This window comes from uncultured Hymenobacter sp. (assembly GCF_964242765.1).
In the GTDB taxonomy this organism is placed as follows: Bacteria; Bacteroidota; Bacteroidia; order Cytophagales; family Hymenobacteraceae; genus Hymenobacter.
The window spans coordinates 57,672-115,342 of record NZ_CAXTBM010000006.1 but is presented as its reverse complement, the minus strand read 5'-3'; the positions used below and the strand labels follow the sequence as shown (position 1 = coordinate 115,342).

Genomic DNA, 57,671 nt, shown 5'->3' with positions numbered 1-57,671 from the left:
GATACCCGTCGTGGGGGGCATTCCTTCCTTGGCCGTATCGGGCATTCTGATTCTGACCATGATGCGCCACGGTGCCAGCGGCAACCTAGTGGTGCGTATGGCTATCAACGTGCTGCTCGACACCATCATGGGTGCGATTCCCATCATCGGCAACATCTTCGATTTTGCCTATAAAGCCAACGACAAAAACGTGCGCCTGCTCCGCGCCCACTATGCCGAAGGCAAGTACCAAGGCAGCGGCAAAGGCTTGTTCGCCTTGGTAGCTGTTGTGTTTATAGGGCTAGCAGGAGCTGTTTTGTGGGGTGGTATCGAGCTGTTTTCGTGGCTGTTTCATCAAGCGCAAGGTTGGTTCTAACCACGCACGGCTGGAAGGAACGGGGCCCCTCAGAACTGGAATCCCAGGCGCACCACGGTCATGTTCTCGTTGCGGGAGAGGCCATACGTGCCCACGAGTACAACCCGGCGAAACGGCTCCACCCACAAACCCCCACCATAGCCGTTGTGCCACGTATCGGATTTCTCGCCATCAATCCACACCCGGCCTACGTCGTGGAAGCCAAGCACCCCAATTTTCATTGACACCAGCAGCGTGTTCAGCGTTCCGAGATACGCTCTGAATTCCAGGTTGTTGTAGATGCTGTTCTCGCCCGCAAACCGCGTACGGCGGTAGCCGCGCAAGTTGGAAAGACCACCGAGAGTTGCCGCTTGATAGAACTCGTAGTCGCTGAAGTTGAGCGTGCCGCCAACGCGGGCTGCCAAGGTTAAACCAGGCCAAACGGCAGGCGTCCAGTACCCCGCCGCTTCCGACGTAAGCTGCGAGAGGTCCTGGGCCATGCTGCTCACTCCCCGCAGGCCCGTGTATTCCGTGGTCCAAAACACGCCTTTGGTAGGGCGCCAGTCGTTGTTGCGCGTGTCAAAAACATAACCGGCCTTCAAGCCGGCGTAGTGCCGGGCTTTGAACATCGTGGCCATGAGGCCGTTTTCCTCGGCCATCTGTTCAACAAACCGCCCCCGGGTCTGCTCTACCCGCACCCGCTGGTACGTGGGGCCGGCGTAAAACTGATGCAACCCGATCCGGCGGCGCAACAGGGCTTGCAACGCCACGTTGTTGTAGCGGACTCGGTAATAGCGGATGCCAGCCGCCTTATCGAAGCGGGTTTCGTTGCCGAAGCCGAAAAAGTTGCGCACGTAGTTCGGGGCCTGCAAATCGGCCCGAACCACTAAATCGAGCTTTCTCGTTATTTGATTGAAGTCGCCGGCGTAGCGAAAACTGTAGGCGCGGGTGCCAAGCGCCACGTTGGCCTGTAGGCGGTGCACCGCGGCCCAGGGCGCTTTGCGAAAGCCTGGCTGGCGTATTTCCACCCCGGCACCCAGAAACAGCCCATCGTCGGGGTTATAGGCCCAGGGCAAGAGCGGGCCCACATACCCATAGCGAAACGCTTGACGGTTGTAGCTGTTGACCAGCGAATCCGCGGAGGTTCGGTCCCGACTTTCCGAGTTAAGCTGCAACTCATTGCCGGTGGGCGTATCGTACACCAGGGTGTGCCGGCCCAGGCCCGTTACGCGGGAACGGTCGATGAGCACGTCTTCGCCCTCGCCCCCAATCAGGCGGATAGTGGGGCTTTTGTCTACCTCCCCGCTTACCTCCATTTTGTCGGGGCCACCGTAGCCATACAAGCGAATTTCCTGGGTTTCGCCGGTCAGAAAGGTGCGCTCATAAAAGGGCGTTCCCGTCGCTTCACCACTGGCCGCCAAGGCGTATATCCTAACGCGGGTTTGAGCATCGTCTAGCCGTTCGATTTGAAAGTATTCGGGTTGGTTGCTGCCCGTGACGTCCACCTCGCGGGTCAGAAACCGGTAATACTGCTCGGCGTAGGTTGGCAAAGCATCCCGGTTGGCTTTCAGATTGGCCACGATAGTCGGGCCGGACAACTGGTAGATGGAGTCGGGTAGCTGGCGAATGGCCTTATCGATGACGTCGTCGGTGAGGCGGGTTTGCATCTCCCGCGCCACGGTCACCCACTCTTCCCGCGTGGGCTTGGTTAGGAAAGAACGGTCGAAATACCGGGCGCTAAACATGAACGTATTCACGTTGCGCATCGAGCCATCAAACCCCTGCACGGCGGGCACGGCCCAGTTGCGGCTCGCCAGGTTGGGCAGCAAACCCTGATTCACGAAAAAGGCCTGGTCCCGGTCGCGGGGCACGGCGCGCAACAGCAGGCCGCCCGTGGGCTGGGCGTACGCCAGCCACCGCCATTGGTCTTCGTGTCGGTCGAAGTCAGCCACCATTACATCGAACAGCCGGGCCCGCACCAATTCGTGCTGATCGACTTGGTTTTTCGAATCGGTGCGCAGCAGTTCGAGCACCTTGTCGGTGCTGTAGTTTTTTTCCAGCGTGCGCCCCGTAAACGAAGCGGGCACTTGCGGGTCGCGCTCCTCAAGAATAGCCAGTGTGTTGGCGAATAGCAGTTTAAACTCGCCCAGCCGTTCATCATCGGGCACGTACACGAGTTCGGGATTGGTGTGGCCCACTCCGGCAGCTTCGGCCAAAATCGGAATGGTTAGCGCGGCATACGGATGCGCCGCCGACACCTGATCCTGTACCACCTTCGCCGCCAACGTATTGCGTAGTTCCTCGCTCAGGACTTGCTCGGTGTTCTTCTCGATTGACCGCAACACGTATTCGCGGCCGTTGGCGGCCCGCAAACGCAACGTCTTGGTTTGCTTGCCGCCTCCTTGCTTGAGCGGCTGCAAGCCTCCCTGGGAAGTGCTTAGGTTCAAAACTGGTACGCGAACCTGTTTCTGCCACTCCTGCCGGTAGTTCCGGCCTAAAAGCCAGGTTTTGAATTTGCCTGCCTGATACTGCTGGCTGGCTTTCACTACCACACTTTCCTGCTGCTTGAACGGCAACGGGCTCTGCTGCGCGGCCGGCGCAGGCACGGAAGAGGTGGCAATGGAGGGAGAAGTGGTGGGAGTTTGAGCGAGAGCGACCGAGATAGTTTCAACGCCAAGCACAGTAACAAGTAAAAGTATCCGCATAGTTTGCTGAGTTTAGAAGGAAGGCATAATTCTTTCAGTGAAGCCGCCACCTAAGTAGCTGGCGTGAAGAACATTCTCTTTACCGCTGGGCCACAGACGACGGCAACTGGCGGGTATTCCACGAAACATGGGCGTGCATTAGTGGCCTAATTAACGGCGCAACAGCATTTCGCACAGTGATTAAAACCACCGTTTTGGGCCGAGGAAGTTTCTGCTTCTCGATGCGCTCCACGACCCCAGTGAAGGTGCGGCCGGGCATTTCGGCAACCCGAACTAGCACCGGGTCGCAGACGCGGACGGAACGCCCAACCTGCGGCGATACTGCCAGGGGCACCTGCACCTGAGACACGTCTTGCAGCGTAGCCACGCACGTACTCGGCCGCAGCCGGTAGCCAACCTCTACATTTCTCTTCACCAAGAACCCGGAACGCGGGGCTAGCAAGTAGTTCCGGCTGAACTTGCCGGAACGGGAGTCGCTTTCAAGGAATTTCAACAGAATCTGTCGGCCCCGAACGTAGTCGCCGTCGGCAAAGAACACTTCCCTCACCCAGCCGTGCCCAGGTGCCATCAAGGGTAGAGTACGAATGGCTTCCACAGTGCCTTTGGTAGTTACCAAGCCGTTGTTTGAACGGTGGCTTTTCGCCGGCCCAAAAGCTGTTGATAACGCAATAGAAGCATTCTGGTGCTGGTACTGGGCTCTTAGCGGATACCTCAAGGCGGCCCCGAACAGAATGGAAGAAGCAAAGAAAGAGAGGAAAATTAAACCCATAAAATCCTCGATTGGGCATGTAACAAATCGTCTTCACCACCAACAGCCACAACTCTTTCGCACACTTTTTCGGCGCATTCGTTTGAACGCGCTGCTAGCATTCAGCCGTAAGGTGCAGGCTCCCCCACTATTCAAGGAGCGGGGACGCGCAGGAGAATATCGTATATTAAAGATACTTAAAATCTAATTTTATATCAAATATATGCTACCAAAAAGTTAGCTGTATTTTCAAAAATTACGTACCAGTGCCGCTCGCTCGAAATACAGAGGCTTTTAGGTGGTCTCACGCATGGTTTCGCGTGCAGAACGAGGAGTAATACCTTAGTTCCTACAAGGTCCTCATGACTGAGCATGGTACCAGAGGGCAACGATTAATCCAATCCCGGCAACAACTGCCATGAGCACGTAAATAACTCGGTTCTGACGGGGCTCTATCTCGTTCTGTTTCATGCTAATAAGTAGCCAAGTTCACTGTATGCCTAACGCGGTTTAGGGTCAGGGGTTAAACCAACAGCAAGACTTTGTTTTTCTGCTCTTGCAAATCGTGTAGCCGCAGGCCCATTGCCAGAGGTTGACTTGCTTGTCTGCCCCTTCACGCATGCTCTGATTAGCAGAAACCGTAACGCACTACCAGCTACCTTTGCGGATGTGAAAAAGCTTTGCTTGTTACTCTTACTGCCCCTACTCATCGGTCTGCCCGCCTGCCTCTCATTGCAGAGCGACGAGCAAAAAGCCGAAGCCGCCGAAAAAGCCATGCTGGCCAAGCACGACGAACTGATGGCCCAAATGGACCAGCTTACCGTCCTGCGGCAGCAAATCCAGAAAACGCCCGGCCCCGATACAGTAGCCGCCGGGCGCCAGCGCCGGGCGCTACTCGCCGCCGATGCCGCTATGCTGAATTGGATGCACCGCTACCGCAAGCCCGCCGACACCGTGGCCGTAGCCCGACGCCTCGATTACTTTGCGGGTCAACAGAAAAAAATCGATTCGGTGGCGAGCCTGTTTCGCACTAGTATCAACTCGGCGCGGTTATTAGTGCAGACCGCGGAAACAACTACAACTACCGCTCAATAACGCAATGCTGTTACCTTTTTCTCGTATGCAGGCGGCCTTGGCAACTTTACTAGTAGCCGTTAGCTTCCACTTGTTTAGCTGCTCCCATACCCCCAGCCAAGCCACCGAAGACCGCCTACCTATTCTGGGCATCAAGCACAAGCTGCCCACCAGCCCCTCCGACACGCTGCCCGACTCCATACCGGCCTTCACCCTTACCAACCAGGACGGGCAGACGATTACCAACCAAACGTTTGCCGGTAAGGTCTACGTCACCGACTTCTTTTTTGCCACCTGCCCGAGCATCTGCCCCAAGATGCAAAGCGAGTTGCTGCGGGTATACGAGGCCAACAAGAACAACCCCAACGTGCTGTTCCTGAGCCACACCATCGACCCCGCCCACGACTCTATTCCGGTGCTGCGCGACTACGCTCAGCGCCTGGGCATTCAGGACGCCTCGCGCTGGCACTTCGCCACGGCCCCCCACGACACCATTTTCGCGTTAGCCCGCGCCTATATGACGGGCGCGGAAGTGGATAAGGGCGTGGAGGGAGGCTATGCGCACAGCGGCACGTTTGCCCTCGTTGACTCGAAACGCCGGGTTCGGGGCGTGTACGACGGAATGGAAAAATCGCAGGTAGATCTGCTGATCCAAGATTTGCCGATACTGTTGAAGGAAGAGGCCGAAGCCCGGCAAACGGCCGCCAAATGAGCCAGCCGTTGCCCCTGCTGCTTCGCCTAAGTGCCGTGCTGGCCGCTGGGCTGCTGTTTTCGGTGGGTACTACGGGCTGCTTTTCCAACAAGCAGAACGAGGGCGCTCAACTCTACCAAGCGCACTGCTCCAGCTGCCATGGCGAGCAGGGCCAGGGTTTGCGCCGGCTTATTCCGCCCGTCGCTGCTTCCGACTACGTAGCCACCCACCGCTCCGACCTGCCCTGCCTGATCCGCAACGGGCAGAACGGTCCGTTGGTGGTGAATGGTATTGAGTACAACCAAGTGATGCCGGGCCACAAGCAAGACCTGACCGACGCCGAAATCACCAACCTGCTGAACTTCGTGCAGCAGAGCTGGGGCAACAAAAACGAGCTTTATACCATCCGGGAGGTAACCGAGCTGCTGGGTCCGTGCAACGGTAGCATTATCCGTTAATAATCAGCTTGATAAAGGAGCGCTACCCAGTAAAAGAGCTTATCTATAACGCGAACTGCTGCCGCTCGTTACTAGGTAACGGGAATTGAGTGGCGGCTTGCCAACACGGCCGTTCTGGTTGAACAGCAGCCGATTGGTAGTCAGAAGTTTACTACTGTATCTTGCTTTCAGTACAGTTTGCCCCGGCTGCGGGTATGCATCTTCCCACAATCTTAAGTAGCTTGCACCTTCACTTTTCATATTTATATGGGTCTGTTTGATTTCCTGAAAAAGAAGCCTGAAGCGCCAATAACCCCACCGGCTGCGGCTCCTGATGCTACTTCCGCGCCTGCCCCCGCGCCCACCGGCCCCCGCTATAAAGGCGCCAACTATACGCTACCGACCCCCGAGCAGCAGGCCCCGCCTATACCGCCCATGCCGCTCATTCCGGAGCCGGCGTACGGGCAGCCGCCCCAGCCCAATTTTCCTTATCCGCCCACCAACGTGCTAGAGGAGTTGTTGATGCGCGCCGCCAACGAGCCCAACATCCGCCCGGCCTTCTACCAAGCGCTGCTCCACGAAGATGTGCTGGCCGTTACGCTGCCCAAAGAAGGTGACGCGGGAGGCGAGGTGCCCCTCACGCCCGGCATGGAGATTCAGCTGCAAGTATTGAACGACGGCAAAATTCCGCTCTTCACGTCGGTGGAACGCGTATTTGAAGGCGGCCTTGCCCCCGAGGGCATCTCCTACATTCGGGTACGGGGCCAAGACTTGCTCCAGATGGTACAAGCCACCGATTGCGTGCTCAATCCGTTCTCGCCGTCCGGCAAGCTGCTGACCAGCCAAGAAATGCAGGATCTGCTCGCCAGCGACTTGATGGCGCCCCCCGCCGAAGGCCCAGGTCAGGTGCCCGTGCAGGTAGGTCCGCCCGCCGAGCCGCCAACGGTGCTACTCGATGCCTTGCGCGCCTACTGTGTCACCCGCCCCTTCATCGAGCAGGCTTATCTAGCGGAACTGCGCATCGAAAACAGCCAGGAGCCACCCCGCGTCTTACTAGCCTTCCTCACCGACGAGCAGCAAGCTGATTTCTTGCAGGAGTTAGGCCCCGTTATTGAAGGCCGCATCGAAGGCTACCAGTTCGTGGACATGATGGTGCTGAACCCGGCCGCCGATGAGCCCCTAAACCAGTATTTCAACCAGCAAGAGCCCTTCTACCAGAGATAAGGTGATGGGTGAGAAATGCCGTTGCAAGCACGGCAGCCCGCTAACAAAACAAGCCCCCGACACGCATGTGTCGAGGGCTTGTTTGATTTTCAAGGCTTTGCGCAGTTAAATAGTCACTTCCCTATAAGGACAATTTATACTTCCGCAGCCTCTCTCTTTTTCGTTTGCCGCGCCAACAGCCAGCGGAATACGGGCCGCAAGCCAAAATTCAATAAAAGTCCGAGCGGGACGGCGGCTACGGCCCAAATCAGCATGGCACCGGCGCACGCCTGCCACAGTAAATGCACGGCATCGCGCCAGTTGTTGGCAATCAAGTGTTGTAGCTGCTCTAAGCTCAACTCAGGACCGGTACTGTCGCCCAGCAGCTGAGCCCCGAGGCGCATCAACGGAATAATAAGTAGCAGTTGCACAGGGCTAAGCAAGTGGCTGATCAGCAGTAGCGCCGCTACGTTCAGGCGCAAGCGCACCGCCGCTGCCGTGCCCATCAGGGTGGTGATGCCCATCACGGGTACTAACCCGAACACAATGCCTAGCGCCATGGTCAGCGCCAGTTGTTTGGGCGTAAGACCCTGCTTGAGAATATCAAGCACAGGTTCAACTAGGCGCCGTCGCCACCAGCTAGTTGAAGCAGGCGGCTGCGGAGGCCGCGAAACGGGTGAAGAGGAAGAAGTCACAGGCAAGCAGGAAACGAAGATGCGGAGGAAACAGGGCAAGGGCGTTATCTTCGCACCTTGCGCCGCCGGCCATTGCGCCGCAAGTAGTACGCAAGGCTGATGACAAAAGTACACGGGCCGCACCCAACCCGCCGCCAGAATCTTACGACCACCCTGATTTTGCTCCGGCGCGCGGCGCGGGAGCTGATTGCGAACGACCCTTTGCGTTTGGGCGCAGCCACGGCCTTTTTCACCACATTTGCCCTCCCGCCCATCGTGCTTATTCTGGTGCAGGTATTGGGGTCGGTGTATTCCACTTCGGCTGTGCGGGCGCTGCTGCTATCCAAACTCTCCAACCTGCTGGGGTCTTCGGCTGCCGATTTGGTGGACGAGATTTTGCAAAACGTGACCAACGTGCAGCGCAGCCGCCTGCTTACCTGGCTCGGCTTTATTTTTCTGCTCTTCATTGCCACCACGCTTTTCGTCGTGATTCAGCACTCGCTCAACCAGCTCTGGCAGATTCGGCCGCGGCGCGGGGGCGGCCGCTTCGATAAGGCCTTGCACGAGCGGGCCCGTTCTTTAGGCGTACTCGTAGCAACCGGTTTGCTCTCGTTGCTAACCTTCCTGACCGACGCCGTCATTGCCTTCGTAACCGATTACATCCGCGACTTCGACACCAATGTGGGCTATTACCTGTTCATCGGCATCAGTCAGCTCACGTCCCTGCTGATTTTAGCGGCTTGGTTCGGCGTCACATTTCGGAACCTAAGCAGCGCCAAGGTACCGTGGCGAGCCGTAATCCGCGGTGCGGCTCTAACCGCCATCCTCATCGACTTAGGCGAATTTGTGCTAGGCAGGCTGTTGGTACAAAGCAACTTAGGGCCTATTTATGGCGCAGCCTCCAGCGTTGTGTTGGTGTTGTTGTTCGTGTTCTACTCGGCCATGATCTTCTACTTTGGGGCCTGCTTCACCAAGGCCTATGCGCACTACGCGGGCATAGACATAAAGCCCAAAAAATCGGCCGTGCGGTATCGGCTGGTGGATATCGAAGAGTAACTGAAGTAGAGTAAGGGACAAAGCAGGTATCCTTGCGAGGCACGAAGCAATCCGCCCTTTAATGCTCTAAGCTCAATCATGCGACAAGCCCTTGTTACCAATGAGGTAGTAAGGGCTTGTCTGTTTAGAGCAGGTCAATCTTCGGGAGGAAGGATTGCTTCGTGCCTCGCAAGGACAGAACGGCTTACTCCCTTCCTCTGCTCACTTACTCTCGGCTCCACGCCTGGCAAGCTTCCATGCAGGCTTTGCAGGCCGCGGCGCACTGCTGGCAGTGGGTGTCGTTGTGCTTGGCGCACTCGTTGTAACAGAGCTGGCACAACTCGATGCACTCGCGCATGATGTGTTTGGCGTGGGCGGAACCACGGGCCACAAAGCGGGCCGTGAGGGCGCAGATGTCGGCGCAGTCCCGGTCGAGCAGAATGCAGCCTACCATGTGCTTGACGTGTTCCTCGTGCAAGCAAGAGGTAGCACAGTTCTCGCAAGCCACTACGCAGCGGTTTAAAGCGTCGAGAACGGTTTGGTTTTCGGTGGTTGATGGCGCGGACTGTTGCATCGGTGAAAAGCTAAGATGAAACCAATACGATAACCTGTTGTACGCACGCCTAATGACTGCGGCCGGGCGGGATTTACTTGAAAAAAGGCACGATTTCCGTCCGGTTGTGGTTACATTCAGCTTTCAACTCCTACTCTACCGTCGTATTTTTACCGGATGTTATTTGCTGCCGAACCCCTCGCTCCTACGCTCGATTCTGCTCGCCGCGTCCTCAAGAAATACTATGGCTACGATACCTTCCGGCCCATGCAGGAAGATATCATCCAGAGCATTCTGAGCGGGCGCGACACGGTAGTGCTCATGCCGACGGGCGGCGGCAAATCGGTTTGTTTTCAGATTCCGGCCGTGGTTAGTGAGGGCGTTTGCGTGGTGGTTTCGCCGCTGATTGCCTTGATGAAAGACCAAGTGGAAGCGCTGAAAGCCAACGGTATATCGGCGGCTTACATCAACAGTAGCATCGGACAGAGCGAGCAAAACGCCATCTGCTCGGACTGCGCCAATGGCTACCTGAAACTCCTCTACGTTTCGCCCGAGAAGCTGTTGTCGCCGGGCTTTCTACAGTTTTTGCAGCGCCTGCGCGTGAGCATGTTTGCTATTGACGAGGCGCACTGCATCTCGTCGTGGGGCCACGATTTCCGGCCCGAGTACACGCAATTGCGGGTGCTGCGCGACCAGTTCCCGAACACGCCCATCATTGCCCTCACCGCCACCGCCGACCGCCTCACCCAGCGCGACATCCAGAAGCAACTGCGTTTGCACGAGCCGCAGGTGTTCCTTTCCAGCTTCGATCGGCCCAACCTCAACCTTATTGTGCGGCCCGGCCAGGACCGCGTAGGCGGCATCCTTGACTTTATCGAGCGCCACCCCGGCGAGTCGGGCATCGTGTATTGCCTCTCGCGCAAGCAGTGCGAAACGCTGACCCAGAAGCTACAGGCGAAAAAAATCAAGGCCGGCTTCTACCACGCCGGTATGACGCCCAACCAGCGCGCCACCGTGCAGGAAGGTTTCCTGAAAGACGACTTGCAGGTAATTGTGGCCACCATCGCCTTTGGCATGGGCATCGACAAGAGCAACGTGCGGTGGGTGATGCACTACAACCTGCCCAAGAACATCGAAGGCTACTACCAAGAGATTGGGCGCGGCGGGCGCGACGGTTCGCCGGCTACGGCGGTGCTGTTTTACAGCTTCGCCGACGTGTTGCAGTTGCGCGAGATGCTCACCAAGGAAAACCCGCAGCTCACCCAGCTCAACCTCACCAAATTAGAGCGCATGCAGCAGTTTGCGGAAGCCGCCAGTTGCCGCCGCAAAATTCTGCTCCACTACTTCGGCGAAACGCTTACCCAGGACTGCGGCAACTGCGACATCTGCCGCAACCCACCCATCACCTTCGACGGGTCCCTGATTGCCCAGAAAGCACTTTCGGCCGTGGTTCGTATGCGCGAAAGAGCTAGCATTGGCCTGCTGATCGACGTGCTACGCGGCATGCGCAACCAAGCCGTGCTAAGCGGTGGCTACGACCAAATCAAAACATACGGCGCCGGCTCCGACCTCCCCTACCTCGACTGGTACAGCTACATCCACCAGATGCTGAACGACGGGTTGCTCTACATTGCGTATGAGGAAGGCTACGCCCTGAAAATCACCGAACTAGGCCGTGACGTGTTACAAGGCCAGCGGCCTTTGGCCCTTAAAAAGTTTCAACCCGCCGAGAAAGCCGAAAAAACTAAACGGGGCCGCAAAGCAGCCCCCGAAGCGGCGGCGCCCGCCTCGCGCGAAGTGCAGCTCTTCGAAGCCCTGCGCGCCCTACGCAAGCGTATTGCCGACGAGCAAAATGTGCCACCGTACGTCATCTTCACCGATGCTACGTTGCAGGAAATGGCTACTGAGCGGCCGGTTTCGCGCGTGGCTATGTTGGGCGTTTCGGGCGTGGGCATGAAGAAGTTTGAAACTTATGGCGAGCTATTCATCAAGGAAATCTTGGCCCACGGTGGTAACCCCGCCGAGCTAGACGACACCGACGAAATGCTTGGCAGCCTCGATGCTGACGATCCGGGCATGCCCCGTGCGCCTCGCAAACGCGAAACCAACACCAGTTCCGGCAGCACCATGGATACCACGTTTCAACTCCATCGCATGGGGTTGAGTGTGGATGCCATTGCCGAGCGTCGCGGTTTAACGGCGTCCACGGTGCAAACCCACCTCACCAACGCCTACGCCAACGGCGGCGACCTGCGCATCACCGACTTCCTGACTTCCAATGAGCTAGCTGAAATTCAGACCGCCCAAGCGCAGCTCGGCGGTAGTCCCATGCTCCGTGACCTATTCGACCACCTGCGCGAGAAGTACGACTACTTCAAGCTCCGCCTGGCCTCGCTGTATTTCAAGAAACTGCGCGGGGAGTAGCTGGTGTTCATTCGATAAATGGGATTATACTTGAGCCCGGCAACTTGAGTTTGTCGAGGAATCTGTCATTCCCTTGCATCACTGTTATTTATCTGCCGCGGGAAGAACGCTGCGGCCGGCAGGGGGTAGATCAAGCAAGACAATCTTCTAGAAACACAGCGGTAGCGAAGCCAAAAATAATTAGCAAAAAATTTCAGCTAATTGAATTAGTATTCTCGTATCAGGGTTCGTACTTTCACGAGCCGGTAACTATCTACCGATGAAGCCTTTTTCCGGCTCCCCTGCGCTATGATCAATACCAATCTAAAATTCTGGCGGCGTGAACTGGCCCTCACACAGGCCCAGATGGCCGAAAAGCTAGGTATCAAACGCTCCTTGGTGGGCGCCTACGAAGAAGGGCGTGCCGAGCCCAAGCTGACTACTCTCGTTAACATGGCCCGCCTGTTCGGCATCACGCTGGACGCCTTAGTAACCACTGACTTTAGCAAAAAGAAGAACGCCAAAGCGGCGCTGCTTCAGCTTCAGCCTGCTACCACTGAGCCGACCCGCCCGGGCGGTGGCAATGGCCTGCGCATCTTGGCGCTTACGGTAGACAAAGAACAGAACGAGAACATCGAGTTGGTGCCCCAAAAGGCCGCGGCCGGTTATCTCAACGGTTACGCCGACCCCGAATACTTAGAGGAGCTACCCAAGTTCCGGCTCCCGATGCTTGGCACGGGCGGCACCTACCGCGCCTTCGAAATCAGTGGCGACTCCATGCTGCCCATTGCCAGCGGCACCGTAATTGTTGGCCGCTACGTAGACGACTGGATGACGCTGAAAGACGGCACGCCTTGCATCGTGGTTAGCTCCAAGGAAGGTATTGTGTTTAAGCGCGTTTTCAACCGCCTCAAGGAAGGCGCGATGCTGGCCCTGCACTCCGACAACCCCCTGTATTCGCCCTACGAAATCGACGTGGAAGATGTGGTGGAAATTTGGGAAGCTAAAGCCTACATCAGCAGCACTTTCCCTATTGCCGACCTTTCACTGAACCGCCTCGCCAGCATCGTGCTGGACTTGCAGCAGCAGGTTTCTACGATGCGCAAGGCGTAGCGGCCTGTGTTGTCTTTGTAAAGAGGCCACATGCCAGCAGTTGCTACCTTGAAGTAGAGAACTATCTAAACGAATAAGCCCTTGATGTGCAAGCATCAAGGGCTTATTCGTTTAGAGCTTTACATAGCTTGCTTTGCTAGGGCAGGGCTGTTAGTACCACCAGCGGCACACGCCAAAGCTTACGCTGTTAATCAACTTCCAGCGGTTGGGCTGCGTAAGGGAGCACACAACTCAACCCTCTCCTGCCATGATTAAGCTTGTTCCTGCTACCGCTCGTCACCATGCTGCGCCAGTAGCGTGGCTCAATAGCTTCTTTCTCTTCAGCTTCGCCGACTACCACGACCCGCAGAACGTGCAATTCGGCCCGCTACGCGTCTTCAACGATGATACTGTGCAAGCGCAATCTGGCTTCCCGCAGCATCCGCACTCGGAAATGGAAATCGTGACGCTGGTGCTGGAAGGCGAACTGTACCACGAGGATACGATGGGCAACAAAGCCACCATCAAAAAAGGTGACGTGCAACGTATGACGGCTGGTACCGGTCTGGCCCACTCTGAGTACAACCGCACTGACAAGGTCTTGCACCTCTACCAACTCTGGTTTATTTCCAACCAAAAGAGCTTGGCTCCTAGCTTCGAGCAGAAAGATTTGAATTTTTTAGATACCAAAAATGAATTAGTACCCCTGGTGTCAGGCCAAAAAGTGCTGGAGGATGTTGTGTATATGAACTCCAACACGACTATCTACTGGTGCAATTTGCGCGAGGACAAAACGGTCACCTTCAAAACTTTCCCCATCCGCAACACCTTCATTTACGTGAAAGAAGGTTCGCTCTTCATCAACGGCGTCGATATTGGCCCCAATGACCAAGTGCGTTCCACGGATGAGCATGTGCTGGAAATCCGGGCTTCCAAGGATGCTCAGTTTATATTGATTGATTTGCCGGCCGATGAGGCGAATTACTAACGCGTAGTGCTGTTCGTAACGAAAGTGCTTTTAACCATCGAGAAGTTGGGTATATAACCCGACTTCTCGATGGTTAAAAGCACTGCTAATTTCTACTTAGTAGCATCTGTTGCTGGCGGCTTGAACACGTAGCGGAAGGCTTTGAGAGCGGCAGGATGATAGATGGTTTGATGTGTTTCGGCGGGCATTGGTTCGTAGTGCCAACTGATGACGGGTTTTGCGGTGGCTTGTAGTATTTCAGCAAGTCGGCGACCTGCGTCGGCAATTTCGGGCTCACTGCTTGTAGCCACATACAGCGTTTTAACTGGGCCAGTATAAGCTCGCAGAAAGCTACTGGCCTGTTGTACTAGTTGCTCGTTGTTCCACCAAAGGCTAGGGTCGAAAGTCAGGTAGGTATCAAACAAGTCGGGCTCTTGCAGCAGCGTCTCCACGACAAACAAACCAGCCAAGGATTCGCCCACAATGGCCGTTTCGGTTGTAGTACGGTAGCGCTTCCGAATCTGTGGCATCAGTTCCTGGCGAATGAACCGACGGAAAGCGGCCGAGCCCCCCACGCGGGGCGCAATCTTTTTGTCTTTCTCGCTCGTCGTTGGGCCCGTCAGGTCACGCCGCCGTTCGGTGTTCTCAATTCCGACCAAGATGAAAGGGCGCATGGTACCATTGCCAACCAGCACCTGCAGGAGCCCCGCAACGTGCAAGAAGTCTTCGGTCATGCCGCCATCAGGCATATACAGCACCGGGAGCTGCACCGTAGAAGACTCGGTATAAGCAGGCGGATAGTACACGTTGATACGCCGGGTTTCACCCAACACCTTGGACTCCAGCGCGAAGGTGTTGCCGATGGTAAGAGAAGCGGCGTCTTTGCTTTGCGCCCGTACCAGCCTGTTTTCAGCGGCGCCAAGCAGAAACAGAAGAACCAGCACCTGTCTTAGTGAATTACAACTAGTGCCCATCCTCCTGATTTCAAAGTGATAAACTCAATTTCCCGTTCTGTGTTAAGCTCTACCCAACTTGTCATTCCGACGACGGAGGAATCTGAATAAAATCGCTGAACTACTTTAACTCAGATTTCTCCTTCGCCGGAATGACAAGTTGGGTAGGCGCTCTATCACATGGTGTACTTTCGGCCTTTGTTCTGCTCTTTCAAATAAGCCATTAGGGGCTGGAAGTATTCCACCATGGCGCGGGCGGAGAGGTCTTCACCGGTCTTCTCTTTAAGCACTGCTTGCCAGTCTTTGCTGGCACCGGGGCGCATGATGTCGGCCAGGAACGCACCTACTTCCTTGCTGCCGTAGTAGTTGGTGGCGTGCGGGTCCTGCTTCAGGATCTTTTTGGCAATGTGGTCGTGAAGCTGAAACAAAATGACGTACGACAGGGCATAGTCGTAGTACTGCGCGGGGTCGTCGTTGATATGCGTTTTGGTGGCGGGGTCGAGGTACTGCTCGCCGCGCGTGGTGGGTGGAGCTATGCCCTGATACTTCTTGGCCAGTTCCCACCATTTGGCATTGAGCTGGTCGGCGGGCAGCTTATCGGCGTAGAAGCTGTTTTCCCACTCGCTCATCACGCCCGAGGCAAAGGGAATGAAGGCGGCGTAGTTGAGAGCCTCCTTAAGCAAGGTTTGGGTTTGGTCGGTTTGGGTTTTGGCATCGACTAGGTTGAGGCCGGTCAGGAAAGGCTTTTGGGTGGCGGCCAAGCCCATCAGGCTGCCCATAGCTTCGTGGTAGGCGCGGTTGGCGCCGCCGCGTAGCAGCACGGGCACTTCGGGGTTGGTGTAGGTGAGGTAGTAGTAGATGTGGCCTAACTCATGGTGGGTGGTTTCGTACCACTCGGTGTTGCCTTCCACGCTCATCAGGCTACGCACGTCCTGATCGAGGTTCAGGTGCCAAGCCGAGGCATGGTTGTTTTTCTTGTAGGTAGCATCCTTGGGCAGCGGGTAGAGGCTGCTTTTTTCATAGAAGCTAGGTGGCAGCGCCGGGAAGCCGAGACTCTGGTAGAACCGCTCGGCTTGTTGCACTTGCCACTCCGCACCTTTTTTGGCTAGCACGGGGTCGAGGTTGAGGCCCTTCACCTCTACCATAGCACTCCAGTCTTGGCCCCAGCGGTTGGGCAGCCAGTGCGCGGGCAGGTAGTCTGGCACTTGCTTCTGGCCGTATCTTTTGGCCAGCTCGTAGCGGGCGTAGGTGTGCAGCTCGCGGTAAAGTGGGCGCAGCTCCTCGTTGATTTTGCGTACCAGCGTCATCATTTCCTCCCGGCTCAGGCCATAGTCGGAGGCTTGATAGGTGAAATAGTCGGGGTAGCCGAGGGCCTGCACGGTTTGGTTGCGCAGGTCGCGTAGGTTGAGCAGGCCCTCTTTAAGCGTGGGGCCGATGGCCTTGCTGGCTTCCCATACCTGCTGGCGCTTGGTGGGGTTCTTTTCTTTGCGCAGCAGCTCGTCGAGGTCGTTGGTAGTGAAAGACTTGCCTTGGTACTTGTAGTCGAAGCCGTAGAGTTTCTCGGTTTGCGCGGCTTCGGCGGCAATGCGGCGCTTCACCACGTCGGCCACCGTTTGCGGATTGTTGGCGGCGTTGTAGAGGGCCGTTTGCAATTGCTTCACCTGCAACTCGCTGAGGTCGGCTTTGTGCTCGAGCAGCCCTTTGATGGTGATGATGTTCTCGGAGCTACCCGTGAAAGCAGCCATCCGACCGTTGGCGCGGGCCGTGGCGCCCGAGTTGCTGGTATCACCCGCCACAATGTGCGTGTTGGAACGCCACTCCGCCTCGTTCGACTGCGTGTAGAGGCGCTGGTACTCGGCGGAGTAGTTGCGAAGAAATTCTTCGGCTTGCGCGGCATAATCTTGCGGCGCGGGCGGAGTTGAGGCCGCGGTGGCGGGAGTAGTGGCCGGCGTGGTAGTAGCGGGCGTTTTGGCGGTAGGCGCGCAGGCCGCTAGCGCGGCGGCTGTTAGTAAGGGCAGAAAGGTTTTTTTCATTACAGCAAAGCTAAAACTCCCGACGAATCGGGTAAGCATCAAACTTCGCGTCGCTGCTTAGTAGCGTTAAATTTTCGGTTATAGCTTGGGCAATCAGAAGTCGATCAAAGGGGTCACGGTGGCCGTTATCGGGAAAAGGCAGCTGGTCCACTTGGTTGATGTGACTTGGCGTAATAGACAACAGCTGAAAACCACGGTACGCCATGTCTTGCATGAGCGCAGGCAGCGGCAGCTTCCCTATACTATGTTTCACGGCTATTTCCCACCAAGAAACTACGCTAATGTGAAGCTCTGCCTCAGGCGCAGATAAAATTGTCCGTATTGTGTTGGAAAGTCGCGGACTATCAGAGGCATACTACAGTACAACATGCGTGTCTACGAGTAGCTTCCGCATTACATATAATCCTTAAAATCATCCAATGGCTCGTTGAAATCATCGGGCACCTCGATCAATCCCTTAAAGCGCCCGAAGCCTTGCTGGCGTCGCTCGGCTAATTCTTGCGCAAAGACTGCTGCGGCAGCCTGCCGGCGCTGAACCACAAAAGCAACAAAGTCAGCTACCTCCTGCTGAAGATCAGGTGGCAAAGTCTCTAGTGCCTGAGTAATTTCTTGAACATGCGTCATAGTGAGTTCAAGTTACAAAACTGGGTGGTTTCGGTCACTATCTAAGCAGCAGCGGCCTGCTGCAACAAATGGCACTCCTTGTACTTCTTGCCGCTGCCGCACGGACACGGGTCGTTGCGGCCAAATTTGCGCCGGCTGCGCAAGGTCTTCAGCCACTCGCGCGGGTCCACGGCGAAGCGTAGGAAACGCTTCTTGGGGTTCTGGCGAAAAGCCCGCAACAGCAGTTCGTATAGCTCGGGGTGATGCTCTTGCAACTTCTCGGGTTTCTCGAAGAAATACTCGGTTACGACGGCGAAGAACTCGGCTTCGTTGGTGGCGGCGTAGTCGTTGATTTCCGAGTTGCCGTCGCGGATGGCAGCTATTTCGCGCTCCATCACCTCCGCCCATGGCTTAAGTAGTTCCGGCGGCAGCGTCGCGGAAGGCACCCCGTCAATTGTGCCATCGGCAGCATCGAGCAAGTGCGCAAACTCGTGGATACCCACATTCTGTTTGTCTAGCGCGTCGCGGAAGCCTTGCTCCAACGAGGCTTTGGAAAGATGCATGTAGCGGGAAGTCTGGAAGTTGCGGACGCTGCCCAACAGGGTACCGGCGAGCGGCGCCACTTCTTTGTTGGGGTCCTGCAACTCTTTCCACGCATCGGGCACCACCAGCACCTCGCTCAGATTACCGTATTCCCAATCGCTGAAACCAAACACGGGAATAATGGCGGAGGCGGCCACCAATACGCGCGTTACATCGTCTATCTCGGTCTGCACCCCAGTGATAAGCGTCTGCGCCAGAAACACTTGAATTTTCTTCTCGAAGCGCAGCTTATCGTTGGCCGTAAGTGACAAATAAAACGCTACCCGCTCGCTGAGAATCTGCCGCCAAGCCGCCGGAAAGTCTTCGGCCAGCGCGGCCGCTTTCTGGCGCGATTCGCGGGTGACGTAGCGGTAGAATAGATAAACAACAACCGCGACGAAAGCGGCAAAGAACCAATATTGCATGGCCCCTAAACGGCTAATCAGACGTTTGGTTGATACAAAATCCTGCTCCCGCTTGCGCCCTTGCCCCATTTAATGCCAAGGAATGGTAAACGCGCTATTAGCACTTGGAAATTGATGCTTTACAACTCCCTCAAGTGCTCTGCTAGTCGCTCACGCAGCAAGTCCTGAAGCACGGCATCGAGAAACTGAAATTTGTCGGGGATGCGCAGGTTGATGACGGGCTTGCCAGCTAGCTCTTCCCCGAACTTTGCCTGCAAGATGTCGGCGTGCTTGCGCTCCATAACAAACACGACATCGGCCCAGCCTACATGCCCGGCCGTTGCGCGCACGCGGGCGCCGGGCTCGGTGCCCGCGGAGCGGGCTTCGTAGTGCGGGTGCCCGTCGAAGAGTTGCTCGGCCGTGAGGCTGCGCCAGCGGTTTTGGCTGCAAATAAAGAGAAGCTGAGAAGCACCGGCGGGTACAGTTGGCAAGGGCGTGTTGCTTTTAGGAAGCCTAAAGCTACTAGCCAACTGGTTGTTTCTGCGCAGGCAGTACGCCCGAAATAATTTACAGTACTTTCAGGCAACCCGGCAGCGGACGTGCCTCACTTGCTACCAAACTCCTACCCCATGCTGATTTGCTTCAGCCACTATGAAATCAACCTTCTTCCCGGCATGAAAACCTACGTTCAGACAACCCTGCTTTTGCTGTTTATGCTACTTTGTCGGCCTTGTTACAGTCAGCAAAAAGTAGGCGTATTTGAGGACAGCCAAGATGTGGGCACCGGCGTAAAACCTGGCTCCACTACCTATTTGCCCGCGACGCAGCAGTACGTAATAGCCGGCGCAGGCGCTAACATTTGGTTAAACAAAGACGAATTTCAGTACGCCCACAAGAAAATGAAAGGCGACTTTCTGCTCTATGCCCGAGCTGAATTCGTGGGCGCTAACGGCGTAGACCCGCACCGCAAAATGGGCTGGATGGTGCGGCAGAGCTTGCAAGCCAACGCGCCCCATGTTAGTGCCATCGAGCACGGCGACGGGCTAACCTCCCTGCAATACCGCCGCACGGCTGGGGCCGCCACCGAAGAAACGCGCGCCACCAGCACCCACGCCAACATTATTCAGCTAGAACGGAAAGGCAAAATCTACACGATGCGGGTGGCGCAGTTCGGGAAACCTTTCGAGACGCAGCAAGTAACCGAAGTGGACTTGGGCGACGAGGTATACGTGGGCCTGGCAGTTTGCTCCCACAATGCCGACGTCACGGAAACCGGAGTTTTTCGGGATGTGCGAATTGTTGTGCCGGCGCACGAAGGGTTGGTGCAGTACCGCGAGTACTTGGGCAGTAGTATTGAGTTGCTGGAAATAGCCACTGGCAACCGCGAAGTCCGCTACACTTCCCCCAAATCATTGCAAGCGCCTAACTGGACGCGGGACGGCAAAAGCCTGCTCTACAACAGCGACGGGCTGATGTACAATTTCAACCTCGCCTCGGGCCAACCTACCATTATTGCCACCGGCGACGTCAAGAACAACAACAACGACCATGTGCTTTCCTTCGACGGCACGATGCTAGGCTTGAGCAGCGGCGTCGAGAAGCTAGGTGGCTCCATTGCCTACACGGTGCCAACCAGCGGCGGAAAACCCAAGCAAATCACTCCCCGGGGTCCGTCGTATCTGCACAGCTGGTCGCCAGACGGAAAGCACCTTCTTTTTACCGGGCAGCGCAAAAACGAGTTTGATATCTACCGAATTCCGGCCCCCGGCGGCAAGGAAGTGCGCCTAACCAGCGCCACTGGCCTCGACGACGGGCCTGAGTACACCCCCGACGGCAAGTACATTTATTTCAACTCCAACCGCACGGGCACCATGCAAATTTGGCGGATGAACGCCGATGGCAGCGAGCAGCAGGCCGTAACCAACGGCGACTTCCAGGACTGGTTTCCGCACATATCGCCGGACGGGAAATGGATAGCGTTTGTCTCGTTTCTGAAAGAGGAAGTAGCATCCGGCGACCATCCGTTTTACAAGCACGTGTATCTGCGCCTGCTGCCCATAGCTGACGGCCAGCCCAAGGTTATTGCTTACGTGTACGGCGGGCAAGGCACCATGAACACGCCTTCCTGGTCGCCGGACAGCAAACGAATCGCCTTCATCAGCAACAGCACCACGGTCGGCGAGTAAGCTTGCTGAAGTTTTATTGCCTCTCGGCTTGTAAAACCCGTTGTCCTTCCGCCACCGGACGAATCTGAGTTAAGTCATCTAACGACAATAGCTCAGATTCCTCCGGCGGCGGAAGGACAATGGATTTCAAGCGCTTCAACTTATCCTAAGGTCTTAGCGACTCGCTCCAACAGGGCTTTGGTTTTCTTGATGCCTTCTTCTTCGCCTAGCGTCTCGCCCTCGTACTCGATGCCCACGTACCCTTTGAAGCCGGAATCCTTGATAATGCGGAACATCTTGTTGTAGTCGGTTTCGATGCAATTGCCGGTGGCATCAAAATCAAACGTTTTGGCACTGACGCCCTTGGAAACCGGCATCCACTCCCGCACGGCTTTGTACTTGTCGTACTCTTCGAGGCACTTGCCCTGGTACAAGTCGCCGGTATCGCGCCGGATGCAGAAGTTACCGAAGTCCGGCAAAATGCCCACGTTGGGGCGGTTCACTTTCTTGATGGTAGCCAGCAACCACTCGCCATTGGAGCTGTAGCTGCCGTGGTTTTCCACTATCACATTCAAGCCGGCTTTTTGCGCGTATTCGCCCAATTTGCTGAGGCCATCGGCGGCGGCTTGCTGCACGTCGGCGGCCGAGCCTTTGCCAAACGCATTGACCCGCACCGTCTGGCAGCCGAGGTAATGGGCGGCGTCCACCCATTTGTAGTGATTTTCAACGGCCTTGGCTCTGTCCTGCTCGCTGAGCGAACCAAGCTCGCCTTCGCCATCAATCATGATCAGGTGATTTTTCACGCCATTGTCGCGGCAGCGCAACAGCAATTCACTTAAGTATTTCTTGTCCTCGGCCTTGTCTTTGAAAAACTGATTGACATATTCCACCACGCTGATACCGTACTGCTTTTTGGCAATCACCGGAAAATCGAGGTTGCTGATTTTGTTGCCAAACAACGACTTATGGAGCGACCATTCGGCCAGCGAGATTTCGAAGAAAGGCTTGGCCGCTACGTTTTCGGCGAACAAGTACGGGGAGACGCTGGCCGCAGCCGTGAAGGCCACCGCGTTTTTCAGAAAACAACGACGAGAAGTGAGCATGTGGGAAAGGTAGGGTTAGAGTGAATAGTCCGACTTGCCTGCGAAGGCAAGCGCGCGGCAATCAGCTTATCAGGGTCGCTGCTTTTAAGTTACTCGGGTTTGTGTGCTTCAACCCGAGCCACCCTGCATGGCAGATGCAGGGTGACGACTATCAGAGTGGCGGGTAAGCTAGTGAAAAACCAGGGTTATGGGCGAGAACTTGTTTTGCTCCCTTTCTTCGCTTACTGATGCAGGACGGTCAAATGGTAGTCGCACAGATGCAAACACACGCTCATTGTCAAATTTTATTGAATATTAACCGCCGCTAATTTCCAGTCTTACTTGTAAGCTCCCACCCACCATTCCTCGTTTTCCAGCCCATGCCTTTACTCCTAGTCGTGGCGGCGCTTATTCTGCTGCTGATCTTAACTATCGTTTTTAAGCTCAACGCCTTTTTGTCGTTGATTGTGGTAGCGGTTGCGCTTGGGCTGGCCGAAGGCATGGCGGCGAAGGACGTACTGGTTTCCGTCCAGAACGGGTTAGGCAGCATTCTCGGCTCGGTGGTGATGATTATCGGGTTTGGGGCTATGCTGGGCGCGTTGCTCATTGAAAGCGGGGCCCTTCAACGAATCACCTATCAGCTGATCGAAACCTTCGGCATCAAGCATATCCAGTGGGCGGTGCTGCTTACCGGGTTTGTGGTGGGGCTGCCGATGTACTACATGGCCGGCTTTGTGCTGCTGGTGCCCCTGGTGTTTTCTGTGGCGGCCTCCACCCGCCTGCCGTTGCTGTATGTAGGGATGCCGCTGGTAGCGGCGCTTTCCGTCACGCACGGCTACCTGCCGCCGCACCCCGGCCCGACGGCTATTGCGGCGCTGTTCAAAGCCGATTTTTCGCTGACGCTGCTCTACGGATTAGTTATTGCCGTGCCTGCCGTCATCCTTGCCGGGCCCGTCTTCTCCCGCTCGCTGAAGCGCTACAACCCCACGGCGCCCACTACCATCGCCATGCCCAAGCACTTCACCGAAGAGGAACTGCCCGGCTTCGGGGTTAGCCTGTTTACGGTGCTCACGCCCATCCTACTCATGACGCTCGGAGCAGTTGCCACCCTGAGCTTGCCGGCCGCTTCCCGAGTTCGGCAAGTAGTGGAATTTATCAGCGACCCGAGTTTGGCACTGCTGATTTCGGTGCTGGTGGCCATGGTGACGCTCGGCCTCAACCGCGGCAAAAGCATGAAGCAGGTAATGGACCTGTTTTCGTCGGCTATTGCCGGCGTCGCCATGATTTTACTGATCATTGGCGGGGGCGGCGCCCTAAAGCAAGTGCTGGTAGACAGCGGCGTGAGCGTCTATATCACCACTCTTTTCAGCGGCCTGCACCTGTCGCCGCTGATTATGGCGTGGGCTATTGCAGCCATTTTGCGCGTCTGCTTGGGCTCCTCCACGGTGGCTTCGCTCACGGCCGGCGGCATGGTCTTGCCGCTTATCGCCACCTCGGCCGTAAAGCCGGAACTGATGGTGCTGGCCGTAGGAGCCGGCAGCCTGGTATGCTCGCACGTCAACGACCCAGGATTCTGGATTTTCAAAGAGTACTTCAACCTAACGATTCCGCAAACTCTAGCAACCTGGACGGTTATGGAAACGCTGGTGTCTCTGATTGGGTTGGTAGGCGTTTTGGTGCTAAACGTAATTCTATAGGCCACCTCTTGCCGATTAAGCGCATCATCCTTCCTTACCTGCAAGCAGCCTACTCACATCTAGTTGCCGCCTCTGAAAAACCAGTAGCTGCCTGGGTTATTTATCTGAGCTACACTAGAGCTTGAAATTATGCGTACAACCACCACGCAATTCTTGATATCGACGAGCTATGGCCAGTAATGTGTTTATCGTAATGGGCGTGTCGGGCAGCGGCAAAACCACCATAGGCCGCCTACTGGCCAAGCAATTGGGCTTGCCCTTCTACGATGCCGACAACTTCCATTCGGCCGCCAACATCGAAAAAATGAGAAGTGGCATTCCCCTCACCGACGCCGACCGGCACGACTGGCTTGCCACTTTGGCGGCGGGTATTGGGGAGTGGGAAAAAGCGGGTGGAGCCGTATTGGCGTGTTCGGCGCTGAAAGAAACGTACCGCCAAACGCTGCAAGCCGGAGCCCAACTGCCGCTGCGGTGGGCATTTCTGGATGGCTCGCGGGAGTTGCTCCGAAGCCGCCTGCTCATGCGGAAGAATCACTACATGGGCGCCGCCCTACTCGATTCTCAACTGGAAACGCTGGAAAAACCCGCCTATGCCCTTCAGCTTCCCTTGGAAGGAAAACGCCCCCAGGACATCGTAGCCAAAATCGTCCGCACCTACGCGCCGATGAGCGCTGGCCAGTAGCTGGCCCCGCAGCTTTTCGATTATTCTACCAAGACCTATGCGCCTTTATAGCACGCTATAAAACCAATTTACAGTCACCAGCTAACAGATTACCTTATCATTTTTCAGCGGGACAAACAATTAAATCGGCGTGTTCAGCGCCGATAGCAAACCTATTTTATTGGTGAGCTGATTCCCTCTTTATTCAATCAATTATCTACTAAACAACTACTTGCGGGCTGCCCTTGCGTTGTGTGGCACAAAGTTTTTAGCGCAAGCAGGGCCCCGTTCCTGTAACCTTTCCCGACTAGGGCGGTGACCAGCAACAAATCGTTTTGCTTTCGAGTGGCACTGAGCGCCGGGCCTATTCAACTGAACTGCCCCTGTGGCTGCTCGACTCGCTGAACCTGCATGTAACACAAACGGGGCAGACCATGAATCGCACAATCTTGCGCGTAGCAGTTAAAGTAGCAATCAGTTTGACGGCGCTGCCTGGGTTGTTGGCTTGCAGCCAGAGGCCCGTGATATCAATAGCCGATCCAACTTCTCCGCCAACGCCCGCCGCCCAAGTCGATGCGTTCCTGCGCCGGGAAATGCAAGAACGCCGCATTCCGGGCTTGCAGGTGGCTGTCGTGCAGCACCAACAAATCGTGCTGCTCAAATCCTTTGGTTTCGCTAATCTTCAGGATTCGGTGCGGGTAACCAACCGCAGTGTGTTCCCCCTCAACTCCTGCACCAAAGCTTTTACGGGGGTTGCCCTGCTGCAACTCGTAGAGGAAGGAAAAGTGGATTTGGCCGCGCCCGTATCCCGCTACCTAAACGGGCTGTCGGCCGCCTGGCAGCCCGTTACCATCCGGCAGCTTTTAACCCACGTTTCGGGTTTGCCGGACATAAACCGCCTGCTAAATCCTGTGACTCATGGCCTGCAAGGGGTCGGTACTGAAGGCGACGTGTGGGCGAAACTTCAGACGTTGCCCCTGGATTTTCCCACCGGCGAGCAGTTTAGCTACAACCAAACCAATTATTATCTGCTGGGCAAAATCATCGATAAATTGCGCGGCAAGCCCTTTGCGCAAACCTTTCGGGAGCGGCAGTTTCAGGTGGTGGGCATGCCTAATACCCACTTCGGTGATTCGCGTGACATTGTTCCTCGGATGGCGCAAACCTATCGTTACGCCACCAATCTGGACGGCAACGTCTTGCGCGAAAGCCAGCTTGTTCACAATTACGCGGAGTTTCCCCAGTTTCACCGGACCGCCTCCGGCCTGAACAGCACGGCCGAAGATGTGGCGCACTGGCTCATTGCCTTGCAGCAAGGCAAGCTTTTCGAAACAACGACTGCCCTCACCACGCTCTGGACGGCTGGCACTTACAAAAATGGCACCCCAACGCAGTGGGCGCTGGGCTGGGTCACCAAACCACGTTTAACCCACAGCGCCGTTATTGCGACGGGCGGCGGGCGGGCCGCCCTGTTCGTCTACCCCGCCGACGAGCTGTCGGTGGTTGTGTTAACCAACCTAGCCGGCGCGTATCCCGAGGACTTCATCGACGAGTTGGCGGGCTATTACAAGCCCAGCATCCCGGCCGCTGACCCCATCACGCGGCTTCGCCGGCAACTCCGGCAGCGCGGTTTCGACCATGCCCTCGAAATTGTGGCCGAGGAAAAGAAAAAAGACGCGTCTTTTCTGCTGGCGGAAACGGACTTGAACGATTGGGCTTATCGGCTGCTGGCGAACGGGCAAACCACCCAAGCACTGGGCGTCTTTCAAGTGGCGGTGAGTTTGTATCCGGCAAGCTGGAACGCGTACGACAGCTACGGGGAAGCATTGGCAAAGGATGGCCAAAAAGAAAAGGCTATTGCTATGTATAAGAAATCAATAGAGCTAAACCCCAACAACCTAAACGGCAAGAAATTCCTTGACCGACTGTTGAAATAGGAAGGCGGACGCTTTTCACTAGCTAGCCCGTTGCAGGTTACGCCCAGTATAAGGCTGCCTATACCTTCACAGTGCGCTGGAAAAGACCGTTGGAATGGCCTCTCGCGGGGTGTCGCTCCCGTTTGATTGAAGTGCAGCAACCGGCCGCAGCATCTAGCTGCGGTTTAAGTACATTTAGCAGGCCCCTCACGCTTGGTCTGCTTATTATGAAAATCCTGCTCGTAGAAGATCACCTGGAACTGGCCAAAAGCATTGCCAGCTACCTCACGCAGGAACATTATATCTGCGAGGTGGCCGCCACGTTTGATGAGGCGCGCGAAAAGCTGATTTTGTTTACCTACGACTGCGTGCTGCTGGATATCATGCTGCCCGACGGCAATGGCATCAACCTGCTCAAGCTGCTGCGCAAGGACGGCGTGGAGAGCAGCGTGATTATCATTTCGGCCCAGAACGCCCTGGACTTCAAGCTGACTGGCCTGAGCGAAGGAGCCGACGACTACATTACCAAGCCCTTCCCGCTGCCCGAGCTGCACGCCCGCATCAAGGCCATTATGCGCCGTCGCAACCCCCACAAAAACAACGTGCTAACTTTCCTCGACCTCACCGCCGACTTGGAGTCGATGGAGTGCCGGGTGAATGGCAAGCTGCTGAACCTGACGCGTAAGGAAACCAACCTGCTACTGTACTTCATCAACAACAAAGGCCGCATGCTGACGCGCCAGGCCATTGCTGCCCACCTCTGGGGCGACTACACCGACAACCTGGACAGCGTGGACTTCGTGTATCAGCACGTAAAGAACCTGCGCAAGAAAATCACCGATGCCGGCGGCAAAGACTATATCAGCACCGTGTACGGCCTGGGCTACAAGCTAAACGCGGCCGACTAGTGAAGCTCAACTACCGCTATACCATCGCCTACGCGGTTATCACGCTGTTCGTGCTGTCGGTGGGCTTTGCGATTGTGTACGGCGCCATGTCGCGCAGCGTCACCCAAACCACTATTGGCAAGCTCCGGCACCTCAACGAAATCATTGCCGCCCAACTCCACAGCGGCCGCGACTATACGGGGCATCCGGCCCGGGCCAACGTGCGCATTCGCCGGACCGCGCCAGCCGATACGGCCCGCCACGCCCAGCTGGTGCAGGAACGGGAAGAGTGGGACCCCGCCCTACAGTCGACGGTGAACGTGGTGCAACTAACCACGTATCCGCGCATCCGGGGGCAGCGCTACCACATCACCAGCCGGGCCGTGGTGGTAAGGCCCAGCGACGAGTACCTGACGGGCATCGTACTGGTATTTGCTTGGACGTTTGTGTTTCTGCTGGCCTTAGTGGTGATTCTGAGCGAAATTATTTCCTGGTATATTCTCAAGCCCTTCAACGCCATTTTGCAGGGCATCGAGCGGTTTCAGCTCAGCCAGAAAACGACTATCGGGCTGCAACCCAGTCGCACGATGGAGTTCAACGTGCTCAACGAGTTCCTGATGAAGATGACCGGCCGGGCCCAGCGCGACTACCAGGGCCTCAAAGAGTTTTCGGAGAATGCCTCCCACGAGCTGCAAACGCCCATTGCCAGCATGAAAGCCAAAATTGAGCTGCTCATGGACTCGGAGCTGACCGAAAAGCAGTTGCTCATGCTTACTGCCATGCACGACGAGCTGGAGCGGCTGGCCAAAATCAACCAGTCGCTGACGCTGCTGGCCAAGCTGGAGCACTTCGAGTCCTACCCGGCCCCGCTTACCGACTTAAGTTGGCTAGTGCCCGCCACCGAAGCGGCCTTCGCCGACCTAGCCGAAATGAAAGGTTTGCGCACAACCCAGCACGTTGCGCCCGGCGTGCGCGTGCCGTTAGATGAATCCCTGGCCCAGCTGCTGCTCAACAACCTGTTCAGCAACGCCATCCGGCACAACCTGCCCGGCGGCGAAATTCGCATTTCGCTTTCCTCCACGGAGCTGATGCTTGAAAACACGGGGCACGCGCCGTCGGTGCCGGTTGGTGAGCTATTCGGGCGTTTCAAGAAAGGCAATGCCGCCCTGGATTCTATTGGCATTGGACTGGCTATTGTCAAGCGAATCAGTGAGTTGTATAATCACCGCATCGAGTACGCTTACGCGGACGGCTGGCACCGCATCCGTGTGGTATTCGCACCGCTAGCAGAGTAACGGTGGATGGGCCGGGCGGCGGGCTAAGTAGTTAAATTTCATAGTAACCTTAACATTTCTATGAAATTTCTTCAAAATCGGGTTGTTCATTTGGTTATACTGTTGAGTGAGTGATTACTTACTTTATAGCGCCAACCTCAACGCCACCCGAACCCGCTACGCCGTGCCTTTACTTGCTTCCTTGGCTCCCGCATTCGACTCCGCCCGGCCGGTATCGGCCAGCTTGGAAAAGATTTCGCGCCGTCGCCTGAAGGCTATTTTCAGCGGTTCGGTGGGCAATCTGGTGGAATGGTACGACTGGTATGTCTTCTCGGCGTTTTCCCTGTACTTCTCGGCTTCGTTTTTCCCTTCCGACGATACCACCGCGCAACTGCTGCAAACGGCCGGCATCTTCGCCCTGGGATTTCTGATGCGGCCCATTGGCGGCTGGATGTTTGGCCGCATTGCCGACAAAGTGGGCCGCAAGCAGTCCATGACGCTCTCGGTGCTGCTGATGTCGTTGGGGTCCCTGCTCATTGCCCTCACGCCTACTTACCAAACGGTCGGCATCGTCGCCCCGATTCTGCTGCTGACGGCTCGGTTGCTGCAAGGCCTGAGCGTGGGCGGAGAGTACGGCGTTTCGGCCACTTACCTCAGCGAAATGGCCACCCGAAGCCGCCGCGGGTTTTATTCCAGCTTCTTGTATTTCACTTTGATTGCGGCTCAACTGCTGGCGCTTGGCATCCAGTTGGTGCTACTGAAGGTGCTGCTCACGGAAGCGGAACTGCTGGCCTGGGGCTGGCGCATTCCCTTTGTAATTGGCGCGCTGCTTTCGGTTGTGGCGCTGTATCTGCGCCACAACCTGGACGAAACGACGGAATTCGAGTTGCAGAAAGTCAAGCCCGAGGAGTTGCGCGGCAGTTTGAAAGTACTGCGCCGCTACCCGCGCTCCGTGCTGAAAGTGGTGGGGCTGACGCTGGGCGGCACGCTGGCCTTCTACACCCTAACGACCTACATGCCGAAATTTTTGGTGAATACGGCGCACATGACCAAAGGCGCCGCCACCAATACCTGCTTTCTGGCTTTGCTGGGCTTTGCCATTATGCAGCCAGCTTTTGGCAGTTTGTCGGACCGTATTGGCCGGCGGCCCCTGCTAATTGGGTTTGGCGTGTTGGGCACGCTGGGCAGTGTGCCCCTGCTGACGGCGCTCAGCCATACCACCACGCCGTGGGTTGCTTTGCTGCTGCTCTTGCTGGCTTCCCTTGTCGTCAGCGGCTATACCAGTATCAGCGCGGTAGTGAAATCGGAGCTGTTCCCGGTTGAAATCCGGGCCCTGGGCATTGGCTTATCGCACGCGCTTACCGTGGCCGTGTTTGGCGGCACCGCCGAGTACATTGCCTTGTGGTGCAAGGGCAGCGGACACGAGTTCTACTTCTACTGGTATGTATCAGGCTGCATAGCTATTACGCTGCTGGTGAGTTTGTTGATGGACGAAACCCGGCTCACTTCCTTCCACGATAAAGACGGCGCCGAGTACGGCTGACCGGCCGGTTTCTTCACCCTTTCGGGCCCGTTCAGAATCCCGGGCGCGCCATTGCCTTACTGGACTTATCGGAATCAATCTCAATCCTTTTACCGGTTAAAGGACCAGGGTGAACCCTAGCACTTCTATTCCGGATAGCACTTTTTGCTTTGTTCTCGCACCTTTCAACCCCCCTCCCACCGCATGAACACTCCTTTACTGTTCCCCTCCCTCTGCCGGCCGACACTGCCAGGGCAGGTACTGTTTCTACTGCTAGCAATGCCGAGCGCCGCAGTAGCGCACCGGGCCGCTGTGCGCAGCGTAGTGGACCCGGCAATAACGCTTTACATAAAAAAGCAGCCCAACCTTTCGGCACCGAGTTGGGCCACGGAGTTCGTTGCTGATGTGGCCATCAAGGGGCGCATTATGGGGGGGCCAGGTGGTGAGGCCATTCCGGGGGCGACGGTAGTGGAACAGGGCACCACCAACGGGACCAGTACCGATGCCGAAGGTCGCTTTTCGCTCACCGTAAAGCCCGGCGCGACGCTGGTAGTATCGGCAATTGGCTTTAAAAGCCAGCAAATCGCCGTCGGTAACCAAACGACGCTGGAGGTGCGCCTGGAAACGAGCACAACCGACTTGAGCGAGGTAACCGTAGTTGGGTCGCGCGGTTTGCCCCGCACCGACGTGGAGCGTCCTTCTCCCGTGGATGTACTCAACGCCAAGGAGTTGCAACTAACCGGCCAGACGGATCTGGGCCAGCAGGTACAGTTCAACTCACCCTCGTTCAACTCCGCCAAAACCGGCGTGAACGGGGTAGCCAACTATGCCGACCCGGCCTCGCTGCGGGGCCTTTCGCCCGACCAGGTGCTGGTGCTGGTAGATGGCAAGCGCCGCCACCAGTTCTCGGCTCTGAACCTGAACGTGACCGTGGGCGCCGGCACTGTGGTAACCGATCTGAACGCCATTCCTTCCCTCGCCATTGAGCGCATTGAGGTGCTGCGCGACGGGGCGGCGGCGCAGTACGGCTCGGATGCCATTGCCGGGGTTATCAACCTGGGCCTGAACAAGAGCACGGGGGTTGCTACCGTCAAAACGCAGTTCGGCATCACCAAGGAAGGCGACGGAGCTCAGTACCTGGCCGGGGCCAACTACGGCGTGAAGCTGGGCAAAACCAATCCTGGCTACCTCAATTTGACCTTGCAATACCAGCGGCAAGAACAAACCAACCGCACCGACAACTACGTGGGTGGCATTTACACGGCCTTCCCGGCCTTGCCTGCCCAGCCAACGGCAACCCAGATTGCCAACGAAAACAGGCTGCGGGCCGAGCGGGGCAACATCTATCCGCAGGTGGGCGAGCCTTTTAAAGTGGGCGTATACGGCAGCAACCAAGCCGATATCTACCAGGGCTTTTTCAACCTGGGCGTGCCCGTGGGCAACAGCGGGTGGTCGGTATACAGCTTTGGCGGGGTTTCCCGCAAGGATATTCTGGCCTACGGTTTTTTCCGCAATGCCCAGCCCAACAACGTCAACTACAGCCCCATTCATCCCGACGGCTACCTGCCCGAGCTGCCCGGCCGCAGCGAAGACTACTCCGGCGTGGTGGGTTTGAGCCGCAAGCTGGCCGGCGGCTGGAACCTCGACTTCAGCACCGGCTACGGCTACAACTACCTCGACCTGAACGCCAACAAAACCTCTAACCCGTCGATGGGGGCGGATTCTCCTACCGACTTTTTTGTGGGCCGCAGCGCCTTCGGCCAGAGCACGAGTGAAGTAAACGTGTCGCGCAATTACAAGGGGCTATTTGGTACGCAGTCGTTTAACTTGGCCCTAGGCAGCCAGTTCCGGGTCGACCAATTTATTCTGGAGCGCGGCAGCCCCGAGTCTTACTTGGTAGGCCCGTTTGCCCTGGCAGCGCCGGCCACGCCCACCTCACCCGCCCGCACGGCCAAGGCGCCCGGCTCGAGCGGCCGGCCGGGTATCGCCCCCGACGATGAAACCAACACCACCCGCTCCAACGTGGGCGTGTACGTGGACGTGGAAAGTGACATCACCGCGCGCCTGCTGCTCACCACGGCCCTGCGCTACGAGCGGTATTCCGACTTCGGCAGCAACGTATCGGGCAAGTTTGCCTCGCGCTTCAAGGTTACGGAAGGAATATCGTTGCGCGGCTCTATCAACCGCGGTTTCCGGGCTCCGTCGTTGCAGCAAACCTTCAACAGCGTGAGTACCTCCACCGTGCAGAGCGGCGCCATTGTGCAAACCAAGCAGCTCCGCAACGACGACCCGCGCCTAGTGCCGCTGGGCGTAACCGACCCCAAAGCCGAAACCTCCTGGAACTACAGCTTGGGGGTGGCCGCTAAAGTCAGCGACAACCTGCTCTTCACTCTTGATGCCTACCAGATCGATATTCAGGACCGCATCATCAACAGCGAACGGCTGATCAAAGGCGCGGGCAACACCGGCATTAGGGCCCTGCAAACCCCGGCTTTCGATGGCATCAGCGAAATCCGCTTCTTCACCAACGCCATTGATACCCGCACCCGCGGCATCGATTTGGTGACGACGTACAAAACCGATTTCACCGAGCGCAGCCGCCTGACGGCCAGTCTGGCTTTGACCTTCAACGCCACCAACATCGAAAACACCCGCGACACGCCCGCCGAGCTGCAAGCCGGCACGGCCAACCGCATTTTGCTGATTGATACGGTGAGCATCGGCCTGATTGAGCGGGCGCAACCGCGCCAGAAAGTGTTGCTGTCGGCCACTTACCAGGTGGGCAAGTTCAGTGTTACGCCCCGCGCCTCGTATTTCGGCGCCGTTACGGCCTACGAAAAGCCCACCGCCACCACGGCCATTCCTAACCCGCCGCATATCAGCCAGGAGTTTAGAGGCAAAACCCTGTTCGACCTTGCGTTGGTGTATAACCCGGCCAAAGCCGTATCGCTAACGTTGGGCGCCAACAACATCACCAACGTGTACCCGGATAAGGTGGATGCCACCCGCTTTGCCAGCTACTCGAACGGCGAAATTCCGTACTCTCGCAACGTGGCCCAATTCGGCTTCAACGGGGCGTACTATTACACCAACATAACGCTGACTTTTTAAATCAAAAAGCCCGATCCGCTGACGGAGTGGTTGAAACGTCTTTACTGGAAGCGCCCTGCTTGCTTCGCGGCCACGAGGTGGTTGCGGTGTTTCAACCACTCAACAAGCTGATTCCCTCTTTTAGCCTGCCTGCCTATGACGAACCTAGTCCTGCTGCTCGTGTGCCTGGGCCTGGGGGCGGCGTTGCGGCGGTGGCGACTGGTGCCGGTAAGCACGCCGGCCGTGCTCAACCAGTTGCTGGTGGTGGTGTTTATGCCGGCCCTCACGTTTCTGCACTTGGCGGTGGCCCACCTCGACCGCCACTTTCTGCTGCCCGTGCTGGCCCCGTGGCTGATTTTTGGCGTGAGTTACCTGCTATTCACGGCCTTGGGTCGGCGCCTGAAGTTCTCGCGGGGTACCACCGGGGCCCTGATTCTGACGGCCGGCATCAGCAGCACTTCGTTTGTCGGCTTCCCGATTTTCGAGCTGCTCTACGGGCGGGAAGGGCTGGCCCTGGGCATCATGATGAGTCAGGCCGGCTCGTTTCTGATCGGCGTTACGCTGGGCGTGGCCGTGGCCTCCTGGTACGGGGCCGCGGAGCCCTCCTGGGGCGCCATGCTGGGCAACGTGCTGCGGTTTCCCCCCTTCCTAGCTTTTGTGCTGGCGATGGTAGCCAATGCCCTAGGCTACCAGCACCCGGCCCTGGTACGTGGGGTGTTGGAAAAGCTCAGTGCGCCCTTTGCCGTTGTTGCGTTGCTCTCGGTGGGCTTGCAAATAAACCTGTCCGTGCCTCGGCACCAGAGCCGGGCCCTGGTGGTGGGCTTGTCTTACAAGCTTCTGCTGGCACCGCTGCTCATATACGGCCTCTACCACGCCCTGGCACCGCAGCAGGGCCGCGTAGTGGACCTGTGCGTCCTGGGAGCCGCCATCGGCCCTATGAACACGGCCGCCGTGGTGGCCGACCGGTACGGGCTCGACCCGCCGTTGGCCGCGCAGATGGTGGGGCTGGGCATTCCGCTTTCGCTGCCTTTGCTGGCGCTGCTGGCTTGGTGGCTCACCAGCAGCTAATTCCGTGGCAGCCGTACTTTGCAGGATCGTCATCCAGCGCCGAGCAAGGTATTTTGGTGCGTTATAACCGCCTATATCCCCTTTTTTTCGTTTCCGTATTCAGGTTCACCCCTTGATTTCATGAAGAAGCTAGTCACTAATCTTACGTTCTGGGTGCTGACGGCCATTGTGGCTGGGGCACTGCTCGGACATTTCGCGCCCGCTACAGCCGTCAAGATGGACGTGCTCGGCAAGTCGTTTATCAACGTTGTCAAGCTCTTCATCAACCCGATTATTTTCCTCACCATCACGCTCGGCATCAGCAGCATGGGCGACCTGAAGAAGGTAGGACGAATTGGGGGCAAGGCGCTGCTCTACTTTGAAATCGTGACCACCTTGGCTTTGCTTATCGGTATTGGTGTGGCCCACGTTATTCAGCCGGGCGCGGGCGTAACCACCGGCAACCTGAACGGACAGGCCGTGGGCGAATTCACGCAACGGGCCGGCGAATTTTCCTGGCTGCACTTCCTGGCCGACAACCTGACCTTGCAGGTGCTACTGGTATCGATTGTGCTTGGCATGTTGCTAAGCCGTTATGCGGGCCGCCAGCTCATTATCGACCGCCTTACCTGGGCCTCAAAATACGTGTTCAAAGGCCTGCACTTAGTGATGATATTTGCGCCCATCGGGGCTTTCGGGGGCATGGCCTTCACCATTGGCAAGTATGGTATTGCCACGCTGCTGCCGCTGGCCAAGCTCATGCTTACCGTCTACACGACAATGGCCTTGTTCGTGTTTCTGGTGCTGGGGTCCATTTTGCGCTATTGCCGCGTGAGCATCCTCGCGTTTTTAAGTTATATCAAGGAGGAACTGCTGATTGTGCTGGGCACTTCTTCTTCGGAAGCCGGTTTACCAGGCCTCATGGAAAAGCTGGAGCGTCTGGGCTGCGCCAAACCCGTCGTGGGCTTGGTGGTACCGGCCGGCTACTCCTTCAACCTGGATGGCACCACCATCTACCTGTCGTTGGCCACCATCTTCTTGGCGCAAGTGTTCAACGTGGAGCTGACGGGCGCCCAGATGCTAACCATTATCGGTATTCTGATGGTAACCAGCAAGGGGGCGGCGGGTGTGACGGGCTCGGGGTTTGTGGTGCTGGCCAGCACGCTTACGGCCGTTAAGGTAATTCCGGTGGAAGGCTTGGCCTTGCTGCTGGGCGTGGACCGCTTCATGTCGGAGGCCCGCTCTATCACCAATTTCATCGGGAATGGGGTGGCTACCATCTTCCTGGCGCACAACGAAGGCGCCCTCGACCACGAACAGTTAACACGGGTGCTAAGCGGCAAAAATACGGTGTCAACCGTAGCTGAGGCCGTCGAGCAGTACAACCCCTCGCTCCCCAACCTGCCCGTAGAATCAGCCGCGCCGCGCGGTCAGGCCGGCGCAGTGGAATAAGGCCAGCTTGCCCGACTTTCTTATGCCTAAGTTTCTGACGCCTCCGCCTCTTGCCTAGAGCAGCAACCTTCCAACGCGCTGATCCTTTAAAGATACGATTGCCGTTCCTAGGGCCCGTGGCTTAGGAACCTGCCGCGTGGGGCGCACCGACGTGTTGGAAGTTTCAGTCACCCAGTAGACCATAACAGTAATTTGCAGCGCGTCTTGAGCGAACCTATTCTCCAGGTTGCCGGGGTGGTGGCGCTGGGCGTAAAACTTCTCTACTACCCAAGCAGCCAGCCCCACGGGCAAATGGTCCAGCCTCTTGCTGGCGTCAATCACAGTGGGTCTGGTCAACCAACTCGCGCAAGCACCAGAGCTTGAGGCCCTAGTTCCGGCGGGTATTGGGGGCGCACCAGTCCGACGGATTCATTTCAGCCTAAGTTGCCAATCAGTTAGCACACTTTCCGGAACAGCAATTCCTGCCAATATTCTTGCTAGGCTGAGATACAGCAATAACCGCCCGAAAGAATAGCGCGCAGGATCAAACGAGGAAGTATTCTATAGAAAGTAGAGAATAATTTAAGCGAAGTTGAAGACAGCTAGTACTAGCTGTCTGTAAGTGAGGTGAAGTAAAAGTCTGCTAGCAAGCGTTGGGGTGAAGGGTTTAAGTTGCGCAAGCAACTGTTCTTGGTAGCTGCCAGCAACACGCATAGCAACACAAGTCCCCTGACACTTTAAACGAATACGTTGCCTCTAGTTGGGCTAGCCGCACCCTAAACTGAGTGGGCCTGCACGCGGCCACGAGCAGCAGAACCCAATTCCACTACTACTTGCCACGGGAGTTACAGACCTACCTTCTCAAGGCTCAGGCTGTCATCTACCATTTGGGGGTCTGCGCCCCGCTTGGCTTTGCTGTTGGCAGCAAAAAACACGTCTCCCCGTCCGCCGAGCTTGGACCGCTTCGCATTGCTGATTGCCTATCTGCTTGGTAGGCTTACCACACGACTTAGTTCGTGCTATTTCATTCTTAACTCTTTTTTAATTATCGGAATTATTCTATTCCTATTCACCTCTATGCGCTAACACGCCAAATTTTGCTGCTATAGCTGAAAGGCAGATAGCATTTCCTCTATCTAAGCTCTAGAACTGCACAATAAAATATACAAATTCCCACAATAGATTTAATTAAATCAGTAAAAAACCTTTGTTTTATTAGAGTATTTACAAAAAATACTTGATAATTTACATCGTAGAAGGCACCGAGAAACAGCAATGATTAACTGAAAGGATACGGTAGACGGTGCAATGGAGTTGTGATGCAGGTGCCAATACCAAGATTCCAACAATAATTATCCTGAGATGTAGGATTACTTTATTTATAATGCATGGTAAAAATCACATAGGCGCGAATTAATCGTGCGTGAACCTGAGAACCAGTCTGGCAGCTTCTTTTTATTGCCGCCAAACTGATGTGACGCAATTAGGAAGCCTCTTCATCAATGCTTTCCGGCCTCCTCTGCAAGTCAAGCCCTGAGCGCGCTGACTTCCTATGATTTCCAGCTTAACCGCTCCCTTTCTTCTGTTGATGCCGCTTCAAGCGGCGCCTTACGCGGCTACTCCGCTTGCCTCACCAAACCCATTCGTTCCACTACTCTCTTCCACCACCGGGCACTCCTTCTCCTACCCCACGCTCCTGTCATCTACCTACAAGACACCACCCCCAATCACCTGCTGCGGTAGGACATCAATTCTCCGCTATCGGGTGCCGACATCCCTCCTTACTTTATCCCCTAGTTGCCATGAATTACAACTTTTACCCCCCCAGCAGGCGCCTCCACCCAGGCTATCTGTTTCTAACAGCTCTTATCGGGTTTTGCCTTTCGGCAACTTCTCCCCTGCCGTTGAGAGCCCAGTCCTCCCCGGCCCCCGCGCAGGCGTCTCCGCTGAAGCTAGCTAGCCTTTCGGCGGCGGCGAAAGACAAAGAAAAGAAGAAGAAAAAAGCCAAGCTGCCGCCCGAGCCGCTCGAAGGGGCGCGCCTGCTGAATGCGCAGTACAACTTCTCGTTCTCACCGAGTGGCCTGAAGGGTGTCACGCTCGTAAATCCGACCTCCTTGCAGTTCGGCCCCGACGGCCGCTTGTACGTCTCGCAGCAGAACGGCATCATCAAGGCCCTGACAATCCGAAGGAACGCGCCCAACGATTATACCGTCACGGCCACCGAAACTATTACGCTCATCAACGACATTCCCAACCACGACGACAACGGCGTGGTCAACTCCGGCGTGAGAGAGCGCCAGGTGACGGGTCTGCTGGTTAAAGGTACGTCCTTGGCGCCCATCCTTTACGTCTCTTCCAGCGACAGCCGCATCGGGGGGCCGGAAGGCGACCTGAACTTGGACACCAACTCGGGCATCGTCTCGCGCCTGACGCGCAACGGCAATAGCTGGACCAAGATCGACCTGGTGCGCGGGCTGCCCCGTTCCGAGGAAAATCACTCCGTCAACGGCATGCAGCTTGATAATAACACGCTCTACCTGGCCGTCGGCGGGCACACCAATGCTGGCTCGCCTTCCACCAACTTCGCTTACACGCCCGAGTACGCCCTGTCCGCTGCCATCCTCTCCATTAACTTGGGAGTCATCGACAATATGCCCACCAAGGTCAGCGGCAACACAAGCTACAAGTACGACCTGCCCACCCTCGACGACCCCAACCGCGCCAACTTAGCCGACGGCTCGGACCCCAACGACCCGTTCGGGGGCAACGACGGGCTCAACCAAGCCAAGATTGTGGTGGGCGGACCGGTGCAAATCTTCTCGCCCGGCTACCGCAACCCCTACGACTTGGTTATCACCAAGAACCGCCGGGTGTACACGATTGATAACGGGGCCAACCAAGGCTGGGGCGGCTACCCTCAGAACGAGGGCGGCGGCAGCGCCAACAACAACTACGTCAACGGCGAGCCGGGTTCGAGCAGCCCCGCGCCCAATGGGGAAGGCACGGTAAACAACCTCGACAACCTCGACTACATCGGCGACCTGGCCAATTACCAGCTCGGTTCCTACTACGGCGGGCACCCCACCCCTACCCGGGCCAACCCCAACGGGGCCGGCCTCTACACGCACAATGGCACGAGTGGGGTGTTTCGCACCAGCAAAACGGGAACAAACCCGCTGCCCGCCGACTGGCCGCCCGTGGCCAAGATAAACCCGGTAGAAGGCGACTACCGCATGCCCGGCAGCGCCGCCAGTGCGGACCTGCTCACGTTTTCGGCGTCCACCAACGGCCTGTGCGAGTACACGGCCTCCAACTTCGCGGGGGCCATGCAAGGCAACCTGCTGGCGTGCAGCTTCGACGGCAACATCTTCAAGATTACGCTCACCGCCGATGGCCGGGGCGTAACCAATCCCTATAACGCGGCCAACAAGCTCAACACCGACCTGCCCTTTGCCTCGGGCTTTGGCGCGACGCCGCTCGACGTAACGGCGCAGGGCGACGCCGACATCTTCCCCGGCACAGTGTGGGCGGCCACCTACGGGGCGAATGCCATCACCGTGTTCGAGCCGCAGGACTTCCTGACTTGCACCGGCGCCTACAATGCCAACGACGACGACCAGGACGGCTACACCAACGCCGACGAGATTGACAACGGCACCCAGCCCTGCTCGGCGGCAAGCAAGCCGGCTGACAACAACAAAAACAACATTTCCGACCTCAACGACAGCGACGACGACAGCGACGGCCTGGCCGACAACGTGGACTTCTTCTCGCTCGACAAAGACAACGGACTAACCACGAACTTGCCGATCCGCTACGACTTGTTTAATAACTCACCCGGCACGGGCCTGTTTGGCCTCGGCTTCACGGGGTTGATGAGCAACGGCGACAGCATCTACTCCGACTTGTTTTTCGAGGAAAATCTGGTTGCCGGCGGCGCGACGGGCAGCTTGTCGATTACCGAGGTTTCGCCCGGCGATGCGCTAGGAACAGCCAACACGCAGGAAAACGCGTTTCAGTTCGGGGTTCGCTCCGCCGGCGCACCCTTTACGGTGCAGAGCCGGCTGTTGGGCCCGTTCTTCAACGGCAAAATGCCCGTGAACTTTCAGTCGCAGGGCATTTACCTGGGCACCGGCGACCAGAACAACTACCTCAAGCTCGTCCTGACGGCCAACGCGGGCGTAGCAACGCTGGATGTAGTTTACGAGAATGCGGGTACGCCCGTCACGACGCGCTTTACGTTGCCGGGAGGCATTCCGGCTTCTTCCCTCGACCTCTACTTTTCGGTTAATCCGGCCGCGGGCACCGTGCAGCCCAAGTACTCCTCCAGTGGTGGCACGCCCACCAACCTCGGCAATCCCATTCAAATGACCGGGGCGCTGTTGGCCGCTTTGCAAAACGGCAAAGCCTACGCCGTGGGTACCATTGCCACCTCCCGGGGCGCGGCACCTTTCGTGGCGAAGTGGGATTTTATCTACGTCACGCCCGATCAAGTGACGGATAACAGCTCGGCAGTATACCGCCTGAATGCGGGAGGCGGGGCCGTTAGTACATCCATCGGCAACTTTGGCGCCGACCAGTACTTCTCGGGCGGCAGTGCGGCTACCTCGTCGGCGGCCATTGCCGGCACCACCGATGATGCGCTGTATCAGTCGGAGCGCTACGGCACCTTCACTTACAACATGCCCCTGGCCAACGGCCAGTACACGGTTACGCTCCACTTCGCCGAGTTTCACTGGTCGGCCGCGGGCCAGCGCGTGTTCGACGTGGCGGCCGAGGGCACGAAAGTGCTCAGTGCCTACGACATCCTGAAGAAGGTGAGCAAGAACACGGCTACCACCGAAACCTTCACGGCCACCGTTAACGATGGTCAGCTCACCCTCGCCTTCACGCCAGGCACGGCGGGCGCGGACCAACCCAAAGTCTCGGCTATCGAGGTGCTCAAAGTGGTTAGCTCGGCGGTGCATCGGATCCGCGCGGGGGGTGGAGCCGTTAACACGTCCATCGGCAACTTTGGCGCCGACCAGTACTTTTCCGGCGGCAGCACGGCCGGCGGCGGCAACGCCATTGCCGGCACCACCGATGACGCCCTCTACCAGTCGGAACGTTATGGCACCTTCACCTACAACCTGCCCGTGGCCAACGGCCCGTACACGGTCAAGCTCCACTTCGCCGAAATCTACTGGTCGGCGGTGGGCCAGCGCGTGTTCGACGTGACGGCCGAGGGCACCAAAGTGCTTGGCGCCTACGACATCTTCAAGAAGGTGGGCCAGAACACGGCTACCACCGAAACCTTCACGGTCAACGTTACGGATGGCCAGCTCACCCTCGCCTTTGCGAAAGGAACAACCGGGGCGGACCAACCCAAGCTCTCAGCTATTGAAGTGCTCGGCGGCGGCACGGTCAACCAAGCGCCCACGGCCAATGCGGGCGCCGACAAGACCATCACCTTGCCTACGGCCAGCACTGTCTTGAGTGGCTCGGGTACGGACCCGGACGGCACCATTAGCACCCACACCTGGACGCAGGTCAGCGGGCCGAACACGGCCACCTTCACCAGCAAAACCGTGGCCCAGCCTACCGTCAGCGGCCTTGTAGCCGGTGTCTATGTGTTCAGCTTAGTGGTCACCGACAATGCGGGCCTAGCCAGCGCCGCCGACCAAATGTCGGTCACGGTGAACTCGGCAACCAATACAGCACCGGTGGCCAATGCGGGTGCCGACAAAACTGTCACGCTGCCGACCAGCAGCGTGACGCTCGATGGCTCGGGCACCGATACCAATGGCCAGATTGCCAGCTACGCCTGGACGCAGGTCAGCGGGCCGAACACGGCCACCTTCACCAGCAAAACCGTGGCCCAGCCTACCGTCAGCGGCCTCATTGCTGGCAGCTATGTCTTCAGCCTTATCGTCACCGACAATGGCGGTTTAGCCAGTGCCGCCGACCAAATGACGGTGACAGTGAATTCGACAGGGGGCACCGCGGTGTACCGGATCCGGGCCGGCGGGGGCCAGATTACTACGTCGCTGGGCACCTTCTTGGCCGACCAATCTTATCAGCCAGTTCCGGGCAATACGTACTCCACTAGCTCCCCCATTGGAGGCACCACCGACGATGCGCTGTATCAATCGGAGCGCTATGGCAACCCCTTTAGCTACGCCTTTGCGGTAAGCAGCGGCAAGCAATACCGGGTGGTGCTGCACTTCGCCGAGGTGTTCGCTACCGCTATTGGGCAGCGCATGTTCGACGTGTCTATTGAAGGAACCAAGGTGTTAGACAACTACGACATCTTTAAAAAAGCAGGAGCCCTCAACGCTACCACCGAAACCTTCACCGTATCCGTAGCCGATGATCAGCTCAATATCAACTTCAGTGCGCTAGCCAGTGAAGGGGGAGTTGAAAATGCGAAAGTATCGGCCATTGAAATCTATAGTCTCAGCCCGACGGGCAACCAAGCGCCCACAGCCAACGCGGGCGGCAACAAGACCATCACCTTGCCCACGGCTAGTACCGTCTTGAGTGGCTCGGGTACGGACCCGGACGGCACCATTAGCACCCACACCTGGACGCAGGTCAGCGGGCCGAACACGGCCACCTTCACCAGCAAAACCGTGGCCCAGCCTACCGTCAGCGGCCTCATTGCTGGCAGCTATGTGTTCAGCTTAGTGGTCACCGACAACGGGGGCCTCAGTAGCTCGGCCAGCCAAATGACTCTTACCGTCAACGCGGCCCCCACGGGCAGCACGGCAGTATACCGGATCCGCGCCGGGGGCGGGGCCATCCCCACCTCTATCGGCAACTTTGCCGCCGACCAGTACTTTTCCGGCGGCAACCCATCGGGCGGCAGCAACGCCATTGCTGGCACGACGGATGACGCCTTGTACCAGAGTGAGCGTTGGGGCACGATGAGCTACAACTTCCCGGTGAGTAACGGCCAGTACACGGTGCGGCTGCACTTTGCCGAGGTCTACTTCAGCAACCCCGGCCAGCGCGTGTTCGACGTGGCGGCCGAGGGCACGAAGGTGCTCACCGCCTACGACATCCTGAAGAAGGTGCCCCGCAACACGGCTACCACCGAAACGTTCGTCGTAAACGTGAGCGACGGCCAGCTTACCCTCGCCTTCAGCAAAGGCACAGCCGCAGCCGACGAGCCCAAGATTTCGGCTATTGAGGTGCTTAGCGGTAGCGCGGCCTTCACCGTGCCCCCAGACAACCAAGCGGCCCGCTCCAGTTCTGGCTTACCAGCGGCAACGAAATCAGCTGCGGTTCCCACCTACAGTTCACAAGTGAAACTGTATCCGAACCCCTCCACTGACGGCAAATTTGATGTAGTGCTGCCCGCGGCTTTCCAGGGAGAAGTTTCTTACACGCTGGTGTCTTCGCTGGGCACGACGGTGAGCAGCGGTAAGCGCACCGTATCGGCCGGAGTTCCACAACTCACATTCGACTTGTCGCCGCAGAAGCCAACCGAAGGAGTGTACTATCTGCACGTTACGGGAGACAAAGCGCAGGCCCACGTGAAACTGATGCTTCGATAGCCAGGGCTAGCCCACTGACAGCAGGCAAGGCGCCCATACCCTTACCAAGGCGTAGATCTTGTAAAAAGGATTCTTCGACACCCATCAGCTTTCATTGCTATGTACGGCATACTTTCAGGTTCATGCACGCAACCGCCTTAGCGCTCTTAAAGCCTGTGCTTTTCAGAAGGGCTTGGCAGCAGACTTTTCGGATTGGGCCGCTGAGTTCGTGAGTAAAGAATAAAGGGTAGAGGAATTTTCTTCTACCCTTTATTCTTTACTCACGAACTCAGCTTTGCGTGCCGGGGCGTATTGCTGGGCGGGTAGCCGAAGTGGCGCGAAAAGCTGGTGGAAAAGTTGGCCGGGTTGGCGTAGCCTACTTGGTACGCCACCTCGGCCACCGTGGCTACGCCGCTGGCCAGCAGCTCGTGCGCCCGCTGCATACGCACCAGCCGGATAAAATCACCCGGCGCCTGATCGGTCAACGCCTTGAGCTTGCGGTGCAGTTGGGTACGGCTCAGCCCCAACTCGCGGCTCAGGACTTCGACGCTTAAGGTTTCGTCGTCGAGAAAGCGCTCCACCACCTGCTGCACTTTTTTTAGAAACGCTTGCTCGGTAGTGAGTGGGCCGGGCGGGGGCGGACTGGCCACGCTGCGGCGGTACGCTTCCTGGAGCTGCTGACGGCCCCGCACCAAGTTGCGCAGTTGCGCCAGCAGTTCGGCGCGCAGAAAAGGCTTGGTCAGGTAGGCATCCGCCCCGGTATCGAGGCCGTGGAGCTTGCTGGCCAGGTCGGACTTAGCCGTGAGCAGGACAACGGGAATATGGCTCGTGCGCTCGTCCTGCTTGAGCGCCCGGCACACGCCGTAGCCGTCGAGGCGGGGCATCATGGCGTCGGTCAGCACCAGATCGGGAAGTTGCTCGACGGCGAGGGCCACCCCCGCGGCTCCGTTTTCAGCTTCCAGCAACTGATACTCGGCCGATAAAATGGTGCGCAGGTAGGCGCGCACGTCGGCATTATCTTCAATTAGCAGTAGCAGCGGCGCATGGAACGGCGAGGCGGCGACTACCTCGGATTCAGGATCAAGTGCTGGGGCAAGGCCAACCCACGCGGGGGCGTCGGCCGACGGCGTATCCCTGGCCTCGGCCAGGGGCAGCGGCAATTGCACCACTACGGTGGTACCGCGCCCCACCTCACTGGTAAGAGAAATGGTGCCGCCGTGCAGTTCAACCAGCTCTTTGGTTAAGGCCAAGCCAATGCCCGTGCCTTCCTGCTCGCGGGTAGTGGAATCGTCGGCTTGATAAAAACGGTCGAACACGTGCGGCAGGTGGGCGGGCGCGATGCCACAGCCGGTGTCGCGCACCGTCAGCTCCACCCGCGTGGAATCAACCAGCTCCGACGCGGTTTTCTGGCGCAGGTGCACCGTCACGAGGCCCGCAGCAGACGTGAACTTGAAGGCATTGGAAAGCAAGTTAGCCACCACCTTCTCCAGCTTGTCAGCGTCAAATTGCACGTGCAGCACCGGTAAGTCGGCCTCGAAGGTGCACCCAATAGCGCGTTGCCGGGCCAGCGACTCGAATGAGCCGACCAGCCCGCGCACAAAGCCAACCAACTCGCCCGGCGCTAGGTGCAATACTTGCTGGCCGGCTTCGAGGCGGCTCAGGTCGAGCAATTGGTTGATAAGGTGCAGCAGGCGCTGCGCGTTGTCTTGCACGAGTTCGGCCTGTTGGCGCGTCGCTGGCTCGCGGGTGTCGGCGGCAATCTGCGCGGCCGGCCCGAGCATGAGCGTGAGCGGGGTTCTGAACTCGTGGGTGACGTTGGTGAAGAAGCGCGTCTTCTCCTGGTCCAGCCTCCGTAGGCGGTCGGCTTGGGCACTTATCTCGTCGCGCTGCGCGGCCAGCAGATGATTTTGCTCACTGATTTCCTGGGTGCGCGCCTGCACGGTGGCTTCCAGGCGCTCGTTTTGGGCGCTGATAAGTTGTCGGCGCTCCGCTTCCTGGGCCAGGGTGCGCGTTGAAAGCTGCTCGACCTGCCGCAGTTGCACTTCCAGGTCGCGGCGAGTGGCGGCAAACTCGCGCGCCAAGTACACCGACATGCAGATGGGCATCATGAGCCCGCACAGTTGAATGGTGAGTTGCGCGGCCAGAAAGTCGGGACTATCCCACAAGTGGATTACACTGAATGCGTCGCTGGCGGCAACCGGAATCAGCATGGTCCCCAGCGTCCCAACGACCAGCAGCCCAATACCCGGTTGCCGCCGCCACAGGGCACGACCCAATACGCGCAGCATATCGAGCCCGGCAGCAAGATACACCGCCCAAAACAAGGGCAGCACCTGGTTGCCGGCCGTTGGCTCTGCTAGCCACCAAGCCACTTGTCCGGCGCTGGCCAGCGCCAGCAGCCCCAGCCAAGGCCAAGGCGGGCGCATGCGGCACACGGCGTAGAGGAACAGCAGCAGCAACCCATAACTCAACGACGAGCCCACCTGAAACCCCAGCTGCGCCCACCAGCGCAGGCCATCGTCCATGAACGTGGCGCGCAAAAAGATCATCAGGCCGGTGCCGGCGACCACAGCCATGTAGAAACTAAAATAGAGATTGGCCCGCTGCGACCGGTAAAACAAAAACAAACAGAAGTGCAGCAAGGCCAGTACTCCGGCGCTGGTCACGGCAATCAGGTTGAGCGTGTCGGAGCGGGCTTGGCGCACACGCTCAGCTAGCAGGCGCTCGGCGGGAGCCACCCAGAGGGCTAGGCCACCATAGGGCGGGGGCCAGAAATCAAACTTAGCGTAGCGCACGGCCAGCAAGTGCGGACCCGACTCGTGCAACATAAACGGCAACATACGGTAGCGCGGCCGCACCCCCTGCGTGGTACGGCCCGAGGAGCCGATTGTACCGTAGCGGCCCAGTAAGCGGCCATTGAGGTAGATTTCCGAGGCCCCTTCTTGCAAAATGTGCAGGCCCAGCGGCTCCCCGAGCAGGGCGGAATCGAGGGTGAAGCGTAGCCGGAAGCAGCCCGTGCCGCGCCAGCCCGGCGGGCCTTCCCCGAACAGAAAGCCGGTGCTGGCCAGCAGCCAGTTCAGGTCGTTGGTGGCGGGGCTGGCCCAGCCTGGGGGGTGGCCCGGTTGGTAGCGCCAACGCCTTGTGCCGCCCAGCCGCTGCATGGCAGCAGAGTGCACCTGCACGGCGCGCAGATGCACGAAGGCGCTGTCGGGCGAGGCCGAGGAAACGGCCGTTTTGGGGTCGGGCCTGGCGCGGGCAGCTAGCCCATGAAGCAGGCAGCAGCAGAAAAGGACGGCAAAACAGCGGATGTTCATCGGCAGCAACTCAACTAAGGCGAGGCGTGAGAGGTGACGCAGCACGGCGAGGGCCAGCACTGCCCAAGATACAGCTTATCTCCCTGACTATATTGACTTTATCGAAAAGCAACAGCGTTGATGAACGGCTTATTTAAGGCGGAGGATGCCGTGAAATGAAGTTGCGCGACCAACCCAAACACCTTTACAACCTCCGCAAAAGCGACTGTTACGCCACCACATGCTTTCGGAACGCAAGCAAAGGCGCCGCGGGGCAGCATAAGCTTCCTTTGCAACGGCTCTATTACTCTGGCTTCTAATGAGTTGCCGGCGGCTTGGGATGCAGCGCAACGCCTCGGGTTACGGACGTTGCCCTGCTTTTTCGGTCGCTCCGCATTGCTGGCTATGCTACAGCCGGGGCTCCTCTTTTACTTCCTTATCTAGTTCACTATTAACCGCTTCCAAACCATGAAAACTGCTCTCTTCCGCTGCTTAGCTTTTAGTTTACTCCTGCTCGCCACTACCCAGAGCCTTGCTCAAGCGCGCACCGCACCGCTGGCTTCGTTGGGCTACTGGAACGTAGAAACCAACCTCACCACCCGCGACCACAGCATTGTGCGCTTCTACGACCACCAGAACCAGCTCGTGTACGAAGAGCGCCTGCCCAACCTCTGCCTCGACCTGAGCAAGGGCACGAGTTGCTGCCGCCGCACTTCTCGCCAACTTGGCCGCACCCTGCGTCTGGTGCTACGCGAGCCCGCCGTCTGCGCGTCGGGTACCTTGCTGGCCCAAAAGTTCGACTCTGATCGACGGTCGCAGCGCGCTTATGCTGCTCGCTAAGCCTTGCCAAGCCTTGGCGCCAGTACAGCCGCGTCGTAAGTAGGGTTGCCTCGCGGCTCGGCACCTTTCTGCCTCGCGCCTCGTGCCTATCCCAGCGGGCTAATGCCCGCAACCGATACTTGGAACAGAAATACCACCTGATAATAAACGTGGGCGCGGTTGGGTCGGCCCGTTGCCAACGGGCAGCGTGACCGACCCAATTCGCGTAATCAACAAGCGGCTTGCGCCCGTGTATCTAAACGCCGATAAGAGGTCTTTTCTCCTGTTGCCCGGCCTCTTCCACGGCAATACCCGCAGGGCATGCGCACTGCGGCGGCCCTGAGTCAACGAAAACACGGTTGCGCTCTTACCAGTGCCAACAGGTCCCCAATGCAACCCACGGCAGCGTCTGTGAGCGGTGTCAATCGAATAAAGGTTTAGTGCCGATATCCGACATAAAAGTGAAAGGCTCTTGTTTATTTTAGAACAACCATTCCAATACAAGGATTAACCGTATACCTTTATGGAACATTCGTTCTAAAATAACTTCTTTTCTTTCTCATGAATCGTTTGCAGCACAAAGTGGCCGTTATTACGGGCGGCAACAGCGGCATTGGCTTCGCCACCGCCCAAGAATTTATCGCTCAAGGAGCACAGGTGGTTATCACCGGCCGCAACGCGCAAGCTGTGCAGGAGGCCGTGGCCCAACTCGGCAGCCAGGCCGTAGGAGTGATTTCCGACGCGGCCCGCATGGCCGATGTGCGCCAACTTGCCACTCAGGTACAAGCCCACCACGCCCGCATCGACGTGCTGTTTGTGAATGCCGGGATTTCGTACGCCGCCCCCATCGCCGAGGTCGATGAAGCTCACTTCGACTCGCAGTTCGATATCAACCTGAAGGGAGCCTACTTTACCATTCAGCAACTGCTGCCGCTCCTCAACGACAACGCCTCCATTATCTTGAATTCTTCGGCTACCGTCCACAAAGCATTTCCGGGCATTTCGGTGTACGTGGCTACCAAGGCCGCTATTACTTCTCTGGCGCGCACCCTCTCCTTGGAGCTGCTCGACCGCAAAATCCGCGTCAATGCCATCAGTCCGGGTCCAATAGCGACACCCATCAACCACAAGATGTTCGACAAGTTGGGGATGTCGGCGGAGGCTTCGGCGCAAGCGGCTGAAGGCTACGCGCAGCTTGTGCCCATCAAGCGCGTCGGGGCGCCGCAGGAAATTGCCAGCATTGCCACTTTCCTCGCTTCCGATGAGTCGTCGTTTATTCTGGGGGAGGAAATAATTGCCGGCGGTGGTATCGGTACGCTCTAGCGCCGGAGGGCCTGAATAAACGCCTTTGTTTAACGCGCGGCATTCCGCCCGCTCCTCGAACGAGGGCGAGGGGAATGCCGCGCGTTTTGGGTTGGCCCTGGCCTAGCGTACAACGTTTCTGGTACCAACGCTCCGCTGCTGGCAACGCTCCGCTGCTGGCGTTCGGGGAGCGTTGTATCTTCGCGTCTGTTCTTACTTAAGTGATTGACAATTGCCCCGCCCATGGCCCGTCCCCGCGCATTTGATGAAGCAGTAGTGCTGCAAAAAGCTCTCGATACGTTTTGGCACCGGGGCTACAGCGCTACGTCCATGGAGGACCTGGTAGCAGGTACGGGCTTGAACCGGGCCAGCCTCTACGCCACCTTCGGCGACAAGCACCAGCTGTTTATGCAGGCTTTGCGCCACTACTACCAGCGAAGCTGCCAGACCCTAACCACTCTCACCGCTGATACCGACGCGTCTCCCCTCGACCACATCCGCCAGATTCTAGAGCTGACGCTCCACCTGGCGCTCGATGATGAGGAACAAAAAGGATGTTTTCTGGTGAACTCCACCACCGAACTGGCCTCCCACGATGCCGATGCCCAGGTGGTGGCGGGTCAGAACCTGGCGTTTCTGGAAACGCTGCTTACTACAATTCTCGGCCGGGGCCAGCAGCGCGGCGAGGTGCGCCGCACCGCCACTCCCCAGGCCCAGGCCCGCCTGCTGATCAGTGTTCTCAACGGCATGCTCGTGATGGCCAAGGCCCGTTCCACCCCGCAGCAGCTGCGCGATGTAGTGGACACGGCCCTGCTGGCGCTGGTTTAGGTGAAACCTAGCAAACGACTAATTGGGTGCCAAGCCCTTCCGTTTCAAGTTGCGCGCCGACCCCGCGAAGTAAGAAGGGGGTGGGGCTACTTCAGGATTTTCGGACCCTACTTCTCACGCGGGGAAGGTGGCCGTAAAGGTAGAGCCTCGATCAAGGTAACTTTCGACCTCAATAGCCCCGCCCGCATTGTCCAGGATTTTCTTTACCAAGTACAAACCAATACCGGTTCCTTCCACGTGCGGGTGCAAACGCCGAAACACACGAAAAAGCTGTTCCTGCTGCGTTCCACTCAAACCCAGACCATTGTCCTGTACGCTCACCACCAGCTTGCCCATTTCGCGGTGGCTGCGCACGCGCACCACCGGGGCACGGTCGGGGTGGCGGTACTTGAGGGCATTGCTGACCAGGTTCAACAGCACCGAGTGCACATGCTTGGCTGAAAACCAAAGCGTTGAATTGCCCGTCAGGTCCACGTCCAGCTGCCCGCCCGAAGCCGCGAGCAAGGGCGCTAGTTCCTGGCGTACATCATCCAGCACGGCGGCCAACGCAACGGACTCGCGAGACTGACCTGTTTCCTGCCGCGCGGTGCCAAAGTCGGCCAACCGGTCGAGCGTGTGGCGGAAGCGGTCCATCGAGTCGTGCATCATGTTCAGGATGGGCTCCACCAGCTCGGCCTGCCGGGCGTCGGCAGGCAGTTGCTCGACCAGGGCCTGTACGAGGCCTTGCAGATTGGTCACTGGCAGACGCAGGTCGTGGGAGGCCGCATAAACGAACGTATCCAGTTCCGTGTTGGTCTGCACGAGTTGCGCGTTGACTTCCTGTAAATCTTCATTGACCACCTGCAATTCTTCGTTGAAGGCAGCGAGTTCCTCGTTGGCGTCCTGCAACTCAATGGTGTACTGCTCGACCTGCGCTTCCAGGCGCTTGCGCACGGAAATGTCTTCGAGCGTGGTATAACCTAACTCGCCCCCTTCGTCGGGAAACAGCACCGACGTGACCCGGCACCAGAGCACCGAGCCATCGGGCCGCACCAAACAGGTGTCCATGGCAAACCAGGGGGTACGATGAGACCATAAGTCTTGCTGCAAGCGAGCCCAGTCGGCGTAGTAATCGGGGTGCGCAAAGTCGAGAATGCCCCGGCCCAGCAGTTCCGAAGAGGCGAAGCCTAGCAGCGTGCCCACGGCGGCGTTGGCCTGGCAAACCGTTAGGTCGGAATCAATGATTTTCAGCCCCAACGGCGAGTGCTCGAAGACGGTGCGAAACCGTGCTTGGCTTTTTTGAAAGCGCTCGGCCTCTTTTTGCTGCACGGCGTACTGGCCCTGTTCGGTGCGTAAACGCGCTATTTCAGCCCGTAAGGCATGAATCTCTGCTTCGGAGGAATGGGAATCAGTGGGCGACAGATCGGGCATAGCAGAAAAAGAAGCGGCGAGCCGATACGATAGATTACGATGAATAAGGGCAAAGTAGCACTTCCCGCTCAGGAAATTACTACTGGATTTAGACATAGTTTGAGGCCGCGGCCGCGGCCTGCTCGAACGCCGAACGCAACGGTTGTGCTTACAGGAAGGCTAGCCCGTGGCGGTAATTAGGTGGTTTACCCTACATCATGGCCGCCCCAAACGAAAGAAGCGTCCCCGCCGTGGCGGAAGACGCTTCTGACACCACGAACGGGCAGCCCGGTTGGGGCGTACCCAGCAAGCACTTGGTTGACGGTGGAAATGGTTGCCTGCAAAACACACTGAAAACAGTGGCAGTCGTGGGGCGGGCGGCTTGCTGATTAGCCTCGATTTCAGCGGCCGGATACCATCGAAACCGCTGAGCCACTGCTGTAGAGGCGGGCCAACTGGCGCAGGGCCTGCCGAGAGTGGGTTCTGACCGTGCCCAACGGCAGGTTGAGGCGTTTGGCAATTTCTGCCTGGGTGAAACCGTCGAAATACTGCAAATGCACCACAAGCCGATAGGCGGGCCGCAGCCATTGCAGACTGGTCCGCACATCTACGTGTTCGGGTACGAAAGCGGGCGCCAACTGCTGGCCTGCACTCGGCGCATCCAGCAGGCTCACGGTGCGCCCGGCGCCCCGCACTCGCGCTCCGCGCAGGTGGTCGAGGGCTTGGTGGCGGCAGATATTGACGGCCCAGGTATAGAGGCGCCCGCGCTCGGCATTGTAGTGAGCAAAGGCCAACCAGATCTTCACCAGACTTTCCTGCAACACGTCTTCTGCCGCTTGGTCCGTTGGCATGAGCAAGCGGATAGCGCGGTAAAGTGAAACGCCGTAGCGGTCATAGAACGTCGTCATGGCCGCTTCATCGCGGGCGTACAGGCGCAGCACTAAGTGCGTTTCCGCTTCGAGCACAGTGGTAGAGGAAGGCATGAACCGGAAATAAGAGGAAGTGACAACTACACTTAACTTCAAGCAGCCTGCCCAGAGCGGGCAGGCTGCTTTTAAATAGCGATACGCGCCATCTGCTTAGCGGAAGGCTTCCTTGAGCCGATTCGCGGCTAACTGCTGGGCCTCCAGCGCCTTGGGTACCACGGCATAGGTGCCGAAGAACTCGTGGGTTGTGCCGGGATAAATCATGTATAGATTGGCGACACCAACTTGCGTGAATTTGTCGGCTAGTTGCTTGCCTTCCGTCTGGAGGGGGTCAATTTCTGCCGCAATGATGGTGGCAGCAGGAAGGCCGCGCAGGTCGGCCACGTCCACAAGCGAGAGTAGACGGTCGTCGCCGTCGGCCATGGTGCGGAAGTAGTTGGCGGTGAAATACTGAATACCAGGCCGGTTGAGGGGCATAGCAGCGGCGTACTGATTGTAAGAGGCCGTGTTCAAGTCGTTGTTGGCCACGGGGTAAACCAGCAACTGGTGAATCGGCAATGCGTAGCTGCGCTCTTTGGCCAGCAAGCAGACGCCCGTGGCCATATTGCCGCCGGCGCTTTCGCCCGCTACCGCCACTTTGGCCGGGTTGCCACCAATGCTGGCGGCATTTTCTTTCACCCACTTATAGGCGGCGTAGGCATCCTCATGAGCCGCCGGAAACTTGGCTTCCGGCGAAAGCCGATAGTCCACCGACACCACGATGGCGCCCGTGTTTTCGGCCAGGGCTTTGGCCGAAGGCTCATACACATCCAGAGAGCCAATCACCCAGCCGCCGCCGTGGTAATACACCACCACGGGGAGAGGGCCGGTTAGCCCATTGGGCGTATACACCCGCACGAGCAGTCCGTCGGGGGCAGATTGGGGCGTGATGCCACCGGGCAACAAGCGCTGAGTAACCGTTACGTTGGCGGCGGGCGCGGGCCGGTTGTTTTTCTTGAGCAGGTCCTGCACGGCATCCGTTATGCTCGGGGCCATGCGGGCCTGCCGGGGGGAGAGCGTGGGCAAAGGGGGCGTGTTGTAGCTGGTGAACTGCTCGATGACAGCCAACATTTGAGGATCAATGTTTGGCGCGTAAGCCGGCGGCGGACCGATAGGCTGAATTAACACGGTGGGATCGGGGTTGTCGTCTTCACAACTCGGCAAGGCTACGCCAATGAGCAGCAGGCAGGCCAAAGTTTGGAGCCAACGAGTAGCGGGTACCCAAGAGGCAGAGAAAAAGTGTTGTTTCATAGAACAGCAAAGGAAATTGGTCGGAAATGCTCTGCATACGCAGGCCTGGCAGCCACGTCCGGCCACTTGGGACAAGACGGACTATTTCCGGGATGAACAGCGGGCTTCCGGCAACGGGCAGGCAAGTACCGCACCGCCGCCCTACTACAGCAGAAAACGCTGGAGAAAGCGCTGCATCTGCTCGGTGTAGCTGCGCGAGGTAAGCAGGTGGGTGCCGTCGTGCAGGGTGAGCACATATTCGCCGCGGGTCCAGGGACGCAGTTCTTTCACGAAGTCGGTGTTCACCACCAACGAGCGGTGCACGCGCAGAAACGTAGGGGGAGCCAGCCGCTGCTCTAGTTGGCTTAGCGTAGTCCGGATCAGATGCTGCTGCCCGGCCGCGTGAACGGTCACGTAGTTGCCGCGGGCTTCGAGGTACTGCACCTGCTCGGTCTCGACAAAGTAATAGCGCCCCTGCTGCTTGATCAACAACCGAGCGGCCCCTTCGGCCAGTGAATCCGTTGTATCGGTTGGTACGGGCGCGGGAGTTGCTGCCGGCAGTTGGCTGGCCACCGCCGGCCGGGCCAGTAGGTGCCGGACGTGGGCCAGGCAGCGCAGAAAACGGTCTGGGTCCAGCGGCTTGAGGAGGTAATCTACGGCGTGGGCTTCAAAGGCTTGCAGCGTGTACTGGTCGTAGGCCGTCACGAATACCACCACCGGCGGGGGTTGGTTGCCGAGGCGCTGCAACACTTGCACGCCGCTTAAATCCGGCATCTGCACATCCAGAAACACCACGTCCACGGGCGGGCCATGCTGCAACACAGTCAGGGCTTCCGCGCCGTTGCGGCACTCGCCGCTAATCACAAAGTCCGGCGCATCGGCTAGCAGTTGCGCCAGCCGGCGACGGGCCAGGGGTTCATCATCAACGAGTAAGGTGCGGATCACGTCCAAGGAGAAGCAGCTTAAGAGGCCAGAACAAAGGGCAAGTCCAGGCGTACGGTGTAGCCTTGCGCGGGTGCGGTATGAATGCTGAGCGTGTAGCGCGAGCCGTAAAGAGTGCGTAGCCGGTCTTCGCTGTTGCGGAGCCCGATACCCCGCACGCTGGCCGACTCCGTCGCGCCGGGGCCATCGTCCTGCACTTCCAGCAGGAGGCGGCCGTTGCGCCGCTGGGCCTGGATGCAGATAGAGCCCCCCTCAACGGCCCGGGCAATGCCGTGGCGTACAGCGTTTTCCACCAGAGGTTGTAGCAGCAGACTCGGTACCATTGCTTCTAGAGTTGCCGGATCGAGTTCGTAGCGCAGAGCGAGCCGGTCGGGAAACCGAATCTGCTCGATTTCCAGATACAAGCTCGCAAACCGGATTTCCTGCGCCAACGTCACTTGCTGCGCCTCAGGTTGGTCGAGCACCAAGCGCAGAAATTGCCCGAGCTTGCTTGTCATGCGCTGGCCGGCCTTGGGGTCGTCGCCGATGAGGGCGGTAATGGCGTTGAGGGTGTTGAAGAGAAAATGGGGGTTGAGTTGCATCTTCAGGGCCTGCAACTGGGCCTGTACCAGTTGCGTTTCCAGGCGGGCGGCTTCCAGGCTGCGGCGGCGGTAACGGTCCGAGAGTTCCAGGGCGTAGGCGGCCAGCAAGAGCATCCAGTAGAGGGGCACCCACACATTGAGGGAGGACACGGCGGCGCTCCACGATACGGGGTCGGCTGGCACGGCCAGCACCCGCAACAAAAGCAGGTACCAAAACCGATACGCCAGCGTCAGGACGAGGCTCGCACCCGCATGTACCAGTAAATACGCGGGCCACTTGCGCTGGCCGCCGGTTAAGTCGAAGCGTGATGCCAGCCAGAACACGAGGGGCGTAAGCAAGCCCCACAGGAAGCTGTGCAGCAAGGGGATAAGCACTACTTCGCGCCAGTGCACGGCCGCGCCACGGCTGATGGCCTGCCCATAAATAAGCCCCATCATAAAGAGGGCAAACAGCCCCCAGGCCAGCGCAATGCGTCCCCACTTCATACGTTCCAGTCGCAGCATAGGCAGGACGGGGCAGCACCTGCTACCGCTTTGGCAGGCAAACGAGAAGGCTCGCCCTCAAGTTGGGGATGCCGGCATTGAAGGCGAAAAAACAGCCCAGCCACTTGATATTCCACTGAGCGAGGCTTTCTCGAAGGCATCGGTTTAGAAAGGCACTAAGAACTTCTCCTGAACATTGATCCCAGACAAGAACTAGACATAAATATTTGAATCACAACTATTTACTTGCATTGTCAGGTATTGGAACGGTACGGCAAGAGCACCCGGAGTGAGAAGCTACTTTACGTAGTAATCCTAGCTGAAATCCGTACTTGTGCGGATGCTAGCCAGCCGTATATACTGTGGATGGAAGAACTTTCCGATGAAGTCCAACGCCGGCGCGCTGTCGAGTGGGCAATTGCCTTAACTACGGACACGCCGTTAGCGCCGCTTCATTACGAGCGCCAACTTCTCGAGCTCTACGCCCAGGGGGAGGTCACGCTCCAGCACGTCTTGCGGCAACTCGATACGCGGGTACACCATATTCTTTACCGCAGTCAAGCCGTTGCTCTCTTCAGCGAAGCGCAACTCTTAACGCTGCTAGACGAGTCGCGTGCCTGGAACGAGGTGCATGGCATCACGGGGTTGCTGTGCTACAGTGCCGGTCATTTCGTGCAATTATTGGAAGGTTCCGCGTCAGACGTACTAACCTTGTATGCGCGCATTCGGCGCGACCCCCGGCACCGACGGGTCGTGCTGCTTAGTGAAGGAGCCAAGCCCACGCGCTTGTTTGCTGATTGGCGAATGGCATCGGTGCTGGCGGAGCCGCTGGAATTCTATTGGGTAACCAGTCAGCTTGAAGTGGAGCCGCACCTAGACTTGCCTTATATTCCTATTACAGAGCCGCACTTGCTTACGTTGCTGCAAGCCTTCAGCAAAGAGGCCCGTTAGGCATTATGCCCTTCTTACCACAATAAATCGGCAGGCGCAACCGCCGGCCAGGTTAGCGGGGGTGGCTTGAGTTCGGCGCAGCTGCTGCAATACCCGCTCCGGTACTAGGCAGAGCGCTTTCGTTTGAGCGTACTTATCGAACTGCTGGCCGTGCCTGGTTTTGTCGCCGAAATAAGGCGTACAGACAGGGCTGCGCGGTGCCATCGGGGAACAACTCCGTGTACTCGCACTCTTGCTGTAAGCTGTAGTCCTCGCCCATAAAGGCGACTAGTTGTTCTAACTCGTAAGGCTGCACGGACATATCGCCCAAATGGGTGGCGCCACCGGGCTTGCAGACGCTGAGCAACACCCAGCTTTGCCCCCGCTGCGTCATCTGGTTTAGCGTGTTGCGGTAGGCTAGCTGTTGAGTTGGCAGGGTCAGCACGCGCAGCATGGCTCGGTCGTGCCACAGCTGGACCGTTTCGAGGGCGGGTAGCTGCCGGGCACAGGTCACGTCGTCGACCAGCCATAATACGTGGTCGTTTTGCGGCGGCGTGAACTGCCGGGCATGCGCTGCCACGGCACCCGCGCTGACGTCGACACCAATCAGGTTCGTATAGCCCTGGTTCAGCAACACGTCGACAAAGGAGGAGGCCCCGGCTCCCAAATCGAGCAACGGAGCATCCAGGGGCAGGCGCGTGCACTCAAGTAGACGCAGCGCCACCTCATTGGCACAGGCACTGTGCCCTGGGGGAGGGAGGGAAGAAGGCATGGCGGCTATACGAGGATGCGAAAAAACAGATTCGGCGGCCTGCTCCCTCCCCACCAGTCCGAGCTTTTATTCCATCTGGCTTTGCCGTAGTTCCCTGCGTAGTGCCGACCACAAAGGAAGCGCGCCGGAGTCAGCGCTTCAACAACTACGGCCCTCAATCAAGCTAAATGGGTGCCCCTACTCCACCAACGACACGCGCACTTTCTTGCCTTTCACTTTGGCCCCGAGCAGGCGCTGCACCACATCGGGAGCCATCTGGCGCGGCACGGCCACGTAGCTGTAGTAGTCGAACACTTCAATGTGGCCGACCTGCTCGCGGGTGACACCGCCCACATTCACGAAGGCGCCGACCAAGTCGTGGGCACTGATTTTATCCTTTTTACCAGCCGTAACGTGGAGAGTCACGTTTTCGGGCTTGGGGGCTTTGGGGGCGGCGGGCGGCAGCTTGGGCGCTTTCATGTCGCGCCACTGGATGCTGGCCGCCACGGGCCATTTCTGCACGTGCGCTTGCTCTTTGGGTGTGGCCAGCAGGTGGGCCGTGCCCTCGGCGCCGGCGCGGGCCGTCCGGCCTGCCCGGTGCTGGAAGCTGTCGGCTTTGTCGGGGGCGTCGTATTGCACCACGGTGTCGAGTAGGGTTACGTCGAGGCCGCGGGCGGCTACGTCGGTGGCTACCAGCACTTGGCTGGAGCCGTTGCGAAGCTTGAGCAGCGCTTTATCCCGTTCGGGCTGAGGCATTTTGCCGTGCAGCAGTTCGGCCGACACTTCGCGCCCTTGCAGGAAGCGCGCTAGCTCGGCGCACTTTTCGCGGGTGTTGCAGAAGATGAGGGCCCGGCCGGTTTCGGGTTGGCGCAACAGGTGCAGTAAGGCCGCCGGTTTCAACTCGCTCGGGCCTACGTGGCCCAGCAAGGTCAAACTTTCGGGCAGCCGGTCCTCGTCTTCCCCCAGGTTTATCACGCGGGGGCGAGTCAGGTTCTTCCGAATCAATTCCAGCACCTTGTCGGACATAGTAGCCGAGAACAGCAGCGTTTGGCGGCGGCGGGGCAGGCGTTTAACAATCTCCACCAGCTCGTCTTGGAAACCGAGTTCCAACAGCTTGTCAGCCTCGTCGAGCACCAACGTTTTCAACTGGTTCGGGATGATGGTGCGCCGCTCGAAGTGGTCGAGCAAACGGCCGGGCGTAGCTACCACTACATGCGGCGCCTGCTTAAGCGAGGAAGTTTCTTCGCGGAAGGCGTGGCCACCGTAAAAAGCAGCAATGCGCAGATTGGGCAAAAACTTGCCCAACCGCTTGAGGGCGTCGCGCACTTGCAGCGCCAGCTCCCGGGCCGGCACCAGCACAATCATCTGCACGGCATCA

At 58.0% G+C, this 57,671-nt stretch carries 45 protein-coding genes (2 of these 45 cut by a window edge); 25 read left to right on the top strand and 20 right to left on the bottom strand.

Features of this window, described 5'->3' with window-relative positions; all coding sequences use genetic code 11:
* Positions 1–355, top strand: the 3' portion of a protein-coding gene (locus ACFE7X_RS04180; RefSeq protein ID WP_375434402.1) for a DUF4112 domain-containing protein. It extends 134 nt beyond the left edge of the window; only the last 355 of its 489 coding nucleotides appear in the window; the start codon falls outside the window, past its left edge; its stop codon occupies positions 353–355.
* 29 nt (positions 356–384) lie between these two features.
* Here ACFE7X_RS04180 and ACFE7X_RS04175 read toward each other — a convergent pair whose 3' ends face one another.
* Both ACFE7X_RS04175 and ACFE7X_RS04170 read right to left on the bottom strand, forming a co-directional pair.
* Positions 385–3,039, bottom strand: coding sequence for a BamA/TamA family outer membrane protein (locus tag ACFE7X_RS04175; RefSeq protein WP_375434401.1), 2,655 nt, complete (start codon positions 3,037–3,039; stop codon positions 385–387).
* Positions 3,040–3,118: 79 nt separating this feature from the next.
* Positions 3,119–3,808, bottom strand: a complete 690-nt coding sequence (locus ACFE7X_RS04170) for an efflux RND transporter periplasmic adaptor subunit (RefSeq protein ID WP_375434400.1) — start codon at positions 3,806–3,808, stop codon at positions 3,119–3,121.
* 648 nt (positions 3,809–4,456) lie between these two features.
* On the opposite strand from ACFE7X_RS04170, the gene ACFE7X_RS04165 reads away from it, so the two are divergent.
* The 4 genes from ACFE7X_RS04165 to ACFE7X_RS04150 all read left to right on the top strand — a co-directional run bounded on the left by ACFE7X_RS04165 (position 4,457) and on the right by ACFE7X_RS04150 (position 7,213).
* On the top strand, positions 4,457–4,882 hold the full coding sequence (locus tag ACFE7X_RS04165; protein ID WP_375434399.1) for a hypothetical protein: 426 nt from the start codon (positions 4,457–4,459) through the stop codon (positions 4,880–4,882).
* A gap of 4 nt (positions 4,883–4,886) precedes the next feature.
* On the top strand, positions 4,887–5,573 hold the full coding sequence (locus ACFE7X_RS04160; protein ID WP_375434398.1) for an SCO family protein: 687 nt from the start codon (positions 4,887–4,889) through the stop codon (positions 5,571–5,573).
* The gene (locus ACFE7X_RS04155) at positions 5,570–6,010 is read left to right on the top strand and encodes a c-type cytochrome (RefSeq protein ID WP_375434397.1); all 441 of its coding nucleotides are present in this window, start codon (positions 5,570–5,572) and stop codon (positions 6,008–6,010) included. The genes ACFE7X_RS04160 and ACFE7X_RS04155 overlap by 4 nt, the downstream gene beginning before the upstream one ends.
* Positions 6,011–6,256: 246 nt before the next feature.
* On the top strand, positions 6,257–7,213 hold the full coding sequence (locus ACFE7X_RS04150) for an enhanced serine sensitivity protein SseB C-terminal domain-containing protein (protein WP_375434396.1): 957 nt from the start codon (positions 6,257–6,259) through the stop codon (positions 7,211–7,213).
* Positions 7,214–7,347: 134 nt separating this feature from the next.
* On the opposite strand, the gene ACFE7X_RS04145 is transcribed toward ACFE7X_RS04150, so the two are convergent.
* Complete coding sequence (locus ACFE7X_RS04145; RefSeq protein ID WP_375434395.1) at positions 7,348–7,803, bottom strand: DUF2062 domain-containing protein; 456 nt, start codon at positions 7,801–7,803, stop codon at positions 7,348–7,350.
* Positions 7,804–7,986: 183 nt separating this feature from the next.
* On the opposite strand from ACFE7X_RS04145, the gene ACFE7X_RS04140 reads away from it, so the two are divergent.
* The gene (locus ACFE7X_RS04140) at positions 7,987–8,922 is read left to right on the top strand and encodes a YihY/virulence factor BrkB family protein (RefSeq protein WP_375434394.1); all 936 of its coding nucleotides are present in this window, start codon (positions 7,987–7,989) and stop codon (positions 8,920–8,922) included.
* A gap of 205 nt (positions 8,923–9,127) precedes the next feature.
* Here ACFE7X_RS04140 and ACFE7X_RS04135 read toward each other — a convergent pair whose 3' ends face one another.
* Positions 9,128–9,475: a four-helix bundle copper-binding protein gene (locus ACFE7X_RS04135; RefSeq protein ID WP_375434393.1), complete on the bottom strand. Its 348-nt coding sequence runs from the start codon at positions 9,473–9,475 to the stop codon at positions 9,128–9,130.
* Between the two features lie 156 nt (positions 9,476–9,631).
* On the opposite strand from ACFE7X_RS04135, the gene recQ reads away from it, so the two are divergent.
* The 3 genes from recQ (at position 9,632) to ACFE7X_RS04120 (ending at position 13,937) form a co-directional block, all read left to right on the top strand.
* Positions 9,632–11,878, top strand: coding sequence for a DNA helicase RecQ (gene recQ / locus ACFE7X_RS04130; RefSeq protein ID WP_375434392.1), 2,247 nt, complete (start codon positions 9,632–9,634; stop codon positions 11,876–11,878).
* 288 nt (positions 11,879–12,166) lie between these two features.
* Positions 12,167–12,970 (top strand): LexA family transcriptional regulator, encoded by an 804-nt coding sequence (locus ACFE7X_RS04125; protein ID WP_245118429.1) that lies wholly within the window; start codon positions 12,167–12,169, stop codon positions 12,968–12,970.
* A gap of 247 nt (positions 12,971–13,217) precedes the next feature.
* Entirely contained in the window at positions 13,218–13,937 is a 720-nt protein-coding gene (locus ACFE7X_RS04120) for a pirin family protein (protein WP_375434391.1), read from the top strand.
* Between the two features lie 92 nt (positions 13,938–14,029).
* On the opposite strand, the gene ACFE7X_RS04115 is transcribed toward ACFE7X_RS04120, so the two are convergent.
* The 6 genes from ACFE7X_RS04115 to ACFE7X_RS04090 form a co-directional block, all read right to left on the bottom strand.
* Positions 14,030–14,860 carry an alpha/beta hydrolase gene (locus ACFE7X_RS04115; protein WP_375434390.1) on the bottom strand — a complete coding sequence of 277 codons (831 nt, stop codon included), beginning with the start codon at positions 14,858–14,860 and terminating at the stop codon, positions 14,030–14,032.
* A 185-nt stretch (positions 14,861–15,045) separates the two neighbouring features.
* Positions 15,046–16,902, bottom strand: coding sequence for a M2 family metallopeptidase (locus ACFE7X_RS04110; RefSeq protein WP_375434389.1), 1,857 nt, complete (start codon positions 16,900–16,902; stop codon positions 15,046–15,048).
* Between the two features lie 10 nt (positions 16,903–16,912).
* Entirely contained in the window at positions 16,913–17,224 is a 312-nt protein-coding gene (locus ACFE7X_RS04105) for a type II toxin-antitoxin system VapC family toxin (protein WP_375434417.1), read from the bottom strand.
* 71 nt (positions 17,225–17,295) lie between these two features.
* A complete protein-coding gene (locus tag ACFE7X_RS04100) occupies positions 17,296–17,526 on the bottom strand; it encodes a DUF2281 domain-containing protein (protein WP_375434388.1) in 231 nt (76 codons plus the stop codon).
* A 41-nt stretch (positions 17,527–17,567) separates the two neighbouring features.
* Complete coding sequence (locus ACFE7X_RS04095) at positions 17,568–18,512, bottom strand: zinc-dependent peptidase (RefSeq protein WP_375434387.1); 945 nt, start codon at positions 18,510–18,512, stop codon at positions 17,568–17,570.
* A gap of 119 nt (positions 18,513–18,631) precedes the next feature.
* Positions 18,632–18,982: a low molecular weight protein tyrosine phosphatase family protein gene (locus ACFE7X_RS04090; protein ID WP_375434386.1), complete on the bottom strand. Its 351-nt coding sequence runs from the start codon at positions 18,980–18,982 to the stop codon at positions 18,632–18,634.
* A gap of 183 nt (positions 18,983–19,165) precedes the next feature.
* Between ACFE7X_RS04090 and ACFE7X_RS04085 the strand changes: the two genes are divergently transcribed.
* Complete coding sequence (locus ACFE7X_RS04085) at positions 19,166–20,677, top strand: TolB family protein (protein WP_375434385.1); 1,512 nt, start codon at positions 19,166–19,168, stop codon at positions 20,675–20,677.
* 140 nt (positions 20,678–20,817) lie between these two features.
* Here the strand turns inward: ACFE7X_RS04085 and ACFE7X_RS04080 are convergent, their stop codons facing one another.
* Positions 20,818–21,759, bottom strand: coding sequence for a sugar phosphate isomerase/epimerase family protein (locus tag ACFE7X_RS04080; protein ID WP_375434384.1), 942 nt, complete (start codon positions 21,757–21,759; stop codon positions 20,818–20,820).
* 359 nt (positions 21,760–22,118) lie between these two features.
* On the opposite strand from ACFE7X_RS04080, the gene ACFE7X_RS04075 reads away from it, so the two are divergent.
* From ACFE7X_RS04075 to ACFE7X_RS04035, 9 genes are all read left to right on the top strand, one after another.
* Positions 22,119–23,435: a gluconate:H+ symporter gene (locus tag ACFE7X_RS04075; RefSeq protein ID WP_375434383.1), complete on the top strand. Its 1,317-nt coding sequence runs from the start codon at positions 22,119–22,121 to the stop codon at positions 23,433–23,435.
* A 169-nt stretch (positions 23,436–23,604) separates the two neighbouring features.
* Positions 23,605–24,117, top strand: a complete 513-nt coding sequence (locus ACFE7X_RS04070; protein WP_375434382.1) for a gluconokinase — start codon at positions 23,605–23,607, stop codon at positions 24,115–24,117.
* 413 nt (positions 24,118–24,530) lie between these two features.
* Positions 24,531–26,033, top strand: a complete 1,503-nt coding sequence (locus tag ACFE7X_RS04065; RefSeq protein WP_375434381.1) for a serine hydrolase — start codon at positions 24,531–24,533, stop codon at positions 26,031–26,033.
* A 206-nt stretch (positions 26,034–26,239) separates the two neighbouring features.
* The gene (locus tag ACFE7X_RS04060) at positions 26,240–26,920 is read left to right on the top strand and encodes a response regulator transcription factor (RefSeq protein ID WP_375434380.1); all 681 of its coding nucleotides are present in this window, start codon (positions 26,240–26,242) and stop codon (positions 26,918–26,920) included.
* Positions 26,920–28,194, top strand: a complete 1,275-nt coding sequence (locus ACFE7X_RS04055; protein WP_375434379.1) for a sensor histidine kinase — start codon at positions 26,920–26,922, stop codon at positions 28,192–28,194. The genes ACFE7X_RS04060 and ACFE7X_RS04055 overlap by 1 nt, the downstream gene beginning before the upstream one ends.
* A gap of 106 nt (positions 28,195–28,300) precedes the next feature.
* Positions 28,301–29,716, top strand: coding sequence for an MFS transporter (locus ACFE7X_RS04050; RefSeq protein WP_375434378.1), 1,416 nt, complete (start codon positions 28,301–28,303; stop codon positions 29,714–29,716).
* A gap of 183 nt (positions 29,717–29,899) precedes the next feature.
* The gene (locus ACFE7X_RS04045) at positions 29,900–32,806 is read left to right on the top strand and encodes a TonB-dependent receptor domain-containing protein (RefSeq protein WP_375434377.1); all 2,907 of its coding nucleotides are present in this window, start codon (positions 29,900–29,902) and stop codon (positions 32,804–32,806) included.
* A gap of 135 nt (positions 32,807–32,941) precedes the next feature.
* Positions 32,942–33,853: an AEC family transporter gene (locus ACFE7X_RS04040; protein ID WP_375434376.1), complete on the top strand. Its 912-nt coding sequence runs from the start codon at positions 32,942–32,944 to the stop codon at positions 33,851–33,853.
* Between the two features lie 120 nt (positions 33,854–33,973).
* Complete coding sequence (locus ACFE7X_RS04035) at positions 33,974–35,284, top strand: cation:dicarboxylate symporter family transporter (protein WP_375434375.1); 1,311 nt, start codon at positions 33,974–33,976, stop codon at positions 35,282–35,284.
* Positions 35,285–35,338: 54 nt separating this feature from the next.
* On the opposite strand, the gene ACFE7X_RS04030 is transcribed toward ACFE7X_RS04035, so the two are convergent.
* Positions 35,339–35,620 carry a hypothetical protein gene (locus ACFE7X_RS04030; RefSeq protein ID WP_375434374.1) on the bottom strand — a complete coding sequence of 94 codons (282 nt, stop codon included), beginning with the start codon at positions 35,618–35,620 and terminating at the stop codon, positions 35,339–35,341.
* A gap of 1,547 nt (positions 35,621–37,167) precedes the next feature.
* Here ACFE7X_RS04030 and ACFE7X_RS04025 point away from each other — a divergent pair.
* Positions 37,168–42,801 (top strand): malectin domain-containing carbohydrate-binding protein, encoded by a 5,634-nt coding sequence (locus ACFE7X_RS04025; RefSeq protein ID WP_375434373.1) that lies wholly within the window; start codon positions 37,168–37,170, stop codon positions 42,799–42,801.
* A gap of 260 nt (positions 42,802–43,061) precedes the next feature.
* Here the strand turns inward: ACFE7X_RS04025 and ACFE7X_RS04020 are convergent, their stop codons facing one another.
* Positions 43,062–46,154, bottom strand: coding sequence for an ATP-binding protein (locus ACFE7X_RS04020; protein WP_375434372.1), 3,093 nt, complete (start codon positions 46,152–46,154; stop codon positions 43,062–43,064).
* 387 nt (positions 46,155–46,541) lie between these two features.
* Between ACFE7X_RS04020 and ACFE7X_RS04015 the strand changes: the two genes are divergently transcribed.
* The 3 genes from ACFE7X_RS04015 to ACFE7X_RS04005 all read left to right on the top strand — a co-directional run bounded on the left by ACFE7X_RS04015 (position 46,542) and on the right by ACFE7X_RS04005 (position 49,022).
* Positions 46,542–46,913 carry a hypothetical protein gene (locus ACFE7X_RS04015; RefSeq protein WP_375434371.1) on the top strand — a complete coding sequence of 124 codons (372 nt, stop codon included), beginning with the start codon at positions 46,542–46,544 and terminating at the stop codon, positions 46,911–46,913.
* A 540-nt stretch (positions 46,914–47,453) separates the two neighbouring features.
* Positions 47,454–48,215, top strand: coding sequence for an SDR family oxidoreductase (locus ACFE7X_RS04010; RefSeq protein ID WP_375434370.1), 762 nt, complete (start codon positions 47,454–47,456; stop codon positions 48,213–48,215).
* A 222-nt stretch (positions 48,216–48,437) separates the two neighbouring features.
* Positions 48,438–49,022, top strand: a complete 585-nt coding sequence (locus ACFE7X_RS04005) for a TetR/AcrR family transcriptional regulator (protein WP_375434369.1) — start codon at positions 48,438–48,440, stop codon at positions 49,020–49,022.
* Between the two features lie 114 nt (positions 49,023–49,136).
* Here the strand turns inward: ACFE7X_RS04005 and ACFE7X_RS04000 are convergent, their stop codons facing one another.
* Positions 49,137–50,432 (bottom strand): ATP-binding protein, encoded by a 1,296-nt coding sequence (locus ACFE7X_RS04000; RefSeq protein ID WP_375434368.1) that lies wholly within the window; start codon positions 50,430–50,432, stop codon positions 49,137–49,139.
* Between the two features lie 197 nt (positions 50,433–50,629).
* Between ACFE7X_RS04000 and ACFE7X_RS03995 the strand changes: the two genes are divergently transcribed.
* The gene (locus ACFE7X_RS03995; protein ID WP_375434367.1) at positions 50,630–50,800 is read left to right on the top strand and encodes a hypothetical protein; all 171 of its coding nucleotides are present in this window, start codon (positions 50,630–50,632) and stop codon (positions 50,798–50,800) included.
* Between the two features lie 12 nt (positions 50,801–50,812).
* On the opposite strand, the gene ACFE7X_RS03990 is transcribed toward ACFE7X_RS03995, so the two are convergent.
* From ACFE7X_RS03990 to ACFE7X_RS03975, 4 genes are all read right to left on the bottom strand, one after another.
* On the bottom strand, positions 50,813–51,394 hold the full coding sequence (locus tag ACFE7X_RS03990) for an RNA polymerase sigma factor (protein WP_375434366.1): 582 nt from the start codon (positions 51,392–51,394) through the stop codon (positions 50,813–50,815).
* Between the two features lie 96 nt (positions 51,395–51,490).
* On the bottom strand, positions 51,491–52,627 hold the full coding sequence (locus ACFE7X_RS03985) for an alpha/beta hydrolase (protein WP_375434365.1): 1,137 nt from the start codon (positions 52,625–52,627) through the stop codon (positions 51,491–51,493).
* A 144-nt stretch (positions 52,628–52,771) separates the two neighbouring features.
* Positions 52,772–53,551 carry a LytR/AlgR family response regulator transcription factor gene (locus tag ACFE7X_RS03980; protein ID WP_375434364.1) on the bottom strand — a complete coding sequence of 260 codons (780 nt, stop codon included), beginning with the start codon at positions 53,549–53,551 and terminating at the stop codon, positions 52,772–52,774.
* 17 nt (positions 53,552–53,568) lie between these two features.
* On the bottom strand, positions 53,569–54,633 hold the full coding sequence (locus ACFE7X_RS03975; RefSeq protein ID WP_375434363.1) for a sensor histidine kinase: 1,065 nt from the start codon (positions 54,631–54,633) through the stop codon (positions 53,569–53,571).
* 345 nt (positions 54,634–54,978) lie between these two features.
* On the opposite strand from ACFE7X_RS03975, the gene ACFE7X_RS03970 reads away from it, so the two are divergent.
* Entirely contained in the window at positions 54,979–55,563 is a 585-nt protein-coding gene (locus ACFE7X_RS03970) for a BLUF domain-containing protein (RefSeq protein WP_375434362.1), read from the top strand.
* 133 nt (positions 55,564–55,696) lie between these two features.
* On the opposite strand, the gene ACFE7X_RS03965 is transcribed toward ACFE7X_RS03970, so the two are convergent.
* Positions 55,697–56,314: a class I SAM-dependent methyltransferase gene (locus ACFE7X_RS03965; protein WP_375434361.1), complete on the bottom strand. Its 618-nt coding sequence runs from the start codon at positions 56,312–56,314 to the stop codon at positions 55,697–55,699.
* A 177-nt stretch (positions 56,315–56,491) separates the two neighbouring features.
* Positions 56,492–57,671, bottom strand: the 3' portion of a protein-coding gene (locus ACFE7X_RS03960; RefSeq protein ID WP_375434360.1) for a DEAD/DEAH box helicase. It continues 203 nt past the right edge of the window; the window shows 1,180 of its 1,383 coding nt (coding positions 204–1,383); its start codon lies off the right edge, out of view — the gene reads right to left on this strand; it ends in the stop codon at positions 56,492–56,494.

Coding starts and splice junctions, on each gene's coding strand:
- ACFE7X_RS04175 (WP_375434401.1), bottom strand. CDS start 3,039: ATGCGGATACTTTTACTTGTTACTGTGCTTGGCGTTGAAACTATCTCG.
- ACFE7X_RS04170 (WP_375434400.1), bottom strand. CDS start 3,808: ATGGGTTTAATTTTCCTCTCTTTCTTTGCTTCTTCCATTCTGTTCGGG.
- ACFE7X_RS04160 (WP_375434398.1), top strand. CDS start 4,887: ATGCTGTTACCTTTTTCTCGTATGCAGGCGGCCTTGGCAACTTTACTA.
- ACFE7X_RS04155 (WP_375434397.1), top strand. CDS start 5,570: ATGAGCCAGCCGTTGCCCCTGCTGCTTCGCCTAAGTGCCGTGCTGGCC.
- ACFE7X_RS04150 (WP_375434396.1), top strand. CDS start 6,257: ATGGGTCTGTTTGATTTCCTGAAAAAGAAGCCTGAAGCGCCAATAACC.
- ACFE7X_RS04140 (WP_375434394.1), top strand. CDS start 7,987: ATGACAAAAGTACACGGGCCGCACCCAACCCGCCGCCAGAATCTTACG.
- ACFE7X_RS04135 (WP_375434393.1), bottom strand. CDS start 9,475: ATGCAACAGTCCGCGCCATCAACCACCGAAAACCAAACCGTTCTCGAC.
- recQ (WP_375434392.1), top strand. CDS start 9,632: ATGTTATTTGCTGCCGAACCCCTCGCTCCTACGCTCGATTCTGCTCGC.
- ACFE7X_RS04125 (WP_245118429.1), top strand. CDS start 12,167: ATGATCAATACCAATCTAAAATTCTGGCGGCGTGAACTGGCCCTCACA.
- ACFE7X_RS04120 (WP_375434391.1), top strand. CDS start 13,218: ATGATTAAGCTTGTTCCTGCTACCGCTCGTCACCATGCTGCGCCAGTA.
- ACFE7X_RS04110 (WP_375434389.1), bottom strand. CDS start 16,902: ATGAAAAAAACCTTTCTGCCCTTACTAACAGCCGCCGCGCTAGCGGCC.
- ACFE7X_RS04100 (WP_375434388.1), bottom strand. CDS start 17,526: ATGACGCATGTTCAAGAAATTACTCAGGCACTAGAGACTTTGCCACCT.
- ACFE7X_RS04095 (WP_375434387.1), bottom strand. CDS start 18,512: ATGCAATATTGGTTCTTTGCCGCTTTCGTCGCGGTTGTTGTTTATCTA.
- ACFE7X_RS04085 (WP_375434385.1), top strand. CDS start 19,166: ATGAAAACCTACGTTCAGACAACCCTGCTTTTGCTGTTTATGCTACTT.
- ACFE7X_RS04080 (WP_375434384.1), bottom strand. CDS start 21,759: ATGCTCACTTCTCGTCGTTGTTTTCTGAAAAACGCGGTGGCCTTCACG.
- ACFE7X_RS04075 (WP_375434383.1), top strand. CDS start 22,119: ATGCCTTTACTCCTAGTCGTGGCGGCGCTTATTCTGCTGCTGATCTTA.
- ACFE7X_RS04070 (WP_375434382.1), top strand. CDS start 23,605: ATGGCCAGTAATGTGTTTATCGTAATGGGCGTGTCGGGCAGCGGCAAA.
- ACFE7X_RS04065 (WP_375434381.1), top strand. CDS start 24,531: ATGAATCGCACAATCTTGCGCGTAGCAGTTAAAGTAGCAATCAGTTTG.
- ACFE7X_RS04060 (WP_375434380.1), top strand. CDS start 26,240: ATGAAAATCCTGCTCGTAGAAGATCACCTGGAACTGGCCAAAAGCATT.
- ACFE7X_RS04045 (WP_375434377.1), top strand. CDS start 29,900: ATGAACACTCCTTTACTGTTCCCCTCCCTCTGCCGGCCGACACTGCCA.
- ACFE7X_RS04040 (WP_375434376.1), top strand. CDS start 32,942: ATGACGAACCTAGTCCTGCTGCTCGTGTGCCTGGGCCTGGGGGCGGCG.
- ACFE7X_RS04035 (WP_375434375.1), top strand. CDS start 33,974: ATGAAGAAGCTAGTCACTAATCTTACGTTCTGGGTGCTGACGGCCATT.
- ACFE7X_RS04015 (WP_375434371.1), top strand. CDS start 46,542: ATGAAAACTGCTCTCTTCCGCTGCTTAGCTTTTAGTTTACTCCTGCTC.
- ACFE7X_RS04010 (WP_375434370.1), top strand. CDS start 47,454: ATGAATCGTTTGCAGCACAAAGTGGCCGTTATTACGGGCGGCAACAGC.
- ACFE7X_RS04005 (WP_375434369.1), top strand. CDS start 48,438: ATGGCCCGTCCCCGCGCATTTGATGAAGCAGTAGTGCTGCAAAAAGCT.
- ACFE7X_RS04000 (WP_375434368.1), bottom strand. CDS start 50,432: ATGCCCGATCTGTCGCCCACTGATTCCCATTCCTCCGAAGCAGAGATT.
- ACFE7X_RS03995 (WP_375434367.1), top strand. CDS start 50,630: ATGGCCGCCCCAAACGAAAGAAGCGTCCCCGCCGTGGCGGAAGACGCT.
- ACFE7X_RS03990 (WP_375434366.1), bottom strand. CDS start 51,394: ATGCCTTCCTCTACCACTGTGCTCGAAGCGGAAACGCACTTAGTGCTG.
- ACFE7X_RS03985 (WP_375434365.1), bottom strand. CDS start 52,627: ATGAAACAACACTTTTTCTCTGCCTCTTGGGTACCCGCTACTCGTTGG.
- ACFE7X_RS03975 (WP_375434363.1), bottom strand. CDS start 54,633: ATGCTGCGACTGGAACGTATGAAGTGGGGACGCATTGCGCTGGCCTGG.
- ACFE7X_RS03970 (WP_375434362.1), top strand. CDS start 54,979: ATGGAAGAACTTTCCGATGAAGTCCAACGCCGGCGCGCTGTCGAGTGG.
- ACFE7X_RS03965 (WP_375434361.1), bottom strand. CDS start 56,314: ATGCCTTCTTCCCTCCCTCCCCCAGGGCACAGTGCCTGTGCCAATGAG.